The organism is Prochlorococcus marinus CUG1438, assembly GCA_017644325.1.
Taxonomy (GTDB): Bacteria; Cyanobacteriota; Cyanobacteriia; order PCC-6307; family Cyanobiaceae; genus Prochlorococcus_A; species Prochlorococcus_A marinus_AA.
Map to the genome: position 1 here is coordinate 115344 of JAEPLS010000003.1, position 57671 is coordinate 173014.

A 57671-nucleotide genomic window follows, 5' to 3' on the forward strand; every position below is an offset into this window, starting at 1 on the left:
AGGTAAATATAGAAATATAAAGCTAGCTAATTCATTATTTGATTTTAGGTTCAAAAATGATTCTTTTTTTGTAAATTCAATTTTGTATCCAATTGATGGAGGGACGATTGAGGTTGAATATAATTCAGAAAATAATAATTTAATTAATTTAGACTTTAAAAATATAGGAACAAGTTGGTCAATTCTGACTGCTGTTGATATTTTAAATTTTGATAGTAAAAAAGTTATTCCAACAACAAAATCTAATATCTTGGATGATTTGGAAATAAATAAAGATAATTCTTCCTTCAAAGAGAGGATCGATTTTATTAATAACTTTCTTGAAAAAAATAGTGCTCGAGAGGATAAATTCAATTTACAGAAATATTTCAGTAAATTTAACAGCAGATATAACGGGAGAGTAACCATTAAAGGTGATAGACCACCAAATTACAAAATAAATGCAAAGTTAAATGGCTATCTAGATGTCTCCAAAGATGATTTCAATAAATACAAAGAGGAATTTTCCATTGATATGGATGGGGGATTATTAAAAGGTGAAGGTTCTCTAAAAATTAAAAACCTACCATTAAGTGTTGCAAATATTTTTTTGAATAAACCAAAAGATTTTCAGGGTGGGTTGGATATGAATTTATTTTATGATTTAGATAAAAATTATTTCACTAGTGAGATTTCATCCAACAATACATCAGTCAAAAGTAATAAATTAGATTTTAATAAAGGACTAATTGAATTTAGTAATTCTGTTTTTGATATTGATTTTTCCTTGCTATTAAATAATTCTGAAATCCCAATTAATTTTGAAGGCTCAATACCTATTAATAAATCGGAGAAATTGGATATGAGATTGATTGGAAATGGAAAATTTATTGATTTAATAGATATTTTTTCTGATGAATATTTTAACTTTAAGGAAGGCAATGTAAATCTCAGAATGATAATAAAAGGTACTAGAAATAAACCAATATTAAATGGATTTTTAGTAATTAAAGATTCTGAAGTTGATATTTACGAGAATACAATAAAAGATATTAATAGCTTGATAATTTTTGATTTTGATTATTTAGATATCAAAAATCTAAAAGCAAAATCCGGAAATAATGGAAATATTTCAATAAGTGGTTCTTTGCCTTTTTATAGTAAGAGTGACTACGATATGTCATCTATTAATTTGATAACGAAAAAAATAAATGTAAAGAATGAAAATTTTAATTTCTTAATAGATTCAAATATAGATTTAAGTGGATCATTTGAAAATCCTGTTCTGGGAGGTAATCTATCTCTTAATAATGGATTTATTAACTTTAATAGCACTAGTCAAAATAACAAAATAGATAATAATTCTAATAGAAAAGAATTTAAAAAGAATTGGCCTGAACTATTTTGGGACAAGAACAAGAATATTGAAATAATTTCAAATGAATCAATTTTGAATTCAGTTCTACTAGGAGAGACATTGCCAAATTATTTGGATAATTTGCGTTTTAATAATCTTAAATTGAAGCTTGGACCAGAGTATAAACTTCAATATTCCGATATAATTCAAGCTTATTTAGATACTAAATTAGACCTTAATATAAATGGTTCAGTAGGAAAAGATTTAAATGCTAGGGGTCTTATTTATCTTAAAAAAGGCAGAGCGAATCTTTATACTACACCTTTTAAACTTGATAAAAATAAGGATAATTATATTTTGTTCGCCTCAAGAAGTGGGGTAGTTCCATTTATTAATTTCTCTCTAGTTAGTAAAGTTCCAGATTCTATAATTCCTATAAGTGAAAATAATAATAATTCAAATATATCAGGCGATATAGATGCTGATGCAAATGAAAGTGGTTTTGGAACATTTGGAATTGGCAATACAAGGCTTATAAAAATTGAAGCTTCTTATGAAGGCTTTTTAGATCAATTATCTTTTGAAGACGAAAATAAAAGAATCCAATTGAGGAGCACTCCAAGTTATAACAGGTCACAAATAATCGGTTTGATTGGAGGTAATTCTGCGAATTTAATAAATAGGGCATTTATTTCTCAACTTAATAATGCGGATGCTTTTAGTGAGAAATTTCAATTATCTTTATATCCTGCCTTAATAGAAAATAATGATTCCTATAACAATATTGTTTCTAATGAAAATATAGATATTGAAAATAATGGGCAATCATCTTCTAATGAGGAATTTTATTCTCAGGCTTGGGTTGCCGAATTAGGACTTGACATTACTGATTCAATAAATTTTTCCTTTCAAGCTGTTCCAGGGAGGGATGATCTTCACCCTATAGGAATTTTAACTTTTCAGGCCAATCCAAACCTGGAATTATTAGGCTCTTATGATTCTAATGGAGATTGGAAAAGTCAATTTCAATTATTTTTTAGATATTAATTATCAAAGAGAGTTATTTAAAGAATCCTTAATTTGAATTATTATTAAATTAATTAAAAAGTTATTATGGTCGATATTTTTGAAGTTTCTCAACCAGGGAATGAACTTTTAGAAAAAGCTGATCAAGTTCGTTTTGCATCCACAAAAATTAGTCAGGCTAAAAATCAAATGAGAATTAAAGCCTTAAATTTTATGGCAGATTATTTAGAAAAAAATACTGGTGAAATTTTAGAGGCTAATAATGAGGACTATACCAGCGCAGAAAAGAAAGGTATTTCAAAAGCTTTACTCTCTAGATTAAAATTGTCAAAAGAAAAATTAAATTTAGGTATTGAAGGTGTAAGAAAAGTTGGAGACTTGCCTGACCCTGTTGATCAAGTCCAAATTAAAAGAGAGCTTTCTAATGGATTGATCCTAGAGAGAAAAACTGTTCCTATAGGAGTTTTAGGGGTTATCTTTGAATCCAGGCCAGATGCTGTTATGCAGATTAGTTCTTTAGCTATAAGATCAGGAAATGGAGTAATGCTCAAGGGTGGTAGTGAAGCAAATTTAACAAATACTGCAATAGTGGAAGCACTAAAACAGGGTTTATACGAATCAGGTCTTGATAAAAATGCAATATGTCTTCTAACTAGTAGAAAAGATAGTATGGCGATGCTCAATCTTGAGAAACATATTAATTTAATAATTCCAAGAGGAAGTAACGAATTAGTTAAATTTATTCAAGAGAATACAAGAATTCCTGTACTAGGACATGCTGATGGAATTTGTCATTTGTATATAGATAATGAGGTTGATTTGGAGATGGCTTTATCAGTCTCTATTGACAGTAAAATTCAATATCCTGCAGCATGTAATGCTATTGAAACTTTACTATTGCATAAAGAGATTGCACCAGCTTTTCTAAAACAGGCTATACCTTTGTTTAATTCAAATGACGTTAAATTAATCGGAGATGAAAGATCTGTTGAATTAGGAATACAGCATGCGGCTAGTTTAGAAGATTGGCAAACTGAATATTTAGATTTAATTTTGTCAATTAAAATTGTGGAAGATCTTGATGAGGCTATCACTCATATTCAAAAATATAGTTCAAAACATACAGATGGAATAATTACTGAAAATTTAAGCAAGGCTGATAAATTCATGAATATAGTTGATAGTGCTGGAGTTTTTCATAATTGCTCTACAAGATTTGCAGATGGGTTTAGATATGGTTTCGGGGCTGAAGTTGGGATATCTACTCAAACTCTTCCACCAAGAGGCCCAGTTGGTCTTGAAGGTTTGGTAACTTATAAATATTTCCTCAAAGGCGATGGGAATATAGTTGATGATTTTTCATCCGGTAAGGCTACATATACACATAAAGATCTTTAAACTTTTAAAAATGGAGACTTTTTTAAAAATTGAGAATATCAAACTTTGGGCTAGGGTAGGTGTCCTTGATGAAGAAAGAAAATTAGGGCAATTATTTAGTTTGGATATATTTTTATGGACTGATTTCGAAAAGTGTACCGTAAATGATGATTTAAAAAAAACAGTTGACTATTCAAAATTAGTTCAAATTTTAAAAGATCAATCAAAGACAATATATTGTTTTACAATCGAAAAATATTCAAATGCAATTTTAGAAATTATTAATCAAGAATTTAAGCTATCTAAAATTAAAATTATTTTGACAAAATGTAATCCTCCAATTAAAGGTTTTGATGGGAGGGTGTCAATAGTAAGAGTTCTCGAAAATAATTAAAAGTATTGGAAAAAAGAAATCCTATTTTATTAATTCATGGGCTTTGGAATACTTCAAGTATTTTTTCTTCTGTTACCTCAAAACTTGATGATATTGGGATTGAATATTTTGCCCCAACTCTTAAGCATTCATATGGTATGACTTCACTTATTGATTTGACAAATATATTAAACGAATTAATTTTAGAGAAATATGGCTTAGAAAAAGAACTAGATATTTTAGGATTTTCAATGGGAGGGATAATTGGTAGGCATTGGATTCAAAAATTTAATGGTTATAAAAGAACAAGAAGATTTATTACTGTAGGTTCGCCTCATAAAGGAACATTAACAGCACAATTAGTACCTAAATATCCTTTTAGAGGAATATCAGAAATGAAAATAAATAGTAATTTTTTAAGGGAACTGGCAAAGAACGATTTTTTCCTTGATGATATAGAATGCATAACTTTCTTTACTCACTGGGATCTAATGGTTTTCCCTAGCTGGTGGACTAATTTAAATTTAGGGAAAAAAATATCATTAAAAGTATATAAGCATAGAAATCTGATAAGAAATAAATCGGCGGTAGAGAAAATAATCGATGAAATTATTATGTAGATCCAGATAGACCTAAGTGTCTTATTAAAGCATCTGTTTTTGGTTCCCTTCCCCTGAATAGTTTGAATATCTCTAATGGAGGTAAGCTACCACCCAAGCTAAGAACTGTATCTTTAAATTTCTTTCCTATTAATTTCAAATCTTTAGAGTTTTCTAGATTCGCTTCTTCGAACATAGAAAAAGCATCAGCACTTAGAACCTCAGCCCATTTATAAGAGTAATATCCTGCAGAGTATCCTCCTGCAAATATGTGACTAAAACAACAAAGAAATTTATCTTCTTGAATTGGAGTAATTACAGTTGTTTTTTTTGCAATTTCTCTTCTAATTTCATCTGCTGTTTTACCTTCGTTTTTATCAAGTCTACTGTGTAATCTAAGGTCTGTAATCGCAAAATGTAGCTGTCTAAGAGTAGCCATACCACAATTAAAAGTTCTGTTCTTTAGTAGCTTTTCAAAGTTTTCATCAGATAATTTTTCACCTGTTTTATAATGCTTAGCAATACTCAAGAGTGTATTTTTATGAAAACACCAGTTTTCCATAAATTGACTTGGAAGTTCGACTGCATCCCATTCCACATTATTAATACCAGCTGCTTGAGGAAGATTTACAGTGGTAAGCATGTGTTGAAGACCATGACCAAATTCATGAAATAGTGTCTGAACTTCTTCAAAACTCATCAAACTAGGTTTGTCTTTTGAGGGTGGAGTTTGATTACAAACAAGATAAGCTACCGGTAGAGTCTTTTTGCCAACACTATTTTTATTCAAGCATTCATCCATCCAAGCTCCCCCTCTCTTAGACTCCGGCCGTGAATATGGATCGAGGTAAAAAGATGCTATTTTGTTATTTTCTTTATTAAGGATATTAAAAAATAAAACGTCATCATTCCATCTAGGAGCTTCATTGGTTGCTTCGACTACTTTAATTTCAAAGAGCTTTTCACTTAATTTGAATAAACCATTCAAAACATCATTTAGTGGGAACCAAGGCCTCAAAGATTCTTGATCTAAATTAAGCTTTTCTTTCCTAAGAAGTTCAGACCAATAACTGATATCCCATGGCTCAATATTCTGTGATTCTGACAATCCATTAGTTTTAGAAAACTTATCTAGCGTTTCTAATTCAATTTTTGCGGTTTTGAATGCTGGTTCTCTTAAATCCTCTAAAAGGTTTTCAACATTTTTGATTTCTTTCGCCATTTTAGTTGACAAACTTAGTTCTGCCCAACTTTCATAACCTAGAAGATTGGCCTGTTTAGTTCTAAGAGTTAAGATTTCTTCAATAATTTGAGAATTACTTTTTTCTCCTTGAGAAGCTCTGCTAACAAATGCCTTATAAAGTCTTTCTCTAAGGTTACGGTCTGTAGCATATGTCATGAATGACGTATAAGTTGGAATATCTAGACTTAATTTCCAAGGACCATTCTTGATATCAACTTCGCCATTTTGTTTTAAATGATTGTGAGCAGTCATTGCCATCAACTCGAGTACTCGTTCAGGAAGACCATCTACTTCAGATTTTTTATTTAATATTAAAAACCATTTATTAGTGGCATCAAGAACATTGTTACTAAAATCTGTCGATAACTTTCCAAGCTTTTCTGAAATGTTGTTAAATTCTTCTTGATCATTTTTATTTAATGAAATGCCTCTGTGTTGCATCTCGAGAATTTCTTTATCTAAAATCCTTTTTTTGATTTGATCAAAGTTATTTGTCTCTTTAAGCTTGACTAAAGAATTATAAATTATTTTACTTTGTCCGAATTTGTTACTCAAGCTAATAATCTCGGGAAGAAACTTTGAATAAATATCTCTAAGACTTTCAGAATTTTTTACTGCATTTAGATGGCTTATTACACCCCAACTCCATCTAAGAATTTCATTGACTTCATTTAAAGGATTTATTACCTTATCCCAACTTAAATCATTTTGAATTAAATAATGAGATAAATTTTTCTCTATATTTTTAAAATCTTCTTCTATCTTTTCAAGTACTAATGGAAACTGTTTATTTATGTTTTCGGGTGTAAATTTTTTAAATTCTGGCAATTCTCCATATTTAAAAATCGAACTTTGCATTGATTAAAATGAGTTAATTAACTAATGTTGGAATTAATCCTATTAACTTAGCTAAAGTGAGATGCTGACTGAGAGCATTTGTTGAAGATTCGTATAAATTTATGGCGATTTTGGGCCAAAAACCTATTGCCAAAGTAGGCAACAATAAACTAAAACCAATAGTCAACTCTCTACCATTCATTTCTTTAACTGTAGCTAGTGCGGGAATTCTAGGACCAAAGAATACTCTTCTACACATTGAGAGTAAATATATTGGTGTTAGAACTAAACCAATAGCTGCAATAAGAATCGTAATTGATCTAAAGATAGAGCTGAAACCTTCTTGACTAGTGATACCTAAAAATACAGTTATTTCACTAATAAAACCGCTCATTCCAGGTAGTGCTAGAGAAGCTAAAGAGCTTGCCAAGAAAAAAGCAAAAGTTATTGGTAAGACCTTTGCTAAACCGCCCATATTTGGAATAGAAAGAGTATTTGTTCTTTCATAGAATGAGCCCGTAACAAAAAACATAGCTGCAGCGATAAGTCCGTGACTGATCATTTGGAGCATTGCACCGCTTATCCCTAAAGCATCGACAGCTCCAATCCCTAAAAGAACGAAACCCATATGACTCACTGAGCTACATGCAATTCTCCTTTTGACATTATCTTGTGCAAATGCATTTAATGCTCCATATATTATATTGATAATTCCAAGAATAATTAACGCAGGTGCAATTTGAAGATGTACTTCAGGTAATATTTGAACGTTGAATCTTAAAAGAGCGTAGCCTCCCATTTTTAAGAGTATTCCAGCAAGCAACATTGATACTGGTGCATTAGCCTCACCATGCGCATCAGGTAACCAAGTATGTAGAGGAAAGATCGGAAGTTTTACTCCAAAGCCAATCAAAAATCCAAGATAGGATAACAATGCTAGGCTTCCTGTTACGTGTTTATTTGTTAAGTCGGTAATATTTAAAGTAAAGGTATCGCCACTCAAGGCAATTGCCAACCCACTTATGAGTATTAATAAAGAAGCTAATGCTGTGTAAAGAATAAATTTAGTAGCTGCATATAATTTCTTTTTCCCTCCCCAAATTGCGATAAGAAGATATACCGGAACCAACTCAAGTTCCCAGGCTAAGAAGAATAATAAGAAATCTTGAGAGAGGAAAACCAGTGCTTGAGCTGAGGCTTGAACTAATAAAAGAGCAAAATATAAATTAGATTTTTTCTTTATTTTCCAACTTGCGGCAACTGATAAAAATGTAATTAATCCACTTAAAGCGACTAAAGGAGCAGATAACCCATCTACTCCAAGAGACCACTCTAAACCAATTGAGGGTAACCAAGTAACTCTTTCTATAAGTTGCAAGGAGCTAATTGCGGGATCAAATTTCTGGAAAAGTACACCAATAATCAGTAAAAAATCTATGAACAAAAAACTTAATGAGATATTTCGAGGTAGCGTATTATCTTCCCCTTCCTTTGTACTCAAAAAAGGCATTATTAATGCCCCAATTAAAGGAAGTAAAACTATAGTTGATAGCCAAGGGAAAGATTCTAAATTCATTTTGTAATGAATAATTTTACTATTCTAGTTGAAGTTGCACTAGCTTGAGACTATAACATTAAAAATGCCTAAGTAAAACTACTTACCTGAAATGGCGCTAAATTGACTCCCTGTTGTTTGAACATTTAAAAATGGCGCTCTACTTGCTACGCCTGACTTCTCCCATGCTTTTACCATTGCTTTACTTACATTTTTACCATTTTCCTTTTTACACAAAGCCAAGATACTTGGACCAGCCCCACTAATTGCACATCCTAAAGCACCTGCTTCTAATGCGGCCTCTTTGACTTCCAGCCCACCTTTAATAAGTTTCCACCGGTATGGTTCATGTAACTTATCAAACATCCCCTCTTTTATTAATTCTTCATTTCCTGCTTTTAATCCATTTAGCAATAAAGTAAGTGCCCCCATATTAGTCACAGCATCAGATAAGGGAACATTCTTTGGCATTACTTTCCTTGCTTCACTTGTACTTAAACGAATAGCAGGTATTGCTACAACAACTTTTATAGAATCGTGCCAATCACATCTTATTATTCTCCATCTTTGTGAAGAAGAGCGGGCGGTTAAACAAAGGCCCCCCAACAGAGATGGAACTACATTATCAGGATGACCTTCGATATCAATAGCAAGTTCTAGAAGTTTTTCTTTCGACAGTGGGGAATTCATTATGGCATTTGCTCCGATCAGTCCAGCGACTATTGCTGTAGCACTACTCCCAAGTCCGCGTGCTGGTGGTACAGCTAGCTTGACTCTTGCTTCAAGGGCAAAAGGGTCCATATTCGCACTTCCCCATACTTTCTGAGCGGCTCTAAAAACCAGGTTCTCCGGTCCCCCTCTTAAATGATTACCATCGGTACTCTCCATAATTAAATCAAATCTATCTCCACCACCTTCAATTCTCGTAAAAATAAATTCATTATATAAATCTAGTGCTGCACCTAGGCAGTCGAAACCTGGCCCCAAATTTGCAGTTGTAGAAGGTACTGTTACTCTTATTTTTTTACCTACTTCAGGAATAAACATTTTTTGTTAAGTAGTTTTTAAAAGCATTTCTGCTCTGCAGGCGGCACTAAAAAGTCCAAACTCTTCATCTAAAATCACTCTCATAGGTATTGTTTTAAGAATATCTTTTAATCTTCCCTTATCGAAAAATTGTTTCATAAATAAATCTGATTTAAAGTTTTTGAAATGTTTTGATGCGGTCCCTCCAGAAATCCATAACCCTCCAAAGCACAATTCTTGAAGAGCAACATCTCCAAGTAAAGAGGCATAAGCACCTAACCAAATCTTCTCAACTTCGACCATTAGCTGATCCCCTTCTTTAGAAAGATTGCAAATTTTTTCAGGTAGTTCTTTCCTCGCAAGATCATAATTTTTAATTTCTTTTAGATATTTTTTTAGAGGATGGTTTTGGGCATCAGGCTTGCTTAGTCTCCATTCGGCGATTCTTGATAAACCAGTGCCGCTAATAATTCTCTCACAAGATATCCTCTCAACTTTTAGGTAATTCTTAAGCCAAATTTTTAATTCCCATTCTAATTTTGATTTTGGCGAGTACTCTACATGACCACCTTCACTAGCCAAAACTTTTATATTTCCCTCCGATATTATGCCTCTTGCAATGCCCAAACCAGTTCCCGCTCCAACAATAGCGTGTAAATCATTATTAGCTCCTTCAGAATGGGATCCATTTTGGATAGTAGAATATTGATTATTTTTTAAATAAGGTATTCCATACATTTGTACTGCGAAATCATTTATTAGTTCGCAACTTTTAAAATTAAATTTCTTCTGTAAAGCATTTCCAGAAATATACCATGACAAGTTTATGATTTTTGCTTGATTGTTAGATAAAGGACCAGCTACGGCAAAACATGCAGAAGAAGGATGAGGAATATTTTTGCATTCATTTTTGAGAAAATCTTCTAGTATTAAGTCAAAAGAATCCCAATCAGAAGATATATATTTCTTCTTGGATAATAACTTAGGCGAATTATCATTTTTTGTTTTTTCGAATATTCCCAATAGCACCTTAGTGCCTCCTAAATCACAAGCGAGAAAATTCATATACTTTAAATTATTCTGTCCTCCCTTTTTTTTCTATTAATTGATCTATAAATTTGTATAGATTAGGTAAATTGAAAATTCCTAAATTTGTTCCATCCAAAGCTCTTAAGGCAACTGAATCAATTTCTTCTTCTTTATCTCCAATAACTGCAATTAATGGAACTCTTTCAAGAGTCGCCTCTCTTATTTTATATCCTATTTTTTCATTCCTAATATCAACTTTTGATCGGTAACCATTGTTATTTATAAATTCATTAAACTTTAAACATTTTTCAATATTTCTATCGGTAATGCTCAATAAAATTATTTGACAAGGCGCAAGCCAAATTGGGAATTTTGCCTCATATTGTTCAATTAAAATTCCGATAAATCTTTCAAAGGATCCTAAGATTGCTCGATGAAGCATAACTGGATTTCTTTTTTCATTATCAATATCAACATAAGTTGCATCTAATCTTATAGGCATTGAGAAGTCAACCTGAATAGTACCGCATTGCCAGACTCTATTAAGACAATCTTTTAACGAGAATTCTATTTTTGGACCATAAAAAGCACCTTCCCCTGGTTGTAGTCCCCATTTTAGATTCTTATTATCGAGAGCTTTTGTAAGAGCCTCTTCTGATTTATCCCAAATCTCTTCGCTACCTACCCTTTTTTCAGGACGAGTTGATAATTTGATAATGATTTCATCAAAACCAAAAGTTTTATAAACCTCGAAAACAAGATCTATAAAAGTAGATACCTCCTCTTGAATTTGCTCTTCTGTGCAAAATATATGTGCATCATCTTGAGTAAAGTTTCTTACTCTCATTAAGCCGTGTAATGCACCAGATGGCTCATTTCTGTGACAAGAACCAAATTCAGCAAGTCGAATAGGTAAATCCTTATAACTTTTTAAACCTTGATTAAATACTTGAATATGGCATGGACAATTCATTGGTTTAATTGCATAAGTTCGATTTTCTGATGCAGTAGTAAACATATCGTCTCTAAATTTTTCCCAATGACCGGATTTTTCCCAAAGAGATTTATCAACAGCTTGTGGGGTTTTAATTTCTAAATAATTATTTTTTTTAAGTATTCCTCTTATGTATTTTTCCAGTACCTGGTAGATGGTCCATCCATTTGGATGCCAAAAAATCATTCCTGGAGATTCTTCTTGTATATGAAATAGTGCATGTTTTTTACCAAGTTTTCTATGATCTCTTTTTTCTGCTTCTTCAATTCTTGTTAAGTAGTCATTGAGTTCTTTCTCTTTTGCCCATGCAGTTCCATATATTCTCTGTAATGATTCATTATCGCTATTACCCCTCCAATATGAACCTGATAATTTAAGTAACTTAAAGTGTCTCAAATGTCTAGTGTTAGGAACATGTGGCCCTCTACACATGTCGATATATTCTTCATGCTTGTATAAATTGATAAGACCTTCTTCAGGAATTTCTTCAATAATTCTTAATTTAAAAGTCTCATCTCTCTCTTTAAAAGTTTTAATTGCTTCTTCTTTAGAAACTTGCAAAATTTCAACGTCATAGTTTTTTTTGATTAATTTATTAATTCGATTTTCGATTTTTATTAAATCTTCAGGAGTAAATCTATATTCAGAAAAAATATCGTAATAAAAACCATCTTCAATTACAGGCCCAATAGCCATTTTAATATTAGGGTAAATTTGTTTAACTGCATGACCAATAAGGTGAGCAAAGGAGTGTCTTATTATTTCTATACCCTCTTTATCTTTTGATGTGATGATTACAACTTTGGAATCTTTATTTATAGGAATAGTTGCATCAAGAAGAACATCATTTACTTTCCCAGCAATTGTTGCTTTAGCTAATCCAGCTCCGATACTCTCTGCAATTTCTAGGATAGTTACAGATTTTTCGAAAACCTTTTTTGTACCATCAGGCAAAGTAATTATTGGCATAATTTATTTCTCCATTTCAAAGAATCCCAATTTTGATTTAACTCTTTTTAAAGTCTGATTTGCTACATCTTCCGCTTTTCCCCTCCCTTCTTCAAGGATTTTATTTAATTGATATGGATCATTAATTAATAATTTATATTTTTGCTGAATAGGTTCTAGTGAATCAATAAGTTGTTCAGTAATTAATTTTTTAAATGTGCCCCATCCAGTCTCTGAGAATTCCTTTTCACATTGAGAAATTTCTTTACCCGATAATATTGAATAAATCATTAAAAGATTTTTAGATTCTGGCCTCTCAGGGTTATTAAATTCTATTCCAATAGAGCTATCACTTTTTGCCCTTTTTATTTTTTTTGTGATTAGTTCAGGAGGATCTAATAAGTTAATACGACTGTTCTCATTAGGATCACTTTTGCTCATCTTTTTTGAACCATCAATCAAACTCATTATTTTTGACCCATTCTTCATGATTATTGGTTGAGGGATTTTTAAAATATTTTTATCCTTACTAAATCTGGCATTTATTCTTTGTTGTGCAATATCTCTGGCAAGTTCAAGATGTTGTTTTTGATCCTCACCTACTGGTACAAAGTCTGCTTCATATAGAAGAATGTCTGCAGACATTAGGATCGGATAGTCAAATAGTCCAATGGATACATTATTTCCCTGTTGTATGGATTTTTCCTTGAATTGAATCATTCTTTCCATCCAATTTATAGGAGTCATGCAATTTAAAATCCAGCAGAGTTCTGAATGTGCAGAAATATGACTTTGGACAAAAATTGAGCATATATTGGGATCAATCCCACAAGCGACGTATAAAGCCGCAGTAGAGATAGTGTTCTGAGATAATTCTTTTGGATTATATGAAGTTGTGATTGCGTGCAAATCAACTACACATAGAAATGTTTCATATTGCTCTTGAAGCGTAACCCAATTATTTATGGCTCCAAGCCAATTCCCAATATGTAAATCACCAGTAGGTTGAACTCCCGAAAGAATTCTTTTTTTATTTGCCATCCTCTTCAACTTCGCTAGATTGGACCTCTTCAGGTGATGTACTTTTTACAGGCCTTGCAAAAGGGTCAGGTGCTGTTTTTGACTTTTCTTCATGAGGATTTTGTGATTGTCTACTCGGAGAGGAGTTTTTATTATTTTTTGCATATTTTGTGATTGATTCAATTAATTTTTCGTCTTTGATCATTTCGCTAAGTGTTCTAACAGAGAAACCCAAAACTGCAACGGTAGATCTCAATTGAAAGGTCTCTTGTATTGATTTAACAGCTTTCATTTCGTTATCACTTAATCTTATGCGAAATCCTCCTCCATCTCTTCTTCCGCCTGACCTATCTCTGAAATTAGACCTTTCATTGTTAGAACGACCTCTGTAATTTTCTTGTCCAGGATTATTGCTGAAATTTGAATTAGACATCTTGATGTTTCTTAAGTTATTTAAATAGTCTATTAACTTAGCATCTTGTTATGCAATAAGTCTTTCTTAAAAGCTTTAAATTTTTATCTTTTGATTAACGACTTATGAAATTTTGCTTTTCTCATTCACGAGTTGCATTAAAATAATATTAGAAAAATAAAGTACTGTGTTTGATATTAGTAAAGACAACCTTTTAAAGGATTTTATAAAATTTCCAAAAAGAAATCTTTTTATTATTTTATTATTATTAGGTTTTGGGGAATGGTTTGTCAGTGACTTAATTCATTTTGCAGGAGGCTCAATCGGATTCTTTGCGTTGTGTTTGGGTGGGTACTTTTACTTGAAGAATGATAAGCCTAAATTTAATGAGCCAAATAATTTAGATGGTTGGATAAATTTATGTAATGAAGATTTAAATTTTTTTGAAGAACTTGAAGCAAAAAATGAATTAGAAAAAAAGAATTCAAAAAGACAAAAAATACTTGAATCGATTCTTAATAGAAGTGAAAAAGAAAAAATAAGTTGTATTGGACAAAAAGATTATCAGAGTTGCTACTCTATTTTGAAAAGTTATTTTAAAGTAGAGAAGTTTGACTTTGATTTATACAAAAAACTGCCTAAGTACAATTCTTCTCAGATTATTCCAGAAGAAGCTTTGAAGAGTGATGCAATCTTGTATTTTATAAACTTGCCTTTGTCGGCAAATGATTTTTTGTGGCTGGAAAAGTTTCCTAAAAATATGCCAATCTGGTTGGTGGCTTTAACTTTAAACGAAATAGAAGCCAAAAATCAGATAGAAGAGCTTAAGTCTCAAATTTCAAGTAACTTTATAAACAAAATTATTACTTTTGATGTGAATAAGAATGAAATAATAAATATACCTTTTTCGTTAAGAAAGTTTTCCATAAGTTCATCTAAAAATATTGAAAATACAAAAAAAAGGCTATTGAAAGAACTTCATGCTGTCTGGCAATCTGAAATTGAAGGGATAAGAAGAGTGCAATTAAAAGGTATACAAAGAAAAAATCAAATTCTTGTTGCGACAACTGTTTTCTTATCTCCTATCCCATCAATTGATGTTATGGCAATGACAGTACTAAATTCATTAATGATTAAAGAAATTAAATCTATATGGGGCTGTAATTGGTCTCCTGAAATTTTAGATAAAGTATCTAAAGAGATTTTAAGGACTGCAATTGCTCAGGGGGTTATTGAATGGAGTGGACAGACTCTAATTGGCATAACAAAATTACATGGACCAAATTGGATTGTCTCTGGAACATTTCAGGCTGTCAGTGCTGCTTATTTAACAAGAGTAGTATCAAGCTCTTTGGCTGATTTTATGGCAATAACAAAAGGAGTAGAAGAACCTGATTTGGCTTTTATAAAGAAAAATTCTGAGAAAATTGTTGAAAAAGCTTTTGAAAAAGAAAAAATAAATTGGCAAGGATTTATTTCTGATCTTAGAAAACCTATTATGAAACCATCTTTTAGTTCATCTTAAAGAAGGGTGAAGATTAAATATGAGAAAAAATATTATTTTTTTAAGTTTGTTACTTCTACTTTCTCTTGCTTCAGGCTCATGTAAGAGAATACCAGATAAAAATCAAAGTAAAGAAGTAATACTGGCAAGTTTCACTGTTTTGGCTGACATAATTAGCAACATTACAAAAGATGATTTTGTTGTTAGATCAATAACGAAACCTGGAGTTGAAGTTCACGGCTACCAACCAACTCCGAGCGATTTGGTAAATGCCTCTAGTGCTTTTGTTTTTATTGATAATGGATTTGGTTTTGAATTATGGGCTGAAAAATTTGTTTCTAATTTAAAAGTAAAAAGAATTACTGTTGCGGAAGATTTAGATCCTATTTTTATCAGTGAAGATTTCTATAAAGGGAAACCAAATCCTCATGCCTGGATTTCTCCAAAAAGAGGGATCCTATATGTAGATATTCTCGTGGATTCTTTATCGGAATTGAGGCCATCCAAAAGAACATTATTTGAAGAAAATGGAAAAATTTATAAAGATAAACTATCTAAATTAGATAAAGAATTCTCACTTTTTATTAATAACTTAAATAAAGAAAGGAGGTATCTAGTAAGTTGTGAAGGTGCTTTTTCATATTTAACAAAAGATTATGGATTAGAGGAAGTTTATTTGTGGCCAGTTAATGCTGAGAGTCAAATTACTCCCAAAAGAATGACAAGAACAATCTCACTAGTTAAAGAAAAAAATGTCCCATCTGTATTTTGTGAAAGTACTGTAAGTAACGAAACTCAAATGGTTGTTGCAAAGGAAACTGGGGCTAATTTTGGAGGAAATCTTTTTGTTGATTCATTATCCGATGATAGTGGGCCTGCTAGTTCCTATATAAAAATGCTTGAGCATAATTTGGATTTAATTAAAAAAGGGATTTTTTGAATTATGGAATCAATCAATTATCAAAACTTTAGGATTGATGCAGAGAATATTTGCGTAGATTACAACGGTAAAGTGGCGTTGTACGATGCCAATTTAAGATTGAAACCTGGCCAGATTTGTGGGTTAGTAGGGATGAACGGGGCTGGTAAAACAACTTTTTTTAATGCTCTAACTGGCTTTGTGAATATTTCAAAGGGAAAAATTAGAATAAATGGAGAGTCTGTAAGATCTGCTCAAAAAGATCAGACAATTGCTTATGTTCCTCAAAATGAGGGCATTGATAGTCAATTTCCAATAAGTGTTTGGGATGTTGTGATGATGGGAAGATATGGTTCAATGAATATTTTTAGGTGTCCTAGAGAGTCTGATGTTCAGGCGGTTAAAGATGCTATTGAGAGAGTTGATCTTACTGATTATTTGTCTACACCTATTGGTAATTTATCTGGAGGTCAGAGAAAACGAACTTTTTTAGCTAGAGCAATTGCGCAAAGAGCGTCAATATTACTTCTTGATGAGCCTTTTTCAGGAGTTGATATAAGAACTGAGAAACTTATCTCGGAATTATTTATTCAATTTAAAAATGAGGGGAAAACTATATTATTATCAACGCACGATATGATTCATGTCCGTGAATTTTGTGATTTGGTACTTTTAATAAATAAAACTGTTGTAGCTTATGGCGAGACCTCTGAAGTATTTACCCCTGAAAATATTACAACCACTTTTGGAGGGATTTCTCCTGATTTCTTGTTTGGACCTGAATCCTAAATCTTAAATTAAATGGAGCTCTATTCTTTTTTAACTTTAGATACATTCATAAGAGATCCTTTAACTCATGACTTTATGAGAAAAGCACTTCTTATGAGTTCATTAGTTGCAGCTGTTTGTGGTTTTCTATCAAGTTATTTAACTCTTAAAGGATGGGCTTTAATGGGAGATGCAGTTTCACATTCGGTAATGCCTGGTGTTGTGGTCGCGTATGCACTAGGTCTTCCTTTCTCATTAGGGGCATTTATTTTCGGGGTTGGTTCTGTAGCATTGATAGGGTTTATTAAGCAGAAATCTAGAGTTAAAGAAGATACTGTTATAGGTCTTGTATTTACTGGATTTTTCGCTCTTGGAATCGTATTGGTTTCTAAAATTAAAAGTAATATTGATTTGCACTCTATTCTTTTTGGTAGCCCATTAGGAATATCACTTTCAGATGTAAAACAAACTATATTCATTTCTTTATTGGTAGTGATCCTTTTATCAATTTTTAGAAAAGATTTAATGCTTTATTGTTTTGATCCTAGGCATGCAAAAACAGTTGGGATTAACGTATTTTTTCTTCATTATTTACTCCTCACATGCTTGTCTTTGGCAGCTGTTGTGGGCTTGCAGTCTGTTGGAATTATTTTGGTAGTTGCAATGTTGATTACACCAGGTGCTACAGCATATTTACTTACGGATAAATTTGATAATATGACAGTAATTTCGGTATTAAGTGCAATCATCTCAAGCCTGATAGGAATCTATGTTAGTTTTTGGTTTGATCTTGAAACAGGCGGATCAATAGTCTTGGCACAAACTTTTATATTTTTATTTGCTTTTTTATTCGCTCCAAGATATGGGATATTTAAGTTAAAGAAATTATTTGCTGGGTATAAATGATAGTGGTGGAAGAAACTTTAAATAATAAGTGGAATTGGTGGCCATTATTCCCCTTATATCCTTATGGAAAAAAGAAAACAATTTTAAGAGAATTAATTCCTGGTCAAATATGGTCTTTGGAACAAATACAGGGACTATATTATGTGGCGGTTCCAATAAGAATGACTGTAATAAAGGTTGATAATGGATTGATGCTAATAAATCCACTGCCACCGACAAAAGAATTAATAAATGAGTTAGAAAAATTAATTACGATACACGGTAAAGTAAAAACAATAATTCTACCGAGTGCCTCTGGACTAGAACATAAAATCGGACTGCCTGCTCTTTCAAGAATTTTTAAAGATGCAGAAATTTGGCTTTGTCCTGGACAATGGAGTTTCCCCATAAATCTACCATTAGATTTTTTAGGAATTCCATCAAAAAGGTCAAGAATACTTTTTAAAGAAGGTACTCCATATACAAACTCCTTTAAATGGTCTTCATTAGGTCCACTAAATTTAGGACTTGGAAGATATCAGGAGATAAGCTGTTTCCATTATCCTACGAAAACTCTTCACGTAACAGATGCAATAGTTGGAATAGATTCCACACCACCTGAGATATTTAATTTTGATCCAACTCCACTTCTTTTTCATTCTAGAGATAGAGGAGATGAGCCTTTGATTGACTCGATCGAACAAAGAAAAAAAGGATGGAAAAGGCTAGTCTTATTTTCATCTTTTTTGAAACCAGGTAAACTAAATATTCCACCACTAAAAAAAATATTTAAGTATTCATTCAAAAAAAATCTTAGAAATTGGAGATCTCATTTCGGTATTTATCCCTTTTTATGGGACGATGATTGGGAATCCTCTCTTGTTGAAATAATGGGTAAAGATACTCCTAAGATTCAAATTGCACCAGTTTTACAAAAATTAATTTTTCCGCGTTCAAAAGAAGTTTTACTTAATTGGTTAGAGAATATAAAGTCTTTTGAAGGTATGGAATATTTAATTCCAGCTCATTTTTCTGCTCCTATAAAATTTTCAATAGAAGATTGTCAAAAATTAATTGATGAAATTAATTCTCAAAAGTGGGATAAACTTCCCGAGGATAATAAATTTTTGATAGGTCTATATAAAAAGTTGTTTGAACTAGGAATAATTCCTGAAGAAGTAAATCTTTAAAAATTATTATTCTTCAATAGACATGTTTTCATCATTTTTAAGAGTTTGTTCCAGCTCTTTTCTTTGCTCCATTTGTCTTAAGAAATATCCTGTCATCATTGCAGAAGATAATAAATTAGCAATATTGTCTTTTGAAGATGTTATTTTTACATCAAATTGATCTGAAGGTAGCATTCCAAGAAGACCTTGAACATTATGTCTAATAATCTCTTGAATATCTTCACTCGCTGATTTTGCTACTCTTTGCAAAACTTCTGGAGATTGTTTTTGTAAATATTGAATTAAATCATTCTCGTCGTTTGGATCATTATTTTCAGTAGCAAGAAATTCTGGATTAAACATTTCTACAGCTTCAATATATAAAAACCCTACAACATCATGTACCCATTAATCTAAATTATTAAGGGCTGGGATCCGAATAGGTCCAATTTTTTTAAACGGCCAATATCTAAAAATAGCTTTACCAATAACCTTTTCATAAGGTAAAAATCCCCAAATATGTGAGTCCATACTATTATTTCTATTATCTCCCATCACCCATAGTGACTCTTTTGGGACAATAAAAGGCCCTATAGAATAATTAATATTTTTGTCAAAAACGTAATTCTTTTGAGCGATATCATTTAAGTAAAGGTTACCGTCTCTTACTTCTACCTTGTCTCCAGGTATTCCAATTACTCTTTTTATTAGTGCAGTATCTGCTTTATAACCAGCATTAATTAATTCTTCCGGAACGTTAAAAACAACTATTTTATTTTTTAATGTTGAAAGATTTGATTTGGATGTGATTTTGGGAGTTACTTTCTCAACAAGAATTTTATCTTGTATTTGAAGAGTTGGAAGCATTGAACCGGATGGGATCCATCTTGGCTCTATAACCTGCCATCGTATAATTAAAGCTATAGATATCCAGATTAAAAGATTTTTTAAATCCTTTAATATTGAATTTCTTTTTTCTTGAGTTCTAGACATGTTTTATTTAATTCAGTTATAAGGAAAATCCCAAAGCATTTATATAAATTATGACATCATCTATTGAATGCAAAAATTTTCTTAGAAGTTTACAACTTTTGAATCTTCTTATAAAAATAGGAGTTCAAAATTTAATAGTATGTCCTGGTAGTAGATCAGCACCTTTAGCAATAGCTGCGGGAGAATTAAATAAATTAGGGCTAGTAAATATTTTTAATTCAATAGATGAGAGATCTGCTGGATTCCACTCTCTTGGGATTTCTGCTGCATCAGGTAAACTTTCTTTAGTTATTACGACTTCTGGGACTGCTGTAAGTAACTTATTGCCAGCAGCAGTTGAGGCAGATCGATCTTGTAAAGGTATTATATTTCTTACTTCTGATAGACCCTTAAGATTAAAAGATTGTGGCGCTAATCAAACAGTAAATCAAGAAGATTTTTTGAGTTCAGTCTGCAGAAGGGTCTTAAGTACAAATCTAAATGGACTTCATGAAACACCAGAAAATGAAATCTTGAATTTAGTTAGAATTACTGAGAAACAAATTTCAACCTTCCCTGGTCCTATCCATTTAAATATTCCTATTGATAAGCCTTTAGGTATTTCATTTTTGAATAAAAAAAATGTTTTAGAGGTTTTTAAGAGAATTTATTTAAAGAAAAAATATATATTTCAGAAAGTTGAAATAAAGTCTGATAAAAACAAATTCTTAGAAATTTCAAAAAGTTTAAATTTAGATAAATCCGGTATTATTTTGGTAGGTCCCTATCAAGGTTCCATAAATGATTTAACTTCTTTCAATAAATCTTTAGAACGATTACAAGAAATTACTGGTTGGCCTGTATTTGCTGATCCTGTTTCAGGAGTTTATTCTGATTTGAGAGGATTAGTTGTGAACTGGGAATTAGTCTTAAGGAAAAATAAAAATTCAATAAATTGTCATCAACTTTTGAGGCTTGGCCCTATGTCATCCTCAATTGATTTGGAGAAGTTTTTAATAAACTTCGAAGGGATACAAATTCTTATAAAAGAAAAAAATTATAGAAAATTGGACCCTATAAAAAAATCATTTGAATATGATTTTGGGGTATCAAATTTTACTAATCTATTGTTTGAAAAATTATCAATCAACGAAAAAAACAAAAAGCCCCTTACTTCGATGGCTCTAGATCTGATGGAGGAAGGCGAGCAGATTAAAGAAATTTTAAAAGAAAAAATTACCCAGGACAATTCAATTACTGAGTATATGCTTGCAAATCTTGTCCCAAAACTTTGGCCGGCTGAAAATCCTATAATGCTTTCCGCGAGTAGCCCGATTAGAGATTGGCTTACATTTTCTGAGAATGGGACTTTAACAAGAAATTGTTTCAGCTTTAGGGGAGCTTCTGGTATCGATGGTACTTTATCTCTTGCATTAGGTATTTCTAGAATTAAAAATCCTCTACTTCTTGTGACTGGAGATTTGGCTTTTATTCATGATATAAACGGTTGGCTGATTGAAAATTCAATCGATATGAATTTAACAATCCTTCTGATAGATAATAATGGTGGAAATATATTTAATCGTATTTATAAAGAAAATTTAAAAGAAGATGAATTAAAAAAACTTTTTCTCATGCCAAAAGAAATAAAATGGCCAAAACTCGCAGAGGCTTATCAAGTAGACTTTAAAAGTGTGTCAAATTTTAAAAAATTACGAGAGGCATTTGATTGGAGCATTTCTATCCAGAAATCTGTAATAATTAAGGTTGATATTAATCCAGAAAATGAAATTTGTGAAAAAAATACACTGCTAGAAAAAATAATTGGCAGTTAAATTTATCATTTTCTATCTTTGAATAATTAGGTTTCATGAAAGTATTACCTGGTAAAACAACTTTAAATTGGTCAGAGTGCAAATCTTATGAGGATATATTGTTTCACACATCAGATGAGGGAATTGCGAGAATTGCAATTAATCGGCCTGAGAAAAGAAATGCATTTAGGCCACAAACTGTAGATGAACTCATTAACGCATTTAATACCGTAAGAAATGATGAAACTATTGGCGTAGTTCTTTTTACAGGTGCAGGACCTGATAAAAAAGGTATTTATTCTTTTTGCTCTGGAGGTGATCAGAGTGTAAGGGGTGAGAATGGATATAAAAATGATGAAGGGAAGCAGAGATTAAATGTACTTGAACTTCAAAGATTAATAAGAAGTTTGCCTAAAGTGGTTATTGCCTTAGTTCCTGGTTTTGCAATTGGAGGAGGGCAGGTACTACATTTAATTTGTGATCTTAGTATCGCCTCTGAAAATGCAATATTTGGTCAAACAGGTCCAAGAGTTGGTAGCTTTGATGCGGGTTTTGGATCTAGTTATTTGGCAAGACTTGTTGGACAAAGAAAAGCAAAAGAAATTTGGTTTTTATGTAGAAAATATAATTCCAAGGAAGCTCTTAAGATGGGCTTGATAAATGCAATTACAAAGATTGAAGAATTAGAAGCTGAGGGTGTAATCTGGGCTAGAGAGATTTTACGAAATAGTCCAACTGCTATTCGTATTCTTAAAGCCTCATTCAATGCGGAGAATGATGGGATTGCAGGTATTCAAGAATTATCTGGATACACAACTCAATTATTCTATTCGACTGAAGAAGCTCAAGAAGGTAGAGATGCCTTTCTTGAAAAGCGTCCACCAGACTTTTCTGACTATAAGTGGACACCCTAGTTTATTTTTCAAAAGAACTTTTTTAAATAATTATCAATGAGAATTCTTCTTGCCGCTGCTGAATGTGCTCCAATGATCAAAGTTGGAGGTATGGGAGATGTGGTTGGTTCGTTACCTCCATCTTTGATAAAACTTGGTCACGATGTAAGGGTAATAATTCCAGGGTATGGAAAATTATGGAGTCTTTTAGAGGTATCTAATGAACCAGTCTTTAGAGCAAATACGATGGGCACTGATTTCGCAGTATATGAAGCAAAACATCCAATTCATAATTTTGTGATTTACCTCGTGGGTCATCCAACATTTGACTCTGACCAAATATATGGAGGCGAAAATGAGGACTGGCGCTTTACATTTTTTGCTAGTGCTACTGCTGAATTTGCTTGGAATTGTTGGAAGCCTCAAGTTCTTCATTGCCATGATTGGCACACTGGAATGATTCCTGTATGGATGCATCAGGACCCCGAAATTAGTACTGTCTTCACAATTCATAATTTAAAATACCAAGGGCCTTGGAGGTGGAAACTTGAAAAAATGACTTGGTGTCCTTGGTATATGCATGGAGACCACACAATGGCTGCGGCAATGTTGTATGCAGATAGGGTCAATGCTGTTTCTCCGACTTATGCCGATGAAATTAAAACCCATGAATACGGGGAAAGTCTTGAAGGATTACTTAATTATATTTCAGGTAAATTAAGGGGAATTCTTAATGGTATAGATCTTGATGAATGGAATCCAGCCAAAGATCAAGTTTTACCTGCAAAATTCAGTATTAAAAATTTAGAAAATAGAATAGAAAATAAGAAAATTCTGCAGAGAGAAATGGGTCTCGAAGTTAATTCTAAAAAATATCTTTTAGGTATGGTCAGTAGGCTTGTTGATCAGAAAGGGGTTGACTTACTTTTACAAGTTTCAAGAAGACTATTAGCCTATACAGATTCTCAAATTGCTGTTTTAGGGACTGGAGATAGATATTTAGAGTCTGGATTATGGCAACTGGCATTAGATTACCCAGGAAGATTCTCAGTATTTCTTACATACGATGATTCTTTATCAAGGCTTATCTATGGCGGCTCAGATGCATTTCTAATGCCAAGTAGATTTGAACCTTGTGGGATTAGTCAACTCCTCGCTATGAGATATGGCTCTATTCCAATAGTTAGGCGAGTTGGAGGTTTAGTTGATACAGTTTTACCTCATGACCCAGAAAATAATAGTGGTACGGGATTTTGTTTTGATCGCTTTGAGCCTATAGATTTCTATACTTCTTTAGTAAGATCATGGGAAGCCTTTAGGCATAAAGATAGTTGGCAACTACTGCAAAAAAGAGCCATGAGTCAAGAGTTTAGTTGGCAAAGATCAGCTCTTGAATACGAAGTTATGTATAAGGATGTTTGCGGAATAAAAGAACCATCACCAGATGTCGCTGAAGTTGAAAAATTTTCCTACGGACAATCAGCTGATCCATCTTTAAAAAAAAGTATGACTTAATTTTTTAATGAAATTCTCTTTATCAGAATTAAACGATGTTTTAGGGGATATTAGAAATCTGAGCGAGGAGAAAAGAGATTTTTTAAATTTTAATAATATAAGTATTGATAGTAGAACTTTATTAAAAAATGATCTTTTTATAGCTATCAAGGGTAAAAATTTTGATGGACATAGCTTTCTTCCAGAGGTTTTAAATAAAGGAGTTAAATCTGTAGTAATTAAAAAAGGGATGCAGAGATTACTTCCTAGTAATTTTCCTTATTGGGTTGTAAATGACACAACAGAGGCATTTCAAAAATTAGCATTGTTAAAAAGAAAAAAATTAAATATTCCTATTGTTGCAATAACTGGCTCAGTGGGTAAAACAACAACAAAAGAAATGATTGGTGGAGTTTTAAATAAACTTGGAAGTATTAAATTATCTCATGCAAATTTTAATAATGAGATTGGAGTTGGTCTTACTATCCTTGCTACAGATATAGAAGATAAAGTTTTAGTTCTTGAGATGGGGATGAGAGGTCTTGGACAGATCGAGAATTTATCTAAATATAGTGAACCTGATATTGCAGTTATAACTAATATTGGCACAGCTCATATTGGATTATTAGGCTCGAAAAAGAATATTACTCATGCAAAGTGTGAAATTAGTAAATTTTTAAATCCCAAAGGAGTTGTAATAATCCCAGCGAATGATAAACTTCTTGAAGAAATTTTAAAAGAATACTGGAAAGGTAGAGTAATTAAAGTAGAGCTGTTAAATATAGAAAATCAAAAGGAGAATTTTAAGAGAGATGATAATTTGCGAGGATTTTATAATCCTTCGAATAAAACAATTTTAGTCGAAGAAAATACCTGTGAAATTTCATTTGAGGGATTTCATAATGCTTCGAATTTCTTATTTGCTTATGCAGTTGCTAAAGAGTTAGGCATTGATTTTGCAAGTTTTAATAAATTTGATTTTGTAAGTTTAGGTGGAAGAAATAAAATTCTTAAATCAGTAAAAACAACAATATATGATGAATCTTATAATGCTTCGCCAGAGTCAGTGAAAGCATGTATTAAAAACCTGCTTGAAAAACCGAGAAATAAATTTTTCATATTTGGAAGTATGCAAGAATTGGGAAAAGAATCTGAAAAATATCACAAGGAAATATTCAACTTAATAAATAATTCAGATATAAAAAAGTGTCTATTTATTTGTGATAAAAAAAATGAAAAAATTTACACCAATTATCTAAAAGATAAGAAAAAATTCTTAGTTTTAAATCATATTAAAGATGTACCTCATGAGATAAACAAATCTACAAAAAAAGGTGATTCTATTCTTATTAAAGGGAGCAGATGTTGGCAACTTGAAAAAATTATTGAATTAATTAACTAAATTAGGATTTCTTTCTTTCCCAATTTTCTATATTTATTTGCTTAGTTCTTGAGATTGCTAATGAATTATCTTTAGAGTCTTTTGTGATAACTGAACCAGCTCCTGTTGTAACTGATTCCCCGAGATTTATTGGAGCTACAAAAACTGTATTTGCACCAATGCTGGAATTTTTACCAATTTTTGTTTGATGTTTTTTCTGACCATCAAAATTTGCAGTTATAGTACCTGCTCCGATATTTGTAGATCTTCCAATAATAGAATCGCCAATATAACTTAAATGGTTTACTTTAGATTCTTCCTCTAATTGACTATTTTTGATTTCAACAAAATTACCTATTTTGCTAAAGGAAGATATTTTGGAATTAGGTCTTATATGACTGTAGGGACCAATTTTTATATGATCTATTATTTGTGAATCATAAACGGTGGAATTGGAGATTTCACAATTTAATCCCACATTAGAATTCTCAATAAAAGTATTTGGTCCGATAATACAATGACTATTTATTTTTGTATTTCCTCTTATATGTGTATTAGCCTCTATAATTACATCCTTACCAATTTCAGCTTCTTCACTAATTGAACAACTCGCTTTATTTATAAAAGTTACACCATTAAGCATATGCTTTTCCTTAATTGAATTCTGAAAACTTTCCTCGCACTCTGATAATTGAATTCTATTATTAATTCCTTGAAGCTCTCTATTATCTTCTATCTCCAAGCTTAAGGAATTTTTTAGCAAAGATATTGTATCCGTTAAGTAAATCTCTTTTTGATTATTATTGCTTCTCAGGGTATTAATTATTTCTGACAAGTTACCCCAGTTAAAACAGTAAACACCTGCATTTATTAATGGATTTTCTCTTTCCTGATCATTGCAATCTTTTTCTTCAACAATTCTCTCGATAAAATCTCCCTTCAAAAAAACTCTGCCATACCCATAAGGATTTTTTTTCTTAGTGGTTATTAAAGAAACATCTGCATTTTTTGAATCATGTAAATTTAGAAGCTTATTTAGAGTCTCAGGCTTTATGAGAGGCACATCCCCATTAAGCACTAAAAGTTTCCCTTCATTTTTTTTCACTGCTTTACAAAGTACTTGGATAGCATGACCAGTTCCTGATTGGGGATCTTGGATAACAAATTGGATTTTTTTATTATCTGTTATTGACTCTTGTACTTCGTTTGATTTGTGTCCAGTAATTACGAAAATTTGATCAGGATTTAATTCAACACAAGAATCAATTACCCTCTGCAAAAGACTTTTCCCAGAAATTTTATGCAAAACTTTTGGCAATGAGCTTTCCATCCTAGTGCCCTTACCTGCAGCCAATATCGCAACACTTAACATATTTTTTTGAATATATATATAAATCTAACTCTTAAAGGACGACTTCGTCATTCCCCACTTTTTTCTCCATTTCTTTGTAGGTACTAGATTTGAGAATAATTGTTCATCCAATCTTTTTTTTATGATATCGTCTTTAGTTGAGTTTAAATTTGTATCTCTATAAGGAATACTAGCTTTAGTAAGAAGATGCTCCTCTTCCATGACAGATAACTTTTCAAGATTGAGATTAGAGTTCATTTTATTCTTGTCAAATTTTGCTATTGCCACAGTGCCTTGACTCCAAAAAGTTCTTTCATTAAAACTTGGTTTGATAGTAAAAATTTCTAAACCAAGATTTCTTAAAGTTTTTCTTACTGCGGCTGAGGATGAATAGGTTATTAAATAACCCTGAGGATGAAGTTTTTGTGAAACCTTTGATAAAAATTCAATTGTCCAAACTTGTGGACATTTTTGAGGAGAAAAACCGTCTAAATAAATCAGATCGAATTTAATAGCTGCAGGAATAGTATTTATTTTTTCTCTGGCATCACCCCACAACATTCTGCATTTAAAAAATTGATCATCAAAGCTATCATTTAGGTATAAAGAATCCAAAATTTTTTTGACTTTTGGAGCCCATAATTGTTCAAAAGATTGATTCTTGAGGGCATATTCGAGAGGCTTTTTATTAATCTCTAAGGCATACAAATTCAAATAAGACTTTTGTTTAATTAATTCGTTTAATAAAGAGGCAGAATTATATCCTAAACCAAAACATATATCCAAAACATTAAGAGATTTGCCCTTAAATCTTTGCAAATCTGAAGGAGCTGTAAATTTTATTTTTGTTTCTTCAAGTGCTCCCAATAAGCTATGGAAATTTTCTTGAAAAAATACACTCCTTAAAGAGTAACTTCCATCTTCTGTTAAAACTTCTTTGAATTCAGACAAAAGATTTTAGTAAGTCAATTTTGCAAGGTCTTCCCAAAAAGTGGGATAAGAAACGTTAGAAGCATCTGCTCTATTTATCTTCGAGGTTCCTTTGGCAAGAAGTGAAGCTATAGCAAGACTCATTGATACACGATGATCGGTTTCACTATCTACCTCTGCAGAATTAAATTTTGATTGCCCATTAATTATTAGTCCATCCTCTTTCTCTTTTATTACAGCACCGAATTTCCGTAATTGCCTTGCCATAACTTTTAATCTGTCTGTTTCCTTAACTCTTAATTCCTGCGCATCATTAATTTCAGAAACTCCATCACAAAAGCAAGCTGCTACGGTAAGTATAGGAATTTCATCTACAAGTTTTGGGAGTATGTCTCCTTCAATAGTAAATGATCTTAAATTATTTGCAGTTCTAACTTTAATAGATCCAATAGGTTCTCCCGCAACTATTGATTTATCTAAAATCTCATAATTGCAACCCATTAAATCCATAATATTTAAGATTCCTGTTCTTGTAGGGTTTAATCCAACATTCTTAATTAAAACCTCTGAATTTGGCACTATAGACGCGGCAATCATCCAAAAGGATGCAGAGCTAATGTCTCCAGGGACTAATATAGTTTGCCCAATTAAATTTCTTCCTGATTTAACTACTACATTTCTTCCTAATTCCCCTCTAATACTTATATCTGCTCCAAATGCTTTTAACATTCTTTCGGTATGATCCCTTGATGATGCTGGCTCAATAACAGAAGTAGTTCCAGAAGCTTTAAGGCCAGCTAATAATATTGCCGACTTTACTTGAGCACTTGCTACAGGAGTTCCAATAACACATCCTTTAAGTTTATTCCCATCAATTGAAATCGGAGCTTTGTTACCACTTTCTCTCCCAAAAATTTTTCCACCCATCAAAGATAAAGGTTTCCCTACTCTCCCCATTGGCCTTTCATTAAGAGAATTATCCCCAGTTAAGATAAAATTCTTACCTTCTTGACCGGCTAATAAACCCATTAGTAACCTCATAGTGGTTCCTGAATTTCCACAATTGAGAATTGCTTTAGGCTCTTTCAATCCGTTGAGCCCCACGCCTGAAATAGTGAAAGGTTCATCTTTTATTATTTGTGGAATATTTACACCCAATTTCTTTAGACATTCGGCTGTTGAAAGTGGATCCTCAGAATGTAAAAAACCCTCAATAGTGGTTTCACCCTGGGCAATACTTCCAATTATCAGAGCTCTATGGGAAATAGATTTGTCTCCAGGTACTTTTATTTTTCCTCTTAAATTACCTCCACCTTTTATTGTGCGGGTATTATTCATTTTAAAATTAATACTTGATAAGATTTTTTAATCCAAATTAGATTTATATTATCAATAAGTTTGTTTTTTAAAAAAAAATATTCAAAGTAAGTAACTGTTTTCTATAATAAAGCAAATAGAGGATCTGATCATTAATCTTTCTTATTATCATGTCGCAAACGATGTTCCAGATGTAAGTCCAGATATTGCTGTGGTAATTGATGTTTTAAGGGCTACAACCACTATTTCTTGGGCTTTGAAAAATGGGGCTGACTGTATACAAGTTTTTGCAGATTTAGATTTATTGAAAGAATCCGCTATTAAATGGCATTCCGATAAGAGACTAATGATTGGTGAAAGAGGTGGAAAGAAAATTGATGGCTTTGACTTAGGAAATTCTCCTTTATCAGTTACGAAAAAAATTGTTAATGGTAAAAGATTGTTTATGAGCACTACAAATGGAACTAAATCTTTGCAAAAAGTACAACATGCAAAGCATTTATTTGCTATGGCACTGCCGAATAGACGGGCGGTTGCTGAAAAAATTATTTCATTAAGAAGCGAAAATGTTTTAATACTTGGTAGTGGTTGGGAAGGCTCATACTCATTAGAGGACTCTTTAGCGGCTGGTGCACTAGCCTCTTACTTGGAAGATAACTGCGATTGGGAAGTTACTATTGTTAATGATGAATTACAGGCTGCTTTGGCGCTCTGGGATCTATGGAAAAATGATATTTTAAAATGTTTAAAAACAGCAACTCATGGCAAAAGATTGACAAGTCTCGGTGATTATGAGGAGGATTTTAAATGTTGCTCTGAACTTGATTGCTTAGATATTGTTCCTGCTCAAGTTGAAAGAGGTGTGATTCGTGCTTCATGATTTACGAATTTGTTTACAAGGAGTAATTTTTTGACTGATTTTTTAGTAGCTGCATTACAAATTACGAGCACTTCTAATGTTGAAGCTAATTTCGTAGAAGCAGAAGAACAGATCGAATTAGCTGCTAGAAGAGGTGCTGAATTAATTGGTTTACCTGAGAATTTTGCCTTTTTGGGAGAGGATGAAGAAAAACTTAATTTAGCTTCTGAATTGTCAGTGAAATGTACAAATTTTCTCAAAACTATGGCGCAACGATATCAAGTATTCCTTTTGGGAGGAGGATACCCTGTTCCCGCTGGTGATGGTAGTCATACTTTAAATAGGTCAGCACTTTTTGGAAGAGATGGGCAAGTTTTGGCAAAATATGACAAAATTCATTTGTTTGATGTTGATTTGCCAGACGGGAATTTATATAAGGAATCATCTACTATATTATCGGGAGAAAAATATCCCCCAGTTGTAGATATCCCTGGTTTATGTAAAGTGGGATTATCAATTTGTTACGACGTTAGGTTCCCTGAACTTTATAGATATTTGTCTTTGAATGGCGCAGAGTTAATTATGATTCCCGCAGCTTTTACAGCATTTACTGGGAAAGATCACTGGCAAATCTTATTACAAGCACGGGCTATCGAGAATACAGCATATGTAGTCGCTCCAGCTCAAACTGGAATCCATTATGGGAGAAGACAAAGTCATGGTCACGCTATGGTTATAGACCCATGGGGGACTGTTTTGTCTGATGCTGGAAAAACTCAGGGTGCCGCGATAGCCCCAGCTGATAAAGAAAGAGTAAAAAAAATTAGGGAGCAGATGCCAAGTCTTAAGCATCGAAAAAATAAATTATTTTCAAACTAATGTTAAGGTTTTCTAAGAAAAAACTTTTTCGTTTTTTTTCTTTTTTTATATTTTTAAATTATACAACTATTCTCCCAGTTAAATCTTCAAGCTCACTGGCGGCATGGGCTTTAAAGTCCAATGGAATTTTAGAATTAAGAACTAAATCAAATACAAAGCTAAAAGCATACTTCCAGAGGGCTAATCAAACATATGGTGATAGATTCTGGATAGATTTCCCAGGAGAATTAAAAAATCCTAGAAGAATAAAAGGTAATGGTCCAATTAAAGAAATTAGATTAGGTAAACCTAAAATTGGCAGTACGAGACTAGTAATTGAATTTCAGGAAGGAACTTATTTGAACCCTTTGACTTGGCGAATGTTTGGCTTAGATCAAAATAGGTGGAGAATTAAGCTATTTAAACCAAAATATCCATTTACCAAGATAAGTGAAGGATTAGTTGGCCAGAGTGTAGGAAATGTTAAAACAAATCAAAACTCAATTTATCTTAAGAAAAGAGTAAATGATTCCTTTCAATTACCAAAAGTAAAGCAAGGTAAATTTTCTGTTGTTATCGATCCAGGGCATGGAGGACCTGATCCAGGAGCAATAGGTATTAATGGTATAAGAGAAACAGACGTTGTACTTGAGGTCTCTAAAATAGTCCAGAAGTTACTTTCTGATAAAGGTGTCAAAGTAAGGCTTACTAGAAAAAATGAAGTTGATTTGGATTTACCTCCAAGAGTTTCCATCGCAAACAGATTTGATGCCGATATTTTTGTAAGTATTCATGCAAATGCCTCAAGAGGGAAAAGAAAAGATATTAATGGTCTAGAAACCTTTTACTATAGAGGTTGGAGAGGTAGATTACTCGCCAAAAGAATTCAAAAACAAATTCTTAGAGTTTCCCCTGGGAGTCCTGATAGAGGTGTTAAACAGGGTAGATATTATGTGATTAAGAATACAAAAATGCCTGCAGCTCTTGTTGAAATCGGTTTTTTAACAGGAAGGTTAGATGCAAGAAGATTAGAAAAATCTACACATCGTAAAAGAATAGCTTATGCCATCGCAAAAGGCATTCTTGAATATTTTTCCAAAGTAGGGTGAAAATTAGAGTAGGAATTTTTGACAGTGGCATAGGTGGTTTTACTATCCTTAAATCTTTACTAAAAACACGTAAAGATGTTGAAGTTTTTTATTTGGCTGATACAAAAAGAATCCCCTTTGGAAATAAAAATTTTGATGAGATAAGAATCATTGCAAAAGAGATTTGCACCTTTTTTGAAAAAAAGAATTTGGACGCACTTTTAATAGCCTGCAATACTACAAATGCATGTGCACTTGATATCGTAGAAAATCACTTGAAGATCCCATGTTTTGACCTGATAAACTCTGCATCAGAAATAGTTAATAAAAAAATAATCGGTGTGTTGGCAACAAAAACTACAGTCAGATCTTCATATTACAAAAAGGCTATAAATTCTAAAAAAGAGAATTTGCAAATATTTCAACAAGAATGCCCAGAATTTGTCTCAGAAATTGAGAAAGAAAAGCTTGATTTTGGAAAATTAGATTATCTTTCTGATTTGTATCTAAGACCACTATTAAATAAAAATATTGAAGAATTAATACTTGGATGTAGTCATTATCCTTTGATTTATGACTTTTTAAGAAAAAAAATTGACTCAAATATAAAAATTATTGATCCTGCAGAAGCGTTAATAAAAAATTTTAATAAATCTTTTAGTAATCCAAAAACTGACCATTATGAAAGTCTTTCTAACGAAAATATAAAATTCTTTGTTACTTCAAAAAAAGATGAATTTTTCAAAAAAGTAAAATTCTGGCTTGAACTTAATAAAGAAATTAGGTTGGTGAACCTCCGAAGCAATGTTTGATTCTTTAATATATATAAGAGGTCAATCATGAATACAGTAACAGAACTACTACAACCAGTTGAAAATGATCTTGATGATCTTATTCTTGAACTGAAAAATTTAATTGGAGCTGGTCATCCAATTCTTCAAGCCGCGGCAGAGCACCTATTCAGTGCAGGGGGAAAAAGACTAAGACCAGGGATAGTTTTGTTAATTTCAAAAGCTATATCTCCTGAATTTAATCTGAAAAATAAACACAAAAGACTTGCCGAAATAACTGAAATGATACATACAGCATCATTAGTCCATGATGATGTTGTTGATGAAGCTTCTACAAGAAGAGGTGTAGATACTGTTCATAGTAGATTTAATACTAGAGTAGCTGTATTGGCTGGTGATTTTTTATTTGCTCAAGCAAGTTGGCACCTAGCGAATCTCGATAATGTAAACGTAGTTAAATTACTTAGTAGGGTAATAATGGATTTAGCAGAAGGTGAAATCAAACAGAATTTAAATAGATTTGATTCGGCGCAATCATTTTCCAAATACATAAATAAAAGTTACTGTAAAACTGCATCTTTAATAGCTAACAGTTGTAAGGCGGCTGGGGTTCTAAGTGACCTTAATGATGAACAATTAAATTCCCTTTACGAGTTTGGCAAAAATATTGGTCTTGCATTCCAAGTTGTAGATGACATACTTGACTTTACCGGAAACGATAAACAACTCGGAAAGCCAGCTATAAGTGACCTCGCTAGTGGATATCTTACTGCACCAGTTTTATATGCTTTAGAAGAGAATAAGAAATTGTCTGTTCTTATAAATAGAGAACTTGCTGAAGAAAAAGATTTAGATGATGCTCTTAGCATTATTATGAACTCTGATGCAATCGAAAGTTCCAGAAAATTAGCTGAAAATTTTGCAATGCTCTCGAAAGAAGCCATAGTCTGGATTCCTGATTCAGAATACAAAAGAGCATTAATGGCTCTACCAGAATTTGTTCTTGGGCGTATTTATTAAAATTATCAAAAAAATTTTTTCAGCTAAATTAATATTAAAATTTCTGAAAACTCTGAACTTTTAGACTAACTTTATTAAACATAGATTTATTTAATGTCATTAGATAAAAAAAATTCAATCAATAACATCCTTGAAGAAAATAGAGTTTTCCCTCCTTCAAAAGAATTTACAGAAAACTCAAATATTAGATCACACAAAGAATTATTTAATCTAAAAAAACAAGCATTAGATAATCCAATTCAATTTTGGGAATCATTTGGAAGATCTGAGTTGGATTGGTTTGAGCCATTTCAAACTGTACTAGATAGTGATGAGGCTCCTTTTTTTAAGTGGTTTAAGGAAGGCAAACTCAATATTACATATAACTGTTTAGATAGACATATTAAGAGAGGGCTGGGAGAAAAAACTGCACTGATATGGGAAGGTGAACCTGGAGATAGCAAAAAATATACTTACGTAGAACTTCTTAAAGAGGTATGTAAAGCAGCTAATGCACTGAAAACTATTGGAGTTAAAAAAGGAGATTTGGTATGCATTTATATGCCAATGATTCCTGAGGCAATGTTTGCTATGTTAGCTTGTGCAAGAATTGGTGCCCCCCATTCAGTTGTCTTTGGGGGATTTTCTTCAGAGGCTTTAAAAGATAGATTAATTGATGGAAATGCTAAATTTGTTATCACTGCAGATGGTGGTTTCAGAAAAGATAAGGTGGTTGAGCTTAAGAAAGCAGTTGATTTAGCAATTGAAAGCGGAGGTGATGCGGTTGTAGAAAAAGTAGTTGTTGTTCAGAGAACTAAAAAAAATATTTCTATGGTTGAGGATAGAGATTTCTGGTGGCATGAATTATTAAAAAATCAAAAAGATCATTGTGAACCAGAAATAATGAATAGCGAGGATAGACTTTTTATTCTTTATACTTCTGGCTCTACTGGAAAGCCCAAAGGTGTAGTTCACACTACAGGTGGTTACAATCTTTGGTCCCATTTGACATTCAAATGGATTTTTGATTTGAAAGATGACGATATTTACTGGTGTACTGCTGATGTTGGTTGGATTACAGGGCATAGTTACATAGTTTATGGGCCTTTATCTAATGGTGCTACAACCTTAATGTACGAGGGAGTGCCAAGACCCTCAAATTTGGGGGCTTTTTGGGAAATTGTACAAAAATATAAGGTTTCTATTTTTTATACCGCACCAACTGCAATAAGAGCATTTATGAAGTCTGGGCGTGAAATTCCTGATAAATATAATCTTGAGAGCCTTAGGCTTTTGGGCACAGTTGGAGAACCAATTAACCCTGAAGCATGGATATGGTACAAGGATGTTATTGGTAAAGATAAATGCCCTATTGTTGATACTTGGTGGCAAACTGAAACTGGTGGCGTGATGATAAGTCCCTTGCCTGGAGTCGTTGCTACAAAGCCAGGTTCAGCTACTTTCCCTCTGCCAGGAATCGAAGTTGAAATTGTCGATAAGAATGGAGATAAGGTTAAGGAGAACGAGGGTGGCTATTTAATTATTAAGAAACCTTGGCCAGGGATGATGAGAACAATTCACGGAAACTCAGAGAGATATTTGGAGAGTTATTGGGAATATATTTCCTTTAAAGGAGAAAAAAATGTTTATTTTGCTGGAGATGGAGCACGCATTGATGAAGATGGATATATATGGATTATGGGAAGAGTTGATGATGTCATAAGTGTTTCAGGACATCGGTTAGGAACAATGGAAATAGAATCTGCTTTGGTAAGTCATAAATCAGTTGCAGAGTCTGCAGTCGTTGGTAAAAAAGATGATTTAAAAGGTGAAGTTATAGTTGCTTTTGTATCTCTAGAGAAAGACGTGAACGGTTCTTCAGAAATAGTAGAGGAGCTAAAGAAACATGTTGTTAATGAAATTGGAATTATCGCAAAGCCTGAAAAGATTATAATTTCCGACTCTCTTCCGAAAACACGTAGTGGAAAAATTATGAGGAGAATTTTAAGATCTTTGGCTGCTGGAGAAAAAATTAGCGGTGATATAAGCACTCTTGAAGATAGTTCTGTTTTAGAAAAGCTGAAAGAATTATCCTAATCAGATTTATCAATTAAATTAGAAATTTTTTTTATAGTATTTCTTTTGAATTCATCATCGGCCCAGTCTCCTAAAAAATTTTCTCTTAGCCCTGCGCTTGCAATAATAGTGTGTGTACCTTTTAACATTACCCCCTTAGAATCATCCTCTTTTCTCGCTTTCAGACAAGAAAATAATTCATCTGTTTGATCTAATTCGTCTGAGTTGAATTTTATTAGGAAGTTATTTTTTTGATTATATGTTTTTTCAATTAATCGCAAAGTTCTTTCAGGGCTTGGGCTAAATTCACTGCTGAATTCTAATTTTTGAGAAATTTGTTTCAATAATGGAATAGATTTGTTAGCACTGAAGTTATTAAAACTTATTGAGATGAATTTTTCGCAATTTCTTCCACCATCAGGGGATATTAAATGAAGTTTGCAACCCAGGCTATGCCCAATTCTTATTGAAGGAATTGATGCTCCTATTCTCTTGGATAAAGATATTCGGCAATTCTTGAAATCCCTCCATGCTTTAATAGCAAGTTGTTGGTGATCGAATTGTGGAGTGTATTTATATGCATGTACAGCATAGTTTTTATTAATTAAACTCTCTATGAATCTTCTATAAGTTAAATCTGGTTTAGAAGCTAGATAACTTCCACCAATAAATTCCACAATTTTTTTTGGATTTGAAGGCCAATAACAAAAATTATTAAATTGATATTTTGTAAAAGTCATCTTTCATAAACTAAAAATGTTTCAAAAATTATTTTTAATCATGTTTTTTAATTTATATTAATTTAAGAGAAATTTTTATTAAATGCGTCAAGATAAATGAAAGTGTTTTCAGCTAATTGGATCTATCTAACAAAAAAGAATTAAATCAATTGGATATTCTTCAGGATCAAGTTATCAGTTATACCTCTGAAGAGAGAGTAGCTAATCAAAATAAAAAAATTGAAAAAATTTTAATTCTTGATACTGAAACAACAGGTTTAGATGAAAATAAAGATGAAGTGATAGAGATAGGTTGTATTTTGTTTGATGTATCTTTTAAGTGCGTGCTTTCACAAGTTTCATTTTTATTACCAGTTAATAATAATGAAGCCGAACACGTTAATGGTATATCTGCCGAAGTAACTAATATCTCTCAACCATGGGAAGATGGATTGAATTTCTTTCTGAAACTTGTTGATTGTTCGGATTTCATTGTCGCGCATAATGTAGATTTTGATAAGAAATGGTTTGGTAAAGGAAGATTACCTAAACTCAATAAAAAATGGATATGCAGTTTGGAGGATATTAATTGGTCTTTTCAAAAATCACTAAAAAATAGACCCTCAGTAACTGATCTGGCTTTATCTTTTTCAATACCAGTTTGGAATTTACATAGAGCTTTATCTGATTGCTATTACATATCTGAGGTCTTCAAAAAATGCAATAATTTAGAGGAACTTTTACTTAAAGCTACCGAACCGAGGTTTTTATACAAGGCGCTTATTAGTTACGAAGATAGATCTTTAGCTAAAAATGCTGGGTTCAGATGGAATAGTCCTGTGCAAGGAGCTTGGTCAAGAAAATTAACTACTGATGAGGCAAAAAATCTTGATTTTAAAGTAGAGATTTTGAATTAATATTCAATAAATTTTTGACTAAGAAAATATCTAGTGCATCTTACAGGGCATCCATTTTTTACCCATTTTATGTGCCCCAATACACCCGTATTTTGAGGCAGCCTTTTCAGCTTCTTGTTTAGTGTTAAATAGATCTGACATCATATTTTCTTTGCTTGAATTTGAAATTTGTTTGGAATGATTATGATGATTGTTTTGAGAATTAGGTGAATACTCCCATATTCCCATCGTAGTTACCCCAGCAGAGATGATTCCCATCCCAACTACTGATAAATTGACTATCCCCATTGCTACTGCACCAAAAGAGAATACACCCATTGGAACTACTCCAATACTTATAACTCCCATTGGTACTATTCCTACCGAAACTATACCGAGAGGTGCTATTCCAAAAGCAATTTTTTTTGGTTTTGTACCGCAATGTTGATTCTCTTTATTTTTATTTATTTCCAATAGTTTTTCTAAATGTTAAATTAAAATTGTCTCACAAAACAATTAATTAAAGATTAATTCCTACTTGAATTAAAAATTTTGAATTATTTTCTAAAACTTTGAATAACTTAAAAAATCTTAGAGGAACGGTAGATTTGCTGCCTGATCAATTAATAAAGTGGCAAAACGTTGAGAAAATTGTATTAGAGCAGCTTGCAAGAGCATCTATCAATGAAATAAGAACACCAATACTAGAAATGACAGAATTATTTATAAGAGGAATTGGTGAAGGAACAGATGTCGTCAGTAAGGAAATGTATACATTTATTGATAGAGGGGAGAGATCTTGCACTCTTAGGCCTGAAGGAACCGCCTCCGTTGCACGTGCATTAATACAAAATGGAATGTTGTCTAATAATCCTCTTCAAAAACTTTGGTACATGGGCCCTATGTTTCGATATGAAAGACCTCAAGCAGGTAGGCAAAGACAGTTTCATCAGTTAGGTGTTGAGTTTATAGGACACGATACAGTTAGAAGTGATGTTGAAATAATTGCTTTAGCTTGGGATATTTTAGGTAAATTAGGAATAAAAGAACTCAATCTTGAAATAAATACTTTGGGAGATCTTCACGATAGATTAAATTTTCAAAAATCCTTTTTAAAGTGGCTAGAAATAAATAAAAATTCTCTAGATTTAGATTCTCAGAACAGGATTACTAAAAATCCCTTAAGGATTTTGGACTCTAAGAATATTCAAACACAAAAAGCTCTAGAGAATGCCCCAAGATTATTTAATTTTTTATCTGAAAAAAGTCATAAAAGGTATTCAAACTTAAAGAAAAGTTTAGAGATTTTAAAAATACCTTATTTAGAAAATTTTAATCTTGTAAGAGGTTTAGATTACTATACCCATACAGCTTTTGAAATTACTAGTGGGGCTCTTGGCTCTCAAGCTACAGTTTGCGGAGGAGGGAGATACGACGATTTAATAAAACAAATGGGAGGACCTAACACTCCTGCAATTGGTTTCGCTATTGGTTTAGAAAGATTAATTTTACTCGCAGGAAAAGAGCTTGAAATTCCAAGAAATACTGATATTTATATCATTAATCAAGGCTTAATTGCTGAATCATTAGCAATGGATTTATCTAGAAAATTAAGAAATTACGATTTGTTAGTTGAATTAGATTTAAGCGGAGCCTCATTTTCTAAACAATTTAAAAAGGCAAATAAACTTAAATCTAAAAGTATTATTGTTATTGGTGATGATGAGGCAATTAATGGGGAGTTTATTATAAGACTCTTTGATCAATCAGGTAATGGGAATGAAGAGGAAGTTATATCTTTTGAGAATGATATTAAACTAGAAAATTGGATAAAAAATAACTTAGTCTTAAAGTGATGTTATTGAAGATAGTGATAGTTTTTATTTTTATATTAATTTTATTTTTTTTTATAAATTTCATAAAATTTATTAGGAAAAATAAAGTTTTAAGTTCTAAAAAGTTATCAACACTTAACAAGAGGAATTTAAATAAATGGATGAATTTAACAAAAAAAGAAAGATATAACTTATCAAAACAAGAATCTATCAATTATTTAAATAAAAGAAAAGTTTTACTTGAAGAAATTAGAAATGAATATAAAAAAATTTCTAAAGGAAAATCAAAAAATACTTAATTAGAAATTAATTTTGGACAATTTCTGGACTTCTAAAAAACCCATAAATGGATTGAGACATTTTGTTTTAATAAATGAGACGAGGGAAAATGGAAAAATTATTTTTTTGATGGTTTCTGTACTCGATTCTGAAATTAATTTAAAAATTACCTTCGAAGAATTAATAAATAGTGGAAATTGGAATGAAGGCTGGATAAATCTTCCCAAGCTTGAATCGATTTCCGAAGAATATACTAATTTTAAATCCAGCAAGAAATTAATAGGAATCGATGAGATATTTGTTAATGAGGATTCTTCATTTAATATTTCTTAATTTGATACAAATCTTTTAAATTACTTTTCTATGCAAATACTAGGCTTCTTATCATTTAATAATTATTTAAAAGTTTTACCCCTTTCAAAAAAATAAAATTAACGTTATTAAGGATTAATAATATTTACTTAATTCAATGTTAGGGGAAATATGGAGCTCATCAGAGTTGACTGCTAAAAAATTAGGAATAACTGAATTTAAACTTTCTTTGTTACGAGAAAATGGAATACTCAAGCCTGGAATTCATTGGAAAAGCTCTCCTCTCGGTCAGAAAAAACCTTGGAAGCCCAAAGCACTTTACAATATAAAAACGTGCAGAAATGTGATTAAAAACTTTTATTTGGAGGAAAATGATAGTATCGCAGCCTAAAAATTTTATTTTTACGATAATTTTGCAAGATATATAAAGTCCCTATTCAATAAGACTCTCGTCCTTACAATCAATTAGGCTGTTTTGCAAAGTTGGATATAAATTAATCATCTTTATGTATTGTTGTGATTTTCTGTAGGATTTTGCAGCCTTTTTGTAATGAACTTCCGATTTCATTTCTAGTGAAATTTTTCTAGAAGAATCTTGAGAAGTAGTCATAATATTAGAAGTCTTATCCCCTTTTTAATAATTGTTTGCTAACTAGGCAATAAACGGGACGATTTAATGAAACAAAACATAATTTAATGTCAGCAAAAAGAAATTTATCAAAAAATAATTTACTATGGAACACTTAATGTTTTTTTTTAAATCGCTTCTCTAGCAGTAACTTTACTTTGTAAAACTACCTTCTTGTGTAATTATTTGTTTTAGTAAATTCTTTGATTTGATTTTGCATAGGATTACTAATTTTTACAATTTTGTTGTGAATTAAACTGTTTGATGAAATTTAAAGTATTCTCAAAACGTTTAAGCTAATCAATTCCTAAATGCAAACCTATGGAAATCCAGATACCACTTATGGTTGGTGGGCTGGTAATTCAGGTGTAGCAAATCGCTCAGGAAAATTTATCGCTGCTCATGTAGCTCATGCAGGATTAATTGTTTTCTGGGCTGGTGCTTTCACCCTTTTTGAACTTTCACGATTCGACCCTAGCGTCCCAATGGGTCATCAACCTTTAATTGTTCTTCCTCACCTAGCAACTCTTGGAATAGGGTTTGATGCCAACGGTGTAGCGATGGGAGATACTAAACCTGTTCTTGCGATAGCAATTGTTCACTTAGTTTCTTCTATGGTTTTAGCTGCTGGAGGACTTTTACATTCTTTACTTCTTCCTGGAAATTTAGAAGATTCAGATATTGCCAGAGCAAGAAAATTCAATATTGAATGGGATAATCCAGACAAATTGACTTTTATTCTTGGACATCATCTACTTTTCTTAGGATTTGCAGTTATTGCTTTCGTTGAGTGGGCCAGAGTTCATGGAATTTACGATCCAGCTATTGGTGCTGTAAGACAAGTTGAATATGAACTAAATTTAGCAAAAATTTGGAATCATCAAGCTGACTTCTTGACTATTGATAGTCTTGAAGAGGTAATGGGTGGTCATGCTTTCCTAGCTTTTGTTGAGATCACAGGTGGTGCTTGGCATATTGCTACAAAACAGGTGGGCGAATACACAAAATTCAAAGGTAAAGGTCTTCTATCTGCTGAAGCAGTTCTATCTTGGTCTCTAGCAGGTATAGGTTGGATGGCTATTATTGCGGCTTTCTGGAGTGCAGCTAATACAACTGTTTATCCTGTTGAATACTTTGGTGAACCACTACAGTTAAAGTTTAGTATTTCTCCTTATTGGGTTGATACTGTTGATCTTCCTGACGGTGAATTTACATCAAGGGCATGGTTAGCAAATGTTCACTACTACTTTGGTTTCTTCTTTATTCAAGGTCATTTATGGCATGCTCTTAGAGCATTAGGCTTTGATTTCAAGAGAGTTACCAATGCTATTAGTAATATCGATAGTGCGACAATTACTCTTAAAGATTAAATCTTTAATAACTCAATAATTAAAAAGGCCCTTCAAAGGGCCTTTTTTATTTGAAATAAATTGTTTATTAATTTAAATTTATAGAGAAATAGGTTTTGCGTTCATTGAATATTTTTTCAGATTCTCTACTAATAAGTTTTTTAGGATTCATAACGATATTTTTTTTATTGATTTTTGGTAAAAAACTAAAACTTGCTGTTCAACTTGAAAGGTTTGGATTGCCAATAGCTGTTATCTCTGGCATCGCAGGATTGTTAATAGGTCCATTCGGCTTTATACATTTTTTGTCACAAGAGACAATAAATGTTTGGAGTAAATTTCCTACTCCTCTTTTAGCATTAGTCTTTGCAACATTAATGATGGGAAGACCTATACCAAATATAAACGGTTTAGTTAAACCAATATTCAATCAATTTCTGCTTGCACTTTCTTTGGGTTTTGGACAATTTTTAGTTGGAGGTTTATTGGTTAAATATTTGTTGCCTCCATCTATGAATACTAATCCTCTAATGGGATGTTTGATAGAGGTTGGTTTCGAGGGGGGGCATGGAGCTGCATCTATAATTGGTGAGAGTTTTGATAGATTAGGGTTCCCTAGTGGTCTAGATCTTGGACTGGCTATGGCAACAATGGGTCTCTTATCATCTTCATTACTAGGAAGTGTATTTATATTTATTGGGAGGACTTTAGGTCTTTCAGATACTGAGGTAATTTCTGAAAAAAAAGATAACCAAAATTTAAATGCTGATAAAGGAATTTTTGCGGATTTAAGAATTTTGATAATCAATCTTGGATTCTCTGGCCTTGCAATTTCTTTCGGTGTTCTGTTACTAAAATTTTTAAAATATATCTCAAGTTTTTTTGGTGATTTTTCTAAAGAAATTATCTTTTCACTCCCAGCATTTCCTTTTATTCTTATTGGATCACTCCTTTTAAGATATATTTTAGAAAAAACCAATAATACAGAATTGATTTCAAATATTTTGCAAAGGGAGATAGGGATTTTATCTACAGACTTATTGATTTTTACAGCGATGGCAAGCTTAGATATTGCAGTTGTTTTTGAAAATTGGATAATAATTTTAGTTTTTACTATTTTTGGTTTATTTTGGAATTTGATTTGTATTGCTTATTTCGCCTTCTTTATATTTGACGATTACTGGTTTGAAAAGAGTTTAATAGAGTTTGGTAATTCTACGGGTGTAGTTGCTTCTGGATTACTTCTCTTAAGACTTGCGGATCCCAAAAATATTTCTAGAACTCTACCAATTTTCACATCAAAACAGCTATTTGCACAGTTAATTCTCTCAGGTGGACTGTTTACAGTTTTGGCACCATTAATGATATCTAAAATCGGAATTGATTATTGGACAGAAATTTGTGCTGTTATTACATTTGCAATTCTCCTTGTTGCATTGATTTTTAATAAAGGAGAAATGATAAAATTTTTAAAATAACTCTAGAATGTATTCAGATTCAGTTTGTTTTAATGTCATTTACTTCTTACGATATTCCACCTCAAGAAAATAAAGGAAAGTGGTTTAGAAGTCATCTACTTGGCAGGGAAATAGAACTGGGTGAATTGTATAGTCTTGGATCAAACGATTTGGATTTGCTTATGGCTGAGACTGCAGAAATAAGAAGTGACCTTGATTTTAAAGAAAAGAATATTGGAAAATTTAGGACAGCAGGATATTTTTTGGAGTTAGCAAGGATAATTGAGAAAAGGAAGCTATTAGAGGGCTAATCAGAAGGGAAATAATTCTTTTTAGAATTTGGGTCCCATAATTCGTATTTATACATTAAAGTTTTAAATTTTATATTGTTTTCAAATGAATCTAACCAGCTCTTTATTGAGGGCTCCAAATAATTTGTTCTTTTTTGACTTTCACAAGCGATTTTAAACTGTCTTACAAAAGGCCAAATAGACCAATCAGCGATTGTGGGGTTCTCTCCAAAAAAGAATTTTTTTTCTGTAAGAAGTTCGTTCCATTTCTTGATAAATTTAATTGCTTTTGAGAAATGAAATTCTTCATTACTATTTTGATATCTTGTGGCATATTTAAATCGATCTAAATGATATTTGAATTCCTTATCGTTTTCATTAATTATTTCAAAAATATCATCCTTTTTGTTCTCAGGGAAATAAATTAATTTGATATTTTTCTTTTTTGACTCTGTGAGAGCCCATAGGATGATTTCAAGACTTTCTTGAATAACTTCACTATTTTTTTTTATAAGTATTGGAACAGTTTTCGTCTTTGAATTATTTAAAAAATCTAGAGGTTTATTTTTTAAATCAATTTCTCTTATCTCTACTTTTATATCGCAAATTAACAGGGCCCATCTTGCACGAATTGCATATGGACATCTTCGAAATGAATATAAAATATCGTTTTTCATATTGTAAAAACTTTTAATTTCCCTAATTCTTTTAGTATTATTTAAGTAGGAATAGTTTTAATTTTACAACGCAAATGTCGGGATATGTTTATCTTATTAGAGTAGGAGACCTTTATAGGATTGGGAAAACGGATAATCTTGACAAGAAAATTAAGAAATTAAAGCCAGATGAATTATTAACATCAATTATGACAAAGGAGCCAGAAACTCTTGAAGCAAGATTACTAAGAAAATATAAGTCGCAAAGAATTCCTGAAACTGGTTATTTAAAGCTTTCTAAAAGACAAATTAGAGAATGTAAAAAGCAATTTGAATTAAAGGGTAGCTTACCTCACACTTTAGATGCTGAAGTTTCAATAACTCTATTTGCATCTTTTATATTATTTTCATTAAGTTCCTTTATTCTTAATTATTTAAATTTTGGATTTGTAAAATCTATATCTTATTCTTTCGGAATGGCATCTCTACCAATGGTTATATTATTTATTACAGGTAGTTTTGGCGGATACTTTTCTGAAGATTTATCTCTTTTTTCATTGTTAACTAATCGAATAAAAGGATTATTTATTGCAATTGCAATGCTTTCAATGGCTTACTTAATTTTCAATTTAGGTTGAAATTTCATAATTACAATTTAAGGCAATTTCAAATGGAACTGATTGGGTAGGTAACTTAAGAATAGTTGAGCATATTTCAGCAATATCTTCAGGTTGTGTCATGCTTGATTTGTTTAAGGAAGATATATTTTGGGCCATTTTTGTATTAACCCAGCTTGGGCAAATTGCTGAAACCCTTATATTTTTATCCCAACCTTTATTTTTCATCGTTTGGCATAATCCCATCAAAGCAAACTTTGAAGAAGAATAAGCGGCTAAATCACCTTTAGATCTTTTCCCACTCATTGAAACTAAAACAATAATTCTTCCTCTGGCTGAGTCACATAAATGATCCCAAGAAAGCCTACATAAATTCCAAATTGCCAAGAAATTGATATTTAATGTATTTAAAATATCTTCTTCATCACCATCTTTGTATAAGAAAGGAACTTTTGATAATACTCCAGAGCAATTTATTACTGAATCAAATCCTCCAAATTCATCTACGGTATTCTTTATCCAATTTTCGGCTGTAATTTTTTTTAATGCATCATAGTGGTTAATTATAATTTTCCCATCTGGCCATTTTTTTGGATCAATAGCGCTTCCTTTTAATGATTCTAAATCTCTTATGCCAACACTAATTCTATTACCTTCTTTTAATTCCTTGTGTGCAATATTTAGTCCAATACCTCTACTTGCTCCACTTATTAATATGGTTCTCATTTTTAAACTATATATTTGGAAATATTATCCTAAGTAACATTTTAAATTCTCTACCATGCATAATCATAAGACCTTTCTTTACACTCCATGGAGCCTTTATAAACATAACGCACATCGCATATACAATCTCTTTTAAAGAAAGAGTATCAGTTAGAAAACCATACCATTGATTTTTAGGTAGTTGGAAAAAACTGCCAAAAAATTCTCTCAATAGTTTCTCGTCAAACCTCATGAGTTTTTCTAATCCAAATTGGTAAAGTGATTTCTTCCTAATTAATTCTTTTGACCATAAAGTTTCCCAACCTTTTCTAGCAATATGATAGGTGCTTAGATTTTTGTTTTTAATTGCTTCTGAGACTGCCTTAGCTACAAGTGGAGCTCTTCTTAAAACATTACCAATTAAATATCCAGATGCAGGATGTACCATTGAAGCAGCACCACCATATCCAAGTATTTGTTGCTTGAAATCTGGGATTGGCATGTTCATAGGGAGAAATAAGCCAAGCTCTTCATGTTGCATGCTTGTAATAGATATATTTCGATAAGAAAGTCTCTTCTCTAGTCTCTCTTTTAGATTTTCCATTGTTAGAGGATTTACTAAACCAAGAGAGGTCTCTTCAAGAAAATACTTACCATCCCCCATATCCATGGCATAAAGAAAAGTTGGCGGTTCTTTTTTTTGCTCATGGTTAAGATGGTCATTTCTATAGTCCATTAAAACAAACTGCCCTTTCTTAAGTGGAGGTTTACTAAAATTTCCTACTATTCCATAACAAGTTTGGACTGCTAAGGGACCACATGATTTTAATTTAAGAAAAACAGGATCATATCCTGTCGCATCTACTACTAATCTTGCAGAGTAAGTCTTACCATCTTTTGTAGTTACTGTACTTTTGTATTTTTCAAAATTTATTTTGTTTGCAAAGCCTTGATGCCATTTAATAAGAGACTTATTGCATTCATTAAACCAATAATTGTGGAGTTTCTTCTTATCAAATAGTCCATAATCTAGTGAATGTTCCGTGGCTTTATTCTCGTCGTCCTGTTCTTCTAAAGCACCATGTCCAAAAAAACTTACAGTATTCTTCCATCTATATTCAAGTAAATCTTGAAGCCCTAGTTGATCAACTTCCTTTCCCCAAATGCCATATGTGTTAGGCCAAGGCTCATCTGGTCCATTTGGAGAAAGCACTTCAACATCTAATTTTTCCTTCCCTAAAGCTGAGGCAATTGCCATACCTGCAGGCCCTGCACCCAAAACAAGAACATCTGGCATATTTTCTTTTGACATTAAATATAAATCTTATGATTGAAGAAATTTATGGAACAAATAATAACTTCTGCTAATAGGATTATATATTCCATCCAATACTTGTAATGAGAGTAGGTTAATAATAATCAAATTACTCAAATACTAGTGACTAAGTTTTCAGTGTTTTAACAATAATTTATAAGATTACAAAATAAATAAAACTTTATTTATTTTTTTATCATAAAAATAATATAGAAATTTAAATGATTAAAAATAAAAATATTTTAATTACTGGAGGTAATTCAGGAATAGGTTTTTTTTCCATTATTAATTTACTAAAGACGAAAAATATTTTATATGTCGTAATAAAAAACGAATTTAGAAAGAATGAATTTCTAAAAAAAATTGAGAAATATTTTGATAAAAATTTCCTTAATAAATTTTTAAATATTATTGAAAATTGTGATCTTTCAGATCTAGAAAATATTAAAAAAATTAAAGATTACTTTATTAGTAAAAAGATTTTTTTAGATGTTGTTGTTTTAAATGCAGGATTACAATATACAGGCTCTTTTTACCCTAAAGTATCGAAACAAGGCATAGAACTAACTTTTGCGGTAAATCATCTTGCACATTTTTACTTGGTAAATGTCCTTAAAGATTTTATTAAAGATAAAGAAGAATCTAGAATCATTATTACTTCATCGGATGTTCACGACCCCAAAAGTTCAGGTGGCAATATAGGAAAGAAAGCAGGACTTAATAATTTAGTTGATTTTAGGGAAAAAGTAACTGGGCAATTTTTAGATTTTAATGCTGATGAAGCTTACAAAAATAGTAAGTTATGTAATATTTTGTTTGCTAAAGAACTTCAAAAAAAATTAAAACTGTCCTCCAGTAAAATTTCTGTAATTACTTGGGCCCCTGGTCTCGTAATACCAAATGATGATTTGGGTTTTTTTAGATACAGTAAACGTTTTAATCACTTTGGATATTTAATTTTTTCTAAAGCTGCAAAAAATATTTTAGGAATTTCTGAAAGTATAGAAAATGCTGGAAAGATTCTTTCTAAGATTGTCCTGGATTCAAATTTAAATGATATTGGTTTTATACATTTAAGTAATAAACTTATATCTTTTAAAAAACATAAATTAGTTGAAAGTAGTGTTAGTAATGAAGCAAATAGCGCTGAATTGGCTTCAAAACTCTGGATTTTAAGTGAAGAGATTTGCAGATCATTTGGCTTTGTTACTTTCAATATTTAGGGTTTGTGTTGGGAATGCAAACTCAATATTATTAATTGCGAATTGCTCAATTATTTTTAAATTTATAGATTGTTGAGCTTCCATCGCAGCAAGATAATTATTTGTTGGTATGTAATAAACAAGTTCGAAATTAAGACTGAAGTCACCAAATTCTGTGAAATGACATCTATCAAAAGACGCATCTTTTGTCTCTTCAACAATTTTTTTTATTATTATTGGAATCAATTTCATAAGTTTTGGAGAGGTTTCATAAACAACTCCTAAGTTATGCACTAACCTTCTTTTTTCCATTTGTGCGTAATTTGAAATTATTCCATTTGTAAGGGCGCTGTTGCTCATTACTATTACTTCTCCATTGATACTTCTTATTCTTGAGGATCTTACCCCGACCCTCTCAACCATTCCAAGGACGCCGTCGGATTTTATAAACTCACCTTTTTGAAAAGGTTTATCAAGCAAAATTGTTATGTATTCAAAAAACTCCTGAACTGGGTCTTTCAAAGCTAATCCTGCTCCAATACCCCCTGCACTGAGTAAAGCCCAAATAGCAGTCATTTGCACACCTATATTTTGTAAGAAAAAGATTGAACCAATAGTCCATGTTAATGCTTTTATTAAAGGAGTAAGTGAAGATATCATTGAACTGATTGAGGAATCATTTATTTTCGATGTCGATTCTGTTAAGGATCTGATTAAGACTTTGTTGAGAGCTTTTATTATTATTATCAATATAAATAATTTCAGAATATTCAATGATACAGAGATAAAAGTTATTTCATCAGCAAAAAAATAGTCAATTGAAAAATAAAATGAGAGAAGAAAACCTATAGGTTTAATAATTCCAGAAATGACCTCAAAAATAAAATCATCAAAATTTGTTTTTGTACGTTTGGAGATCTTTTTGAAGAATATTTTTGAAAGTTTGGAAATTATTATCGACAATAAAATTCCAATAAAAAAAATAGATATTGCAAGAAGGATGTTTTCAGTAACAAATTGCATATTCAAATAGAAATTAAAAGTTTATCTTTAATAAAATTTTAAATTATCTCTAGGTAACAAACCAGTCTTGATATTTCTTTATCTAATTATTATATTTCTAATTTCTTTAAATTCTTTTCTATCTGCAGTTTTGCATAATTCAAAAATTATTGATTCAGTAGTAGTTAAGATCGCCCCCTTCTGAATCATTCTCTGCAATGCTATTTCATGATCGACCCTATTTCGACTGCTCATAGCATCTGATACGAGAATAACTTCAAATCCTTTTTGTAAACAATCTAAGGCTGTTTGTTGAATACAAATATGTGTTTCGATACCACAAACTATCAAATTTGTAATTTTCTTATTTTTAAGTTCTTCTAAAAATTCTTTTATGTTAGCTAAACTAAATTCCATTTTCTCAATTTTTTTAAATCCATTTTTGGGCAATAATTCAGGTATCGTTGCACCCAATTTGGATGGGTTCTGTTCAGATAAAAAAATGTTTTCTTCTAAAATTTGGTAGGCATCTATTAGCTTTTTGATGTTTTTGGTTATTGAATCCTTTTTAAATATTGCTCTTATAATTTTTTCCTGAACATCTATGATTAGTAAAGCACTTACTTTTGATGATAGTTTGTCAGAAGATTTTTCATGCCCCTTCATCATTTCTATTTAAAGATATATTCAACATAGTATTTTGAACAACTTTAGTAAACATTTTAAATCAAAAAGTTGTTTTACTCTCATCTAGAGTTATTATTGAGAATAGCCGTGGGTTAATTGTTGTCATTATCCTCTCAATACAATTTCATCACATCTCCTCTTGGAGATGGTTTACATAAAGATGGAAAGAGGTTAACTCCTCAAAGGCTTAAGGTTCTTAATTTATTTGAAAATATTGGTTCTGGAAAGCATCTTAGTGCTGAAGAGGTGCATGAAAAGTTAGTTAAATCAAGCTCTAAAGTTTCACTTGCAACAATTTATAGAACTTTAAGACTTTTAGTGCAAATGGGTTTGCTTCATGAATTAGAACTAAGTGAGGGCGGACACAGATATGAGTTGCTTAGTAATGACACTCCTGATCATCATCATTTAATTTGTATTAGGTGTGGCAGAACAGAAGAATTCGAAAATGAAGAAGTTTTAGAAGCAGGCAAAGTTGCAGCAAAAATAAATGGGTTTAAATTAATTGAATCATCTTTAAACGTAAGAGCTATATGTCCTAATTGCATTTAGCAGATTTTAACTTAAAGTCCCCCCGCAACTTGATCCTGCACCTGCAGTACAAGCAAAACAATGTTCTTTTACAGCTACCCTGTAGTCAAAAGTAAATGACTCATCCAATAGATCAAATATTGTCTTTGGTCCATTATTATTATCTCGGAAATTTATTTGTTGATTGAAGTCACAATCATAAATTTCTCCAAGCCAATTTACACTGATAGTGTTTTTGCACATAAGATTTTCTAAATTATTTTCATTAAAATTTTCTTTGAGTAATTTGTAATAAATATTTAGTTTATCTTCTCTTCTTAGAGATTCTTCATATCTATTTATTGGCATATTAGTTATTGTATATAAGTTATTAAAGACAATATTATATTTTTCGAAGAGTATTTTCTTATAATCTTGTTCCAATATTTTCTGAGAAGGTGGAAGAATTGGGCTTACAGGATTGTAAACAAGATTTAATTGCAATCCATTTTCTTTCTTTCCATAGCCTAGATCATTAAGAATTTTTATAGCATTAATACTTTTTTCAAAAACCCCAAGACCCCTTTGAAACTCAACATTATCTTTTTCGTAACATGGTAGCGAGGCAGTAACTATTACTTTATTCTTTGCGAGAAATTGAGGAAGATCTTCATAACCTTCTTCAAAGAAAATTGTTAAATTGCATCTATCAATAATATCAACTTGTTTTGTTCTCAAACTAGTAACTAGGTTTTTAAATTCTGGGTGAAGTTCTGGCGCGCCACCGGTTATATCTAAGGTCTTGATTTTGTACTTATCAATTACTTTTGGAATAATAGATATTATTTCATTGGACATCTTTTCAGTCCTTAGAGGACTTGAATTAACATGACAATGTTTACAAGCCTGATTGCATTTATAACCTATATTGATTTGCAATGTTTCTATAGGTTCTTTATATATTGAGGGGAATTTTTCTTTCATAAATCTATTATTTATAAATTGTCATTCAAAAATTCAAAAGTCAACTATTTTTTTAAAGTTTGATCTCTTACTAGCAAGTTGAATAAACCAACTTATATATTCTTTGGGCCCATTTTTAAAAACTATGTCAAACTTTAAGTTGTCATAATTATCACTTATCCCTATTAAACCAGTTTTTTTTGTAGAGGGCCTTTCAACTTCACCAGAACTACTATCTACAAAAATTATTTTATTATTAATCCCAAATTCATTACCTAATATTTGTATTAATTCTAGGAATGACCTGTCACTTCCTCCTCTTAAATAATTTTTCTTACCATTATTTTTTTTTGAGGTTACTGTGTCACCAACTCCTACAATCAAAGGCATATCTTTTATTTGAATGGTTCTTTTGCATAAATCAATTTTTTCCTTAATAGAATTTGGAGCGTTTCTAAAATTAAAATTACTTCCAAAAGGAGCTTTACCAGTTTTATCCGCAATATATTTATTTAAAAGAAATAACACTCCAGAATCTTTAACTGCTCCTTTAAAAAGTAATTGTATGTCTGTTGATCCAATATCATCTTTAGAAGAAAGTTTTATTGTTTCTCTACCATTTTTATTTCCTAAATTTGGTGAAATATGAAGGAAAAATGAATCTTTGAGGCCTTCGGATTCGGCTTTTAAGATGATTTCATTCATCATTTTTTCAAAACTAATTTGAATAAGCTCTCTTTTATCAGAATTATTGTGAACTAAATCAAATAGACTATTGAAATTAACCGTTGGCGAGAAGCGTGTATCACATATTGATTTTACTGCGTGAAAATTAATATCTTCTTGGCTAAGTTCAGGAAAAATATTCTTAACTATAAAATTAAATTTTGGTCTTATTAAACTAGGTACTTTAGATAAAAAATTTAGTTCTTTTTCTGAAACTCCTTTAAAACTTATTTCACCTTTGTTGTCTTGATACTCTACTCCACAGGCAGCTAAACCTCTTAGATATAGTTCTTTGTTTTTAGGCTCAGTTGTGCTCCTTAAACTCCTTTCTATTATTCTGTTAACCCCTCTTGGCCCCTCATGTTCCCCGCAAGTTAATACAAAGAATTCCTCGGCAAATTCTTTTACGGCATAGATATATTTCGATTCTAACCTTCTAGTCATTGGATCTTTAACTAAAGGGATACAAACCCCGTCAATATCTTGGATAATTAAGATATTTTTAGAAGAAATTAATTGTTCCTGTACCTCTAAATTTCGTGACATATATTCCATATTTATAATTATTTATCTTTTAATTTAATATTAATTTCCAAAGAAATTATAAATTATAAAATTCAATTTTTACAATAAATAATTTGCTATGGTCAAGAATTGCTTTAATGTAGAAAAATGTTGGTATGGGTAAGAAATTAAAAAAATTATCAAGAACTTCCAAAAATGAAGAATAATTTCATAGAAAACATAAATGATAAAAAATATTTTTATTCATTGATTGAAGATATAGAGAACAGCAAAGTTGGATTCTACAGTGTTGGTTTATATCCTGCATCACTAGCATACAATTGTGCCATGCATGGAAAATCAAATAATATTCTCTTAGCCCCTAGGGAAGATAGAGATTTGTTAGGTGCTTTTTCAAATGATGTCCTTTCTGATATGGATAATGAGACTATTGAAAAGATTAAGAGAATGGGAAATTATTTATCAGAGGGGATAAAAAAGTCTTTTGATCTAAAAGATCTTCTCTTGGGATGCGAAATGGTTATTCTTGCTTCAAATAGTAATCATATACAAGATGATGTTCAAAATGCTTTAGAACTCAGAAAAACTTTAAAAAGAGAAAATGTGGTTCTTGGCTGTCTAGTCGGGTCTTTTTGTATTGATAATAAAAGTAAAAGTCCTTTTATTCTTTGTAATAAATATCCAAATTTAGCTTTTTTTACAGGATTCCATCGTCATGGAGCTTTACGAAATCCTAATGATAGTTTTACTGCAAATTTCTGCCATCCTGATGCCCTAACTGCTTTAATAGGAGCTCGCATTTTGAATCAATTGTCCCCGAAAATTCAAGTTTCTCCTGGAGTTCATAATATTGAATGTCAATATATAAAATCAATAAAAAACATCTCATCTATATTTGCAGGTTTTGTAAATAACTTTCATTCCGATAAGCCAGGAATGCTACCTACCATTAATACGATTTTGTTGACTCAATGTTTAGATCAGGCCGCATCAGTATCATTACAAGTTAGAAAAGAAAATAAATTTGAGAATAAATATCTTTCATTAAAAGAACTTGGTTATGGTGAAGAAATAATTAGTGCAAAGGAAATAATTAATGATAAATTTTGTGAAAAAGGGGATTATACTTTCTCTCAGTTAAATGCTGTAAAGGCTGATGTTCTAGGGAGCATGACCTTACCAACTGAAGGAAAACCAACAAGGAACTTTCAGGCAGGACAAGTTTTATCAGATATGCTTTTACAACTCAAAAGATGTCCAAAAGATGTCTCAGAATTTGTAGATTGGTGTAATAAATACTCTCTTAGTCAAGGAGGTTTAGAAGGCCTAAAATCCTTAAAATTCTGGCCAGATATTTATAAACAATTCAAAATCAAAAATAATAATTGTTCAATGATTAATTTGATTTATTTATGCTTTAATGCTAATTCAGAAGAAAAAAAAGAAATTTATAAGGTGTTAATAAGTTCAGAAGAAATCACTAATTTTTGCCAAGAATCTGCGAAATCTGAATTATCTTTAGAACTAAATGAAAAATTAAAAGGAGAATATCTTTTTAATGATGTTGAAAACCTTTATAAGAAATTGTTTTTTTACAAAGAGGGAAATGATCTTAAAGATAATGAATGTAGTAATCAAATTTCTAAAAAAAATCCAAGTTACATTAATGTATTGAAAATTATTAATAATTATTTTAATAATTGATTATTAGTTAAATTTGCAAAAAAACTAAGTTTTAAATTTATTTACTAATCTTGATTGCAAGGTTAGAATTATTATGGTTTAAAAGGTTTTTTTTGAAAAAGGAATTAACACATCGTTCTCATGAACTGAAAGCTCTTGGTTGGAATCAAGAAGATTTAACAAGATACGAAGATTTATGGGACTACAGTCAAAGATGGGGATTAATAAATTTAGAAAGAGAAGATAGACAGTTTTTAAAGAAAGCAGAAAAGTTACTCCCGAAGATTCAAAATAAAAAGATATCCGTTAAAAAAACTATTGAAGAAAAATCATATTATTTATGGTTAAATTTTTATCTAGATGAAATTAATATTTTTAGTAATTCTAATCTCCCAAAAAATAAACATGGTGTTTGGACGCTCTTAATTGAAGAGGAAATAAAACTTCTAAAGGAATTACAACCAGTTATGGGTCTTCCAGATACTTTAAAAGCAAAGAATCTATTCGAAAATAGAAAACAGCTCATAAATAAAGCTTTTAGCGACTTTGACGCTAAAAACAACGATAAGGTTTTCAACTTTGATGAGGTTTTAAAAAAATCTGAAAAAGATGTTGGTAAGAATTGGAAATCAATTACTGAAAAATATCCTGAGGCTAATAAAACTTTTCCAATAATTGATTCTGCAAATATTGATAAACTCAGATCTGTGATAAAAGATGATTTGAGTTTATATATGAAAGATAATTATCCCTCATTAAAAAAGGATTTATAAATATTTATCTTTTTTTTGTTTTTTTTTTGGACTTTTTTAAGTTAAATAGATAATAGGATTATTTTAAAATTTTGAGCAACCAAAAGTTCGAGACACTTCAGTTACATGCAGGTCAAGTGCCTGATCCAACTACAAATTCTAGAGCGGTACCCATTTATCAAACTAGTTCCTATGTTTTTGATAATGCCGAGCATGGAGCGAATCTTTTTGGATTAAAAGAATTTGGAAATATTTATACTCGACTTATGAACCCCACCACAGATGTCTTCGAAAAAAGGATGGCAGCTTTGGAGGGAGGTATGGCTGCACTTGCTACATCTTCAGGTCAAGCTGCTCAATTCTTGGCAATTGTGAACTGCATGACAGCAGGTGATAATTTTGTTTCTACATCTTTTTTATATGGTGGTACCTACAATCAATTTAAAGTACAATTCCCAAGATTAGGCATAGAAGTTAAATTTGCTGATGGTGATAGTATCGATAGTTTTAGAAATAAAATTGATGATAAAACCAAAGCAATATATGTCGAATCAATGGGGAATCCTAGGTTCAACATTCCAGATTTTGAGGGACTCTCTGCTTTGGCGAAGGAAAATGGAATTCCTTTAATAGTAGATAATACCCTTGGTGCTGGTGGTGCCTTAATAAGACCAATTGATTTTGGAGCCGATGTTGTTGTAGAAAGTGCAACAAAATGGATCGGTGGACATGGAACAAGTATCGGAGGGGTTATTGTTGATGCTGGAACATTTGATTGGGGAAATGGTAAATTCCCACTAATGAGTGAGCCAAGCGCTGCTTATCATGGGCTGGTTCATTGGGATGCTTTTGGTTTCGGTAGTGATATCTGCAAATCTTTGGGTGTACCTGATAATAGAAATATAGCTTTTGCGTTAAGAGCAAGACTTGAATGTCTAAGAGACTGGGGATCAGCCCAAAGTCCTTTTAATTCGTTCTTATTACTGCAGGGTTTAGAAACTCTAAGTTTAAGGATAGAAAGACAAACTTCTAATGCTCTTGAACTAGCAAAATGGTTAGATTCTAATTCTAATGTAAGTAGTGTTAATTATCCTGGTCTTGAATCTGATCCATATTACTTAAGTGCCAAAAAATATACTACTGGAAGGGGAATGGGTTGCATGCTTATGTTCTCTCTTAAAGGAGGTTATGAAAATGCAGTAAGATTTATTGATTCCTTAAAATTAGCGAGTCACCTTGCTAATGTCGGTGATTCTAAAACTTTAGTAATTCATCCGGCTTCAACAACTCATCAGCAACTATCTGAAGAAGAACAATTATCTGCAGGTGTTACTCCAACGATGGTAAGAGTTTCTGTAGGAATTGAGCATATTGATGATATAAAAGCAGATTTCGAACAAGCACTTTCACAAATCACATAGGAAAGGAGATTTATTGGCTTTAATAATTCCTAGTAACTATCACAAGATTAGTGATGTTGAGAAAAATCATATATCTTGGATCGAACCAGAATTGGCAAAAAGACAGGATATACGTCCTCTTAGGATTGGTATTTTAAATATTATGCCTCTTGGTAAACAGTATGAATTTAACTTACTGCATCCACTTGGTTTATCTCCTCTTCAGATTGAGCCAGTTTGGATAAAGCTTAAAACTCACTCTTATAAAACATGGGATCTTAATCATTTAAATAATCTTTACATAACTTGGGAAGAAGCAAATAATCCAGAACCGTTAGATGGAATCATTATTACTGGAGCACCTATTGAGCACCTTGCCTTTGAGGAGGTTAAGTATTGGGATGAATTTGTGAAAATTGTAAATGAAGCCAGAGATTCTTGTGCTAGTACTCTTGGTTTATGTTGGGCGGGCTTTGCTCTGGCTTATTTGGCAGGGGTTGATAAGCAAGTTTTTGATAGGAAATTATTTGGGGTATTCCCTTTGAAAAGTCTTGTTCCTGGTCACCCTTTGATGGGTACACAAGATGATGAATTTATATGTCCTCAAAGTAGATTTGCAGGATTACCAGATTTGGAAATGGAGAAGGCCCAAAAAGAAGGGAAATTGAATTTGTTGGCTTATGGAGAAAACGTCGGATACACAATATTTGAATCTAATGATCAAAAACAACTTATGCATTTAGGTCATCCTGAATATACGGTGCATAGAATTATTAGTGAAATTGAGAGAGACAAAGAAAAGGGAGATGTTCCTCCTCCTAAAAATTTTGATCTAAATAGTTCAAAAACCGCTTGGAGATCTCATAGGAATTTGCTTTTTCAGCAATGGCTTTGGTTTTGTTATCAACAAGTTAGTCTTAATTAACTTGTTTAATGAGCGCTTTCTAAACCACCTAGTCTTTCAAATAAGTTAAGACTTTCTTTATTTAATCCTATAATTTCAACTTTAGAACCGCCATTCTGGAATTTTCTAATAATTTGCTCAAGAGCAACTACACCACTTTGATCCCAAATATGAGCTAAAGACATATCAATTATAATTTTTTCAGGATGTTCATGAATATCAAATCCTTGTAAAAAATAAATTTTACTTACAAAAAATAATTGGCCTTTTACTTTGTAGGTAGTCAAATTATTCTCTTTAGCTCTTGAGACAGTTATAACTTTTGCGACTTTTCTGCTGAAAAGAATTGCAGCTAATGCAACTCCTGCAATAACTCCAAGTGCAAGATTATGAGGTTTTGTAAGCATTGTAACTGC

The 57671-nt window shown here is 31.6% G+C and carries 57 protein-coding genes (2 of these 57 cut by a window edge); 34 read left to right on the forward strand and 23 right to left on the reverse strand.

The window, feature by feature from the left end; translation table 11 throughout:
• From JJ847_08950 to JJ847_08965, 4 genes are all read left to right on the forward strand, one after another.
• Window positions 1–2383, forward strand: partial view of a translocation/assembly module TamB domain-containing protein gene (locus JJ847_08950; GenBank protein ID MBO6961013.1) — the 3' portion only. The gene continues 1514 nt to the left of window position 1, outside the view; only the last 2383 of its 3897 coding nucleotides appear in the window; its start codon lies beyond the left edge, outside the window; it ends in the stop codon at window positions 2381–2383.
• Window positions 2384–2449: 66 nt separating this feature from the next.
• Window positions 2450–3760: a glutamate-5-semialdehyde dehydrogenase gene (locus tag JJ847_08955; protein ID MBO6961014.1), complete on the forward strand. Its 1311-nt coding sequence runs from the start codon at window positions 2450–2452 to the stop codon at window positions 3758–3760.
• A gap of 10 nt (window positions 3761–3770) precedes the next feature.
• Window positions 3771–4133, forward strand: coding sequence for a dihydroneopterin aldolase (folB, locus tag JJ847_08960; protein MBO6961015.1), 363 nt, complete (start codon window positions 3771–3773; stop codon window positions 4131–4133).
• Window positions 4134–4138: 5 nt separating this feature from the next.
• Window positions 4139–4732, forward strand: a complete 594-nt coding sequence (locus JJ847_08965; protein MBO6961016.1) for a lipase — start codon at window positions 4139–4141, stop codon at window positions 4730–4732.
• Here the strand turns inward: JJ847_08965 and JJ847_08970 are convergent.
• The 7 genes from JJ847_08970 to JJ847_09000 form a co-directional block, all read right to left on the reverse strand.
• Entirely contained in the window at window positions 4725–6812 is a 2088-nt protein-coding gene (locus JJ847_08970; GenBank protein ID MBO6961017.1) for a M3 family metallopeptidase, read from the reverse strand. The genes JJ847_08965 and JJ847_08970 overlap by 8 nt on opposite strands.
• 13 nt (window positions 6813–6825) lie before the next feature.
• Window positions 6826–8367, reverse strand: coding sequence for an NAD(P)H-quinone oxidoreductase subunit 4 (locus JJ847_08975; protein MBO6961018.1), 1542 nt, complete (start codon window positions 8365–8367; stop codon window positions 6826–6828).
• A 78-nt stretch (window positions 8368–8445) separates the two neighbouring features.
• Entirely contained in the window at window positions 8446–9393 is a 948-nt protein-coding gene (locus JJ847_08980) for a homoserine kinase (protein MBO6961019.1), read from the reverse strand.
• Between the two features lie 6 nt (window positions 9394–9399).
• On the reverse strand, window positions 9400–10437 hold the full coding sequence (locus JJ847_08985) for a glucokinase (GenBank protein ID MBO6961020.1): 1038 nt from the start codon (window positions 10435–10437) through the stop codon (window positions 9400–9402).
• Between the two features lie 10 nt (window positions 10438–10447).
• On the reverse strand, window positions 10448–12364 hold the full coding sequence (thrS, locus tag JJ847_08990) for a threonine--tRNA ligase (protein MBO6961021.1): 1917 nt from the start codon (window positions 12362–12364) through the stop codon (window positions 10448–10450).
• A gap of 3 nt (window positions 12365–12367) precedes the next feature.
• The gene (gene trpS, locus JJ847_08995) at window positions 12368–13384 is read right to left on the reverse strand and encodes a tryptophan--tRNA ligase (protein ID MBO6961022.1); all 1017 of its coding nucleotides are present in this window, start codon (window positions 13382–13384) and stop codon (window positions 12368–12370) included.
• A complete protein-coding gene (locus JJ847_09000) occupies window positions 13374–13796 on the reverse strand; it encodes a hypothetical protein (GenBank protein MBO6961023.1) in 423 nt (140 codons plus the stop codon). Before JJ847_09000 ends, trpS begins: the two co-directional genes overlap by 11 nt.
• Before the next feature lie 166 nt (window positions 13797–13962).
• Here JJ847_09000 and JJ847_09005 point away from each other — a divergent pair, with 166 nt between their 5' ends.
• The 5 genes from JJ847_09005 to JJ847_09025 are packed head-to-tail and all read left to right on the forward strand — an operon-like array spanning window position 13963 to window position 19041.
• Window positions 13963–15300 (forward strand): YcjF family protein, encoded by a 1338-nt coding sequence (locus JJ847_09005; protein MBO6961024.1) that lies wholly within the window; start codon window positions 13963–13965, stop codon window positions 15298–15300.
• A gap of 19 nt (window positions 15301–15319) precedes the next feature.
• Window positions 15320–16219: a metal ABC transporter substrate-binding protein gene (locus tag JJ847_09010; GenBank protein ID MBO6961025.1), complete on the forward strand. Its 900-nt coding sequence runs from the start codon at window positions 15320–15322 to the stop codon at window positions 16217–16219.
• 3 nt (window positions 16220–16222) lie between these two features.
• Entirely contained in the window at window positions 16223–16987 is a 765-nt protein-coding gene (locus tag JJ847_09015) for a metal ABC transporter ATP-binding protein (protein ID MBO6961026.1), read from the forward strand.
• 12 nt (window positions 16988–16999) lie between these two features.
• Window positions 17000–17872, forward strand: a complete 873-nt coding sequence (locus JJ847_09020; protein MBO6961027.1) for a metal ABC transporter permease — start codon at window positions 17000–17002, stop codon at window positions 17870–17872.
• Window positions 17869–19041 (forward strand): DUF4336 domain-containing protein, encoded by a 1173-nt coding sequence (locus JJ847_09025; GenBank protein ID MBO6961028.1) that lies wholly within the window; start codon window positions 17869–17871, stop codon window positions 19039–19041. Before JJ847_09020 ends, JJ847_09025 begins: the two co-directional genes overlap by 4 nt.
• 6 nt (window positions 19042–19047) lie before the next feature.
• Here JJ847_09025 and JJ847_09030 read toward each other — a convergent pair whose 3' ends face one another.
• Window positions 19048–19383: a DUF760 domain-containing protein gene (locus JJ847_09030; GenBank protein MBO6961029.1), complete on the reverse strand. Its 336-nt coding sequence runs from the start codon at window positions 19381–19383 to the stop codon at window positions 19048–19050.
• A gap of 45 nt (window positions 19384–19428) precedes the next feature.
• On the reverse strand, window positions 19429–20013 hold the full coding sequence (gene lepB / locus JJ847_09035) for a signal peptidase I (protein ID MBO6961030.1): 585 nt from the start codon (window positions 20011–20013) through the stop codon (window positions 19429–19431).
• Window positions 20014–20063: 50 nt separating this feature from the next.
• Here lepB and menD point away from each other — a divergent pair, with 50 nt between their 5' ends.
• Genes menD through murF form a run of 4 tightly spaced genes read left to right on the forward strand, consistent with a single transcriptional unit; the run spans window position 20064 to window position 25595 of the window.
• The gene (menD, locus tag JJ847_09040) at window positions 20064–21827 is read left to right on the forward strand and encodes a 2-succinyl-5-enolpyruvyl-6-hydroxy-3-cyclohexene-1-carboxylic-acid synthase (GenBank protein ID MBO6961031.1); all 1764 of its coding nucleotides are present in this window, start codon (window positions 20064–20066) and stop codon (window positions 21825–21827) included.
• Between the two features lie 35 nt (window positions 21828–21862).
• Window positions 21863–22720, forward strand: a complete 858-nt coding sequence (gene menB, locus JJ847_09045) for a 1,4-dihydroxy-2-naphthoyl-CoA synthase (GenBank protein ID MBO6961032.1) — start codon at window positions 21863–21865, stop codon at window positions 22718–22720.
• Between the two features lie 36 nt (window positions 22721–22756).
• Window positions 22757–24214 carry a glycogen synthase GlgA gene (gene glgA / locus JJ847_09050; GenBank protein MBO6961033.1) on the forward strand — a complete coding sequence of 486 codons (1458 nt, stop codon included), beginning with the start codon at window positions 22757–22759 and terminating at the stop codon, window positions 24212–24214.
• Window positions 24215–24221: 7 nt separating this feature from the next.
• The gene (gene murF, locus JJ847_09055; protein MBO6961034.1) at window positions 24222–25595 is read left to right on the forward strand and encodes a UDP-N-acetylmuramoyl-tripeptide--D-alanyl-D-alanine ligase; all 1374 of its coding nucleotides are present in this window, start codon (window positions 24222–24224) and stop codon (window positions 25593–25595) included.
• A gap of 1 nt (window position 25596) precedes the next feature.
• Here the strand turns inward: murF and glmU are convergent, their stop codons facing one another.
• From glmU to aroA, 3 genes are read right to left on the reverse strand one after another with little or no spacing between them, the layout of a single operon-like run.
• The gene (gene glmU / locus JJ847_09060; protein ID MBO6961035.1) at window positions 25597–26946 is read right to left on the reverse strand and encodes a bifunctional UDP-N-acetylglucosamine diphosphorylase/glucosamine-1-phosphate N-acetyltransferase GlmU; all 1350 of its coding nucleotides are present in this window, start codon (window positions 26944–26946) and stop codon (window positions 25597–25599) included.
• Between the two features lie 24 nt (window positions 26947–26970).
• Entirely contained in the window at window positions 26971–27876 is a 906-nt protein-coding gene (locus tag JJ847_09065; protein MBO6961036.1) for an SAM-dependent methyltransferase, read from the reverse strand.
• A gap of 6 nt (window positions 27877–27882) precedes the next feature.
• The gene (gene aroA, locus JJ847_09070) at window positions 27883–29193 is read right to left on the reverse strand and encodes a 3-phosphoshikimate 1-carboxyvinyltransferase (protein ID MBO6961037.1); all 1311 of its coding nucleotides are present in this window, start codon (window positions 29191–29193) and stop codon (window positions 27883–27885) included.
• A gap of 130 nt (window positions 29194–29323) precedes the next feature.
• Between aroA and JJ847_09075 the strand changes: the two genes are divergently transcribed.
• From JJ847_09075 to acs, 6 genes are all read left to right on the forward strand, one after another.
• Window positions 29324–30052 carry a 2-phosphosulfolactate phosphatase family protein gene (locus JJ847_09075; GenBank protein MBO6961038.1) on the forward strand — a complete coding sequence of 243 codons (729 nt, stop codon included), beginning with the start codon at window positions 29324–29326 and terminating at the stop codon, window positions 30050–30052.
• Window positions 30053–30082: 30 nt separating this feature from the next.
• The gene (locus JJ847_09080) at window positions 30083–30910 is read left to right on the forward strand and encodes a carbon-nitrogen hydrolase family protein (GenBank protein ID MBO6961039.1); all 828 of its coding nucleotides are present in this window, start codon (window positions 30083–30085) and stop codon (window positions 30908–30910) included.
• Complete coding sequence (locus JJ847_09085) at window positions 30910–31998, forward strand: N-acetylmuramoyl-L-alanine amidase (GenBank protein MBO6961040.1); 1089 nt, start codon at window positions 30910–30912, stop codon at window positions 31996–31998. The genes JJ847_09080 and JJ847_09085 overlap by 1 nt, the downstream gene beginning before the upstream one ends.
• Window positions 31995–32789, forward strand: a complete 795-nt coding sequence (gene murI, locus JJ847_09090) for a glutamate racemase (protein ID MBO6961041.1) — start codon at window positions 31995–31997, stop codon at window positions 32787–32789. Before JJ847_09085 ends, murI begins: the two co-directional genes overlap by 4 nt.
• Window positions 32790–32816: 27 nt before the next feature.
• Window positions 32817–33788 (forward strand): solanesyl diphosphate synthase, encoded by a 972-nt coding sequence (gene sds, locus JJ847_09095; protein MBO6961042.1) that lies wholly within the window; start codon window positions 32817–32819, stop codon window positions 33786–33788.
• A gap of 93 nt (window positions 33789–33881) precedes the next feature.
• Complete coding sequence (acs, locus tag JJ847_09100; GenBank protein MBO6961043.1) at window positions 33882–35864, forward strand: acetate--CoA ligase; 1983 nt, start codon at window positions 33882–33884, stop codon at window positions 35862–35864.
• Here acs and JJ847_09105 read toward each other — a convergent pair.
• Window positions 35861–36583 (reverse strand): DUF1350 family protein, encoded by a 723-nt coding sequence (locus JJ847_09105; protein ID MBO6961044.1) that lies wholly within the window; start codon window positions 36581–36583, stop codon window positions 35861–35863. The genes acs and JJ847_09105 overlap by 4 nt on opposite strands.
• Window positions 36584–36699: 116 nt before the next feature.
• Here JJ847_09105 and JJ847_09110 point away from each other — a divergent pair, with 116 nt between their 5' ends.
• Entirely contained in the window at window positions 36700–37479 is a 780-nt protein-coding gene (locus tag JJ847_09110; GenBank protein ID MBO6961045.1) for a 3'-5' exonuclease, read from the forward strand.
• 30 nt (window positions 37480–37509) lie between these two features.
• Here JJ847_09110 and JJ847_09115 read toward each other — a convergent pair whose 3' ends face one another.
• On the reverse strand, window positions 37510–37932 hold the full coding sequence (locus JJ847_09115) for a hypothetical protein (protein MBO6961046.1): 423 nt from the start codon (window positions 37930–37932) through the stop codon (window positions 37510–37512).
• Between the two features lie 98 nt (window positions 37933–38030).
• On the opposite strand from JJ847_09115, the gene JJ847_09120 reads away from it, so the two are divergent.
• From JJ847_09120 to JJ847_09135, 4 genes are all read left to right on the forward strand, one after another.
• On the forward strand, window positions 38031–39314 hold the full coding sequence (locus tag JJ847_09120) for a histidine--tRNA ligase (protein ID MBO6961047.1): 1284 nt from the start codon (window positions 38031–38033) through the stop codon (window positions 39312–39314).
• Complete coding sequence (locus JJ847_09125) at window positions 39314–39592, forward strand: glycoprotein (GenBank protein ID MBO6961048.1); 279 nt, start codon at window positions 39314–39316, stop codon at window positions 39590–39592. The genes JJ847_09120 and JJ847_09125 overlap by 1 nt, the downstream gene beginning before the upstream one ends.
• A gap of 13 nt (window positions 39593–39605) precedes the next feature.
• The gene (locus tag JJ847_09130) at window positions 39606–39905 is read left to right on the forward strand and encodes a TIGR02450 family Trp-rich protein (protein MBO6961049.1); all 300 of its coding nucleotides are present in this window, start codon (window positions 39606–39608) and stop codon (window positions 39903–39905) included.
• 136 nt (window positions 39906–40041) lie between these two features.
• Window positions 40042–40275 carry a hypothetical protein gene (locus JJ847_09135; protein ID MBO6961050.1) on the forward strand — a complete coding sequence of 78 codons (234 nt, stop codon included), beginning with the start codon at window positions 40042–40044 and terminating at the stop codon, window positions 40273–40275.
• A 42-nt stretch (window positions 40276–40317) separates the two neighbouring features.
• Here the strand turns inward: JJ847_09135 and JJ847_09140 are convergent, their stop codons facing one another.
• Window positions 40318–40494: a hypothetical protein gene (locus JJ847_09140; GenBank protein MBO6961051.1), complete on the reverse strand. Its 177-nt coding sequence runs from the start codon at window positions 40492–40494 to the stop codon at window positions 40318–40320.
• Window positions 40495–40823: 329 nt separating this feature from the next.
• On the opposite strand from JJ847_09140, the gene JJ847_09145 reads away from it, so the two are divergent.
• The 3 genes from JJ847_09145 (at window position 40824) to JJ847_09155 (ending at window position 43629) form a co-directional block, all read left to right on the forward strand.
• Window positions 40824–41882, forward strand: coding sequence for a chlorophyll a/b binding light-harvesting protein (locus JJ847_09145; protein ID MBO6961052.1), 1059 nt, complete (start codon window positions 40824–40826; stop codon window positions 41880–41882).
• A 95-nt stretch (window positions 41883–41977) separates the two neighbouring features.
• Window positions 41978–43339, forward strand: coding sequence for a sodium:solute symporter (locus JJ847_09150; GenBank protein MBO6961053.1), 1362 nt, complete (start codon window positions 41978–41980; stop codon window positions 43337–43339).
• Window positions 43340–43371: 32 nt separating this feature from the next.
• Window positions 43372–43629: a hypothetical protein gene (locus JJ847_09155; protein MBO6961054.1), complete on the forward strand. Its 258-nt coding sequence runs from the start codon at window positions 43372–43374 to the stop codon at window positions 43627–43629.
• Here the strand turns inward: JJ847_09155 and JJ847_09160 are convergent.
• Complete coding sequence (locus JJ847_09160; protein ID MBO6961055.1) at window positions 43626–44285, reverse strand: glutathione S-transferase N-terminal domain-containing protein; 660 nt, start codon at window positions 44283–44285, stop codon at window positions 43626–43628. The two genes, JJ847_09155 and JJ847_09160, sit on opposite strands and share 4 nt — an antisense overlap.
• A 74-nt stretch (window positions 44286–44359) precedes the next feature.
• On the opposite strand from JJ847_09160, the gene JJ847_09165 reads away from it, so the two are divergent.
• Window positions 44360–44902 (forward strand): GIY-YIG nuclease family protein, encoded by a 543-nt coding sequence (locus JJ847_09165; GenBank protein MBO6961056.1) that lies wholly within the window; start codon window positions 44360–44362, stop codon window positions 44900–44902.
• Here JJ847_09165 and JJ847_09170 read toward each other — a convergent pair.
• Entirely contained in the window at window positions 44894–45607 is a 714-nt protein-coding gene (locus tag JJ847_09170; GenBank protein ID MBO6961057.1) for an SDR family NAD(P)-dependent oxidoreductase, read from the reverse strand. The two genes, JJ847_09165 and JJ847_09170, sit on opposite strands and share 9 nt — an antisense overlap.
• Before the next feature lie 7 nt (window positions 45608–45614).
• Window positions 45615–46898, reverse strand: a complete 1284-nt coding sequence (locus tag JJ847_09175) for a lycopene cyclase family protein (protein ID MBO6961058.1) — start codon at window positions 46896–46898, stop codon at window positions 45615–45617.
• A gap of 224 nt (window positions 46899–47122) precedes the next feature.
• Here JJ847_09175 and JJ847_09180 point away from each other — a divergent pair, with 224 nt between their 5' ends.
• Window positions 47123–48124: an SDR family NAD(P)-dependent oxidoreductase gene (locus JJ847_09180; protein MBO6961059.1), complete on the forward strand. Its 1002-nt coding sequence runs from the start codon at window positions 47123–47125 to the stop codon at window positions 48122–48124.
• On the opposite strand, the gene JJ847_09185 is transcribed toward JJ847_09180, so the two are convergent.
• Both JJ847_09185 and JJ847_09190 read right to left on the reverse strand, forming a co-directional pair.
• On the reverse strand, window positions 48095–49126 hold the full coding sequence (locus JJ847_09185; protein MBO6961060.1) for a mechanosensitive ion channel: 1032 nt from the start codon (window positions 49124–49126) through the stop codon (window positions 48095–48097). The two genes, JJ847_09180 and JJ847_09185, sit on opposite strands and share 30 nt — an antisense overlap.
• A 78-nt stretch (window positions 49127–49204) precedes the next feature.
• Window positions 49205–49771, reverse strand: a complete 567-nt coding sequence (locus tag JJ847_09190; protein ID MBO6961061.1) for a hydrolase — start codon at window positions 49769–49771, stop codon at window positions 49205–49207.
• 120 nt (window positions 49772–49891) lie between these two features.
• Here JJ847_09190 and JJ847_09195 point away from each other — a divergent pair, with 120 nt between their 5' ends.
• Window positions 49892–50344, forward strand: coding sequence for a transcriptional repressor (locus tag JJ847_09195; protein MBO6961062.1), 453 nt, complete (start codon window positions 49892–49894; stop codon window positions 50342–50344).
• Between the two features lie 6 nt (window positions 50345–50350).
• On the opposite strand, the gene arsS is transcribed toward JJ847_09195, so the two are convergent.
• Both arsS and stpA read right to left on the reverse strand, forming a co-directional pair.
• Window positions 50351–51286: an arsenosugar biosynthesis radical SAM protein ArsS gene (gene arsS, locus JJ847_09200; GenBank protein ID MBO6961063.1), complete on the reverse strand. Its 936-nt coding sequence runs from the start codon at window positions 51284–51286 to the stop codon at window positions 50351–50353.
• Between the two features lie 33 nt (window positions 51287–51319).
• Entirely contained in the window at window positions 51320–52546 is a 1227-nt protein-coding gene (gene stpA / locus JJ847_09205; GenBank protein ID MBO6961064.1) for a glucosylglycerol 3-phosphatase, read from the reverse strand.
• A 165-nt stretch (window positions 52547–52711) separates the two neighbouring features.
• On the opposite strand from stpA, the gene JJ847_09210 reads away from it, so the two are divergent.
• From JJ847_09210 to JJ847_09225, 4 genes are all read left to right on the forward strand, one after another.
• Window positions 52712–54220 carry a hypothetical protein gene (locus JJ847_09210; protein ID MBO6961065.1) on the forward strand — a complete coding sequence of 503 codons (1509 nt, stop codon included), beginning with the start codon at window positions 52712–52714 and terminating at the stop codon, window positions 54218–54220.
• A gap of 92 nt (window positions 54221–54312) precedes the next feature.
• Complete coding sequence (locus tag JJ847_09215; GenBank protein MBO6961066.1) at window positions 54313–54972, forward strand: hypothetical protein; 660 nt, start codon at window positions 54313–54315, stop codon at window positions 54970–54972.
• Window positions 54973–55043: 71 nt separating this feature from the next.
• Window positions 55044–56372: an O-acetylhomoserine aminocarboxypropyltransferase/cysteine synthase gene (locus JJ847_09220; GenBank protein ID MBO6961067.1), complete on the forward strand. Its 1329-nt coding sequence runs from the start codon at window positions 55044–55046 to the stop codon at window positions 56370–56372.
• 13 nt (window positions 56373–56385) lie between these two features.
• The gene (locus tag JJ847_09225) at window positions 56386–57276 is read left to right on the forward strand and encodes a homoserine O-succinyltransferase (protein MBO6961068.1); all 891 of its coding nucleotides are present in this window, start codon (window positions 56386–56388) and stop codon (window positions 57274–57276) included.
• Window positions 57277–57281: 5 nt separating this feature from the next.
• Here the strand turns inward: JJ847_09225 and JJ847_09230 are convergent, their stop codons facing one another.
• Window positions 57282–57671, reverse strand: the 3' portion of a protein-coding gene (locus tag JJ847_09230; protein ID MBO6961069.1) for a SulP family inorganic anion transporter. The gene runs 1176 nt beyond the window's last position; only the last 390 of its 1566 coding nucleotides appear in the window; its start codon lies beyond the right edge, outside the window; the stop codon is at window positions 57282–57284.

What these genes read in the sequence shown, in the direction of transcription:
- JJ847_09000 (MBO6961023.1), bottom strand. Translation starts at nt 13,796, where the DNA reads ATGTCTAATTCAAATTTCAGCAATAATCCTGGACAAGAAAATTACAGA.
- JJ847_09015 (MBO6961026.1), top strand. Translation starts at nt 16,223, where the DNA reads ATGGAATCAATCAATTATCAAAACTTTAGGATTGATGCAGAGAATATT.
- JJ847_09155 (MBO6961054.1), top strand. Translation starts at nt 43,372, where the DNA reads ATGTCATTTACTTCTTACGATATTCCACCTCAAGAAAATAAAGGAAAG.
- JJ847_09010 (MBO6961025.1), top strand. Translation starts at nt 15,320, where the DNA reads ATGAGAAAAAATATTATTTTTTTAAGTTTGTTACTTCTACTTTCTCTT.
- JJ847_09105 (MBO6961044.1), bottom strand. Translation starts at nt 36,583, where the DNA reads ATGACTTTTACAAAATATCAATTTAATAATTTTTGTTATTGGCCTTCA.
- JJ847_09020 (MBO6961027.1), top strand. Translation starts at nt 17,000, where the DNA reads ATGGAGCTCTATTCTTTTTTAACTTTAGATACATTCATAAGAGATCCT.
- JJ847_08970 (MBO6961017.1), bottom strand. Translation starts at nt 6,812, where the DNA reads ATGCAAAGTTCGATTTTTAAATATGGAGAATTGCCAGAATTTAAAAAA.
- JJ847_09030 (MBO6961029.1), bottom strand. Translation starts at nt 19,383, where the DNA reads ATGTTTAATCCAGAATTTCTTGCTACTGAAAATAATGATCCAAACGAC.
- JJ847_09135 (MBO6961050.1), top strand. Translation starts at nt 40,042, where the DNA reads ATGTTAGGGGAAATATGGAGCTCATCAGAGTTGACTGCTAAAAAATTA.
- murF (MBO6961034.1), top strand. Translation starts at nt 24,222, where the DNA reads ATGAAATTCTCTTTATCAGAATTAAACGATGTTTTAGGGGATATTAGA.
- JJ847_09140 (MBO6961051.1), bottom strand. Translation starts at nt 40,494, where the DNA reads ATGACTACTTCTCAAGATTCTTCTAGAAAAATTTCACTAGAAATGAAA.
- JJ847_08980 (MBO6961019.1), bottom strand. Translation starts at nt 9,393, where the DNA reads ATGTTTATTCCTGAAGTAGGTAAAAAAATAAGAGTAACAGTACCTTCT.
- thrS (MBO6961021.1), bottom strand. Translation starts at nt 12,364, where the DNA reads ATGCCAATAATTACTTTGCCTGATGGTACAAAAAAGGTTTTCGAAAAA.
- JJ847_09160 (MBO6961055.1), bottom strand. Translation starts at nt 44,285, where the DNA reads ATGAAAAACGATATTTTATATTCATTTCGAAGATGTCCATATGCAATT.
- JJ847_09175 (MBO6961058.1), bottom strand. Translation starts at nt 46,898, where the DNA reads ATGTCAAAAGAAAATATGCCAGATGTTCTTGTTTTGGGTGCAGGGCCT.
- JJ847_08955 (MBO6961014.1), top strand. Translation starts at nt 2,450, where the DNA reads ATGGTCGATATTTTTGAAGTTTCTCAACCAGGGAATGAACTTTTAGAA.
- arsS (MBO6961063.1), bottom strand. Translation starts at nt 51,286, where the DNA reads ATGAAAGAAAAATTCCCCTCAATATATAAAGAACCTATAGAAACATTG.
- stpA (MBO6961064.1), bottom strand. Translation starts at nt 52,546, where the DNA reads ATGGAATATATGTCACGAAATTTAGAGGTACAGGAACAATTAATTTCT.
- JJ847_09085 (MBO6961040.1), top strand. Translation starts at nt 30,910, where the DNA reads ATGTTAAGGTTTTCTAAGAAAAAACTTTTTCGTTTTTTTTCTTTTTTT.
- JJ847_09165 (MBO6961056.1), top strand. Translation starts at nt 44,360, where the DNA reads ATGTCGGGATATGTTTATCTTATTAGAGTAGGAGACCTTTATAGGATT.
- folB (MBO6961015.1), top strand. Translation starts at nt 3,771, where the DNA reads ATGGAGACTTTTTTAAAAATTGAGAATATCAAACTTTGGGCTAGGGTA.
- JJ847_09190 (MBO6961061.1), bottom strand. Translation starts at nt 49,771, where the DNA reads ATGAAGGGGCATGAAAAATCTTCTGACAAACTATCATCAAAAGTAAGT.
- JJ847_09125 (MBO6961048.1), top strand. Translation starts at nt 39,314, where the DNA reads ATGTTATTGAAGATAGTGATAGTTTTTATTTTTATATTAATTTTATTT.
- trpS (MBO6961022.1), bottom strand. Translation starts at nt 13,384, where the DNA reads ATGGCAAATAAAAAAAGAATTCTTTCGGGAGTTCAACCTACTGGTGAT.
- JJ847_09185 (MBO6961060.1), bottom strand. Translation starts at nt 49,126, where the DNA reads ATGCAATTTGTTACTGAAAACATCCTTCTTGCAATATCTATTTTTTTT.
- lepB (MBO6961030.1), bottom strand. Translation starts at nt 20,013, where the DNA reads ATGTCTAGAACTCAAGAAAAAAGAAATTCAATATTAAAGGATTTAAAA.
- sds (MBO6961042.1), top strand. Translation starts at nt 32,817, where the DNA reads ATGAATACAGTAACAGAACTACTACAACCAGTTGAAAATGATCTTGAT.
- acs (MBO6961043.1), top strand. Translation starts at nt 33,882, where the DNA reads ATGTCATTAGATAAAAAAAATTCAATCAATAACATCCTTGAAGAAAAT.
- glmU (MBO6961035.1), bottom strand. Translation starts at nt 26,946, where the DNA reads ATGTTAAGTGTTGCGATATTGGCTGCAGGTAAGGGCACTAGGATGGAA.
- JJ847_08975 (MBO6961018.1), bottom strand. Translation starts at nt 8,367, where the DNA reads ATGAATTTAGAATCTTTCCCTTGGCTATCAACTATAGTTTTACTTCCT.
- JJ847_09180 (MBO6961059.1), top strand. Translation starts at nt 47,123, where the DNA reads ATGATTAAAAATAAAAATATTTTAATTACTGGAGGTAATTCAGGAATA.
- JJ847_09025 (MBO6961028.1), top strand. Translation starts at nt 17,869, where the DNA reads ATGATAGTGGTGGAAGAAACTTTAAATAATAAGTGGAATTGGTGGCCA.
- JJ847_09210 (MBO6961065.1), top strand. Translation starts at nt 52,712, where the DNA reads ATGAAGAATAATTTCATAGAAAACATAAATGATAAAAAATATTTTTAT.
- JJ847_08985 (MBO6961020.1), bottom strand. Translation starts at nt 10,437, where the DNA reads ATGAATTTTCTCGCTTGTGATTTAGGAGGCACTAAGGTGCTATTGGGA.
- JJ847_09170 (MBO6961057.1), bottom strand. Translation starts at nt 45,607, where the DNA reads ATGAGAACCATATTAATAAGTGGAGCAAGTAGAGGTATTGGACTAAAT.
- menD (MBO6961031.1), top strand. Translation starts at nt 20,064, where the DNA reads ATGACATCATCTATTGAATGCAAAAATTTTCTTAGAAGTTTACAACTT.
- menB (MBO6961032.1), top strand. Translation starts at nt 21,863, where the DNA reads ATGAAAGTATTACCTGGTAAAACAACTTTAAATTGGTCAGAGTGCAAA.
- JJ847_09145 (MBO6961052.1), top strand. Translation starts at nt 40,824, where the DNA reads ATGCAAACCTATGGAAATCCAGATACCACTTATGGTTGGTGGGCTGGT.
- aroA (MBO6961037.1), bottom strand. Translation starts at nt 29,193, where the DNA reads ATGAATAATACCCGCACAATAAAAGGTGGAGGTAATTTAAGAGGAAAA.
- glgA (MBO6961033.1), top strand. Translation starts at nt 22,757, where the DNA reads ATGAGAATTCTTCTTGCCGCTGCTGAATGTGCTCCAATGATCAAAGTT.